Genomic DNA, 57,671 nt, shown 5'->3' on the forward strand with positions numbered 1-57,671 from the left:
CTGTCCAAAAACCAATTACATTGACTTTGTTTTGTTGCAGTATTGCACGAATTGGCATTTGATTAATATCATCTCCCTTTTCTGCTTGTTGTAATACCTGCATTTTGCTTTCTCCAACTAAATGCAGATAGATATTTTGACTATCTAAAATAGTTGGTAGTGTTAAAGTAATGCGGTCTAATGGAGCCGTCAATGGAGTCATTCCAACAACTTTGCGACCTGATTTCATATCCAAACCAGCCCGCAAATTTGCCGCACCCGGGAAAAGTGAGGCAGTATGACCATCTTCTCCCATTCCTAAGATTAAAACATCTAAAGGCATAGGAATTTTATTTAAAATTTTGTCTGTAATTTCTGCACCATCAAATGGATTATCACAACTATTTTTTAAACCTACAAAATTGGCCAATTTAGCTTTATTTTGTAATAAGTAAGTTAACACTAATTTTTCATTACTAGCGTCATCGGTATCATCTACCCATCTATCATCTACTAATGTAATAAAAACATTATGCCAATCTAAATCTTGTTGGCTTAATAGTTTAAATAATGGAATAGGTGTTTTACCACCTGATACAGCAATAGAAGCATGTCCCTTTTTATCAATAGCTTGTTTCAAATCTTTGACAATATAAGCAGCTAAATCTTCAATTAATAATTGACTATTTGGATATTTTTTTAATGTAAACATATTGTTAAATTCCTCTATTCAAACTCATGCCATGAATGACCATCTTTAGTTATCAAAGCAACTGAAGCGACAGGCCCCCAAGTACCAGCAGGATAAGTTTTAGGTGGTTCATTATCTAATTTCCAGGCACTAATAATTGAATCAACCCATTTCCAAGCTGCCTCTACTTCATCTCGATGAACAAATAATGCTTGTCTTCCTCGCATCACTTCAAGTAACAACCGCTCATAAGCATCAGCACTTTGTTGATGAAAAGTTTCACTAAAACTTAAATCTAACTTAGTCGTTTGTAAATTATGTGTACTGTCTAATCCTGGCACCTTATTTAAAATTTCAATATCCATACCTTCATCTGGCTGTAGACGAATTGTTAGTTTATTCTGCGGTAGTTCAGAATAAGACTCACTAAATAAATTAAGGGGTAAAGATTTAAAATAAACTACTACTTCAGAACACTTGCTTGGTAAACGTTTTCCGGTTCGTAAATAAAAAGGCACACCCGCCCAACGCCAATTATCAATATCAACTCGAATAGCAACAAATGTTTCCGTATTACTTTGTTTGTTTGCACCATCTTCTTCTAAATAACCAGGAACATTGATACCATTAACAAACCCTGCAGTATATTGTCCTCTAACAACTTTTTCACGGATATTTGCTTTATTAATTGGACGTAATGCATTAAGTACAGCAATCTTTTCTCTACGCAAGCTATTATCTTCAAGATTTGCAGGTGGAGACATGGCAATCATCGTCAGAATTTGTAATAAATGGTTTTGCACCATATCACGCATTTGACCCGCTTTATCAAAATAACCCCAGCGACCTTCAATTCCTACTTGTTCTGCAACAGTGATTTCAACATGATCAATAGAATTTCTATCCCAAAGCGAAGCAAATACAGGATTAGCGAAACGAAGTGCGAGTAAATTTAAAACTGACTCTTTTCCTAAGTAATGGTCGATACGATAAACTTGTGATTCACTGAAAAATTTTGCAACTGAATCATTAATTTCCTTTGATGATTGCAGATCAAAACCTAGTGGTTTTTCCATTACAATTCTATTTTGAGCCTGATTTAAACCTGCTTCAGCTAACCCTTGGCAAATCGTACCAAAGGCATTGGGATGCATCGCAAAATAGAAAATAGCAGGATGTGACTTTTCAAGCTTATCTTTTAATAAATTAAAACCGGCAATGTCATTAACATCTAATTTATGAAAGTTAAGGCGTTGGCTAAAACGTTGCCAAATACTTTCATCTAGTGGTTCAGTCATAAATGTGGTTAACGCATCTTTTGCAACCTCAGTGTAAGCGGCTTGATCCCAATCAGCTCGACCTACACCTAAAATTTTTGTCTGCTTTGGCAACTTTCCATATTTTTCTAATTGATATAGAGACGGTAAGAGTTTGCGCCTTGTTAAATCCCCTTTAGCGCCAAAAATTACCAAATCGCAAGCTGGGATATCAGACATGAGTTTCTCCTAAAATGGTGTAATCTACAATTTATTTTATTATGTTTGATACCAATATACATCAAGTTAATAGAATAAATTATAACAATAGGTATTTGTCGTTTTAAGACTATAGTAAAAAATAAAAGGTCACCATTTAGGTGACCTTTTATTTAAAGATATTGTTGAATGATTTTTCAACAAACATATGATTATGCGCGTACAAAATCCATGTGAACTAATTTTGGTTTAAATGGATGACGTTGTACTGCTTGCACTTTAGCTTTAACTGCTTTACCGTCAATTTCAATAGTTAGTACTTCAGAATAAAACTCTGGTTTTTCTTGCATATTGAAAATTTGATTGTGATCTAACACAATAGAAATTGCAGGTTCTGTTCCACCATAAACAATTGCTGGGAACTGACCAGCGTGACGCAGGCGGCGGCTCGCACCCTTACCATGCTCTTTTCTAACTTCTGCTTTAAATTTAAACATATTGATTTCTCTTGTTTATTCTAAATAAAAAACCAATTACAGGCGACCCAGTAGTTGGCTATAAAATTGATGCTCTAAAAAGCGCTAAGGATTATAAAGTGTTATGATTGTAAACGCAATCAAATAATCAGTTTAATAAAGATATAGTCTTATATTGATTGCATTTGCAATATCAAAACCTAATGATTAAATAACTTCAATCTTAAATCCATATGTTGATTTCTGTATTGGCGATAATTTTAACGCCTTATTAATACGACACGTTTCAACACATACCATAGATTGATATTCTTCATCAGCAAAATCCGCCATTGCTTTAGCTTTATCTATCCAAGGATTCCAAGTAACAACATCACTTGCATTAACATTAGTTAATTTAATTGTTCGTTTACCATCGGTAATAAGGATTGAGTCATCCGCATGGGTATAAATACGATCAACCTCTTGATTAAAAGTAAGTTGCCCTGAAATTGATGGTTTATTTTCAACTGGTAAGCGTTCTTGATAAGAATCGCCTAAACCTTTAACAGTGACATCATTAATATTATTAACTTCAAAATAAGTATGTAATGCACTTGTTGCTTCGAAATCCCCAGTACAAGATAAATTCACTTCACACGTTTGTCCAACATGAATGGTTAACCAAGCTTGGAAAGGTTTTGTGAAAAACTGTTCTGTTTGCTGATTATTAGTTAATGATAAAGTTAAATTCACTCCATTATTATCTTCTTTGCAAGAATCTAATTTCCATTCAACCAGACGCGCAAAACCATGCATAGGATCACCCAATTTACCAAACCATGGCCAACAAATTGGTACTCCCCCTCTAATTGCAACTTCCTTTTTAAAGTTAGCTTTTTGACTTAACCAAATAACAGGTGTCGGTTCTGTTGAAGGTTGCCAAAATAAAAGATGAGCACCTTGTAACGATACTGCTGCTGAACACGTTTTATGTTTAATCACTATGACAGGCAATTCACCAAATGTACATTGATTAACTGATGCACTCACTGATGTACTTGATAAATCACTATCTAAAATCTGCTTAATAATACTCATATTTACTCCTAACTATCTAATTTGCTTGGCGAACATCGTCTTTAGTCATTAATTGTACGCGCATTATTCGAATTATAAAAACGGAATAAAAGCTTTTTTTACTAAATTGGAGTAATATAGCCAGCTATTTCTTATCAGTTGCTGACACTTTTTTAAAAATTTGAGGAAAGGTATATGGTTCAATATAAAATCCCGTTGAGTTTATATATACATATGCCATGGTGTATACAAAAGTGTCCATATTGTGATTTTAATTCACATAACATGAAGAAAACGCCCGATTATTCAGCATATATAAATCATTTAATTAATGATTTAAAACAAGACGTCGTGCTTTCAAATGATCGTTCTATTGACTCTATTTTTATTGGTGGAGGTACACCCAGTCTTTTCTCCGCGGAGTTAATTAATAAATTATTAATGAGTATAAATAAAATTATACCAATTAATCACGACGCAGAAATAACAATTGAAGCCAATCCTAATTCAGTTGATGTAGAAAGATTTAAGGGATATCAACAAGCTGGAATTAATCGAATATCAATTGGTGTACAAAGCTTTCAAGCAGATAAGCTTGCAAAATTAGGACGAGTTCATAATCCGCAAGAAGCAATAGATGCTGGAAAATTAGCACAAAATTTAAAGTTAAAAAGCTTTAATATAGATTTAATGCATGGCTTGCCTAATCAAACAGTATGTGATGCATTGAGTGATCTAAAACAGGCAATAGAAATTGCACCGCCACATTTATCTTGGTATCAACTTACAATAGAACCTAACACTTTATTTGGTTCTAAACCGCCTGTTTTACCTGATGATGATATGTTATGGGATATTTATCAACAAGGCCATCAATTATTAACTAAGCATGGTTACCTACAATATGAAACATCTGCTTATGCAAAGGCCAATTATCAATGCCAACATAATTTAAATTATTGGCGGTTTGGTGATTATATTGGTATTGGTTGTGGTGCTCATGGAAAATTAACCCAAAATAATGGCACAATTATTCGCACCGTAAAAACAAAACATCCTAAAGGATATTTAGAAGGACGTTATTTGGAACAATCTTATACTGTCCCTAAAGATGAGTTAGCATTTGAATTTTTTATGAATAGATTCAGATTATTTGAAGCCACACCTAAATCCGAATTTGAACAACGAACTTTTTTACCTTTACACTCTATTGATAAGCAGATATCGACTGCTATTGATAAAAAATATTTGATTGATAACAACCAATGCTGGCAAATCACAGAGCATGGGAAATTATTTTTAAATTCATTACTTGAAATATTCTTATAACGAAATCAGTTAAAAGATTTACTATTTATTAACAAAATAAATACTAACAATTTAACTAAACCTACGCATATCTTAACTAAAATTTATCTAAAAAGAGTCCATAATATATACAACAATGCATTTATTTCATTGTTTTCCTATTCCTTATGTTTTCCCAATAACATTGTTATTGGGATTTTTTTGGGGTTTAGAGATAAGATTAATTATTTATATTTTCAGATAAGAATTTTTCAATCGCGATAAGGGATGATGTTCCTTCCATAGGTCCTTTATAAGATGAAGACAACGCATAACAAGCATTTGCATACATTAAAGTCTGTTCAACACTAAATCCTGACAGTAGTAAACTCACAAAAGTTGCATCAAAGCAGTAATCAGCACCCGAATGGTCAATCGCATCAATACTAAAACCCTTAGAATAAATTGTATTAATATTATTTTTATCATCGCAACAATAATAATTAGCACCATCACTGCCTTTCTTCACCACGAGATGTTTGATACCTTTCTCCAATAAAGCTTTAATCGTTTCTTCATCACTTTCATAATTTTCAGAAAAATACCTAACTTGTGTTTCATTAATCAAAATGATATCGGTAAATTCTAATATATAACTAAAAGACTGTTCTATCTCACGAATCTCCGACATTTCTTTATGCAAATTAGGATCAAAAGAAACAGTTCCACCATGGCTTTTAATAAAATTTATTACTTTGCACATCGCATCAATGGCTCGAAATGAATAAAGTGATGATCCCATAATATGTAAATGATTGCAGTCTTTTAATAAAGCTTCATTCACATGATCAAATGAAATTAAGCCACAGGCACTATTTAAAACGTTATAAATTAAACTTCGCTCTTTTGGACCAATTTGCGTTGAAAATGCGCTAGCTGTTTTTACTTTATTGTGAGAAGTAATCCCATTAACATTTACCCCATCTTGTTTAAGTCGGTTAATGCACATTTTTCCAAAAGGATCTTTTCCTACACAACTTAAAAAGATAACTGGAAAACCTAATTTGGCAACTTGATTTGCAAAGATAGCTGGGGCACCACTAGGGTATGGTCCAATATATTCATTAGTATAATCAAACCGTTGATTGAATTCCTTAGCAACAAATTCAACAAACAACTCGCCCATTGTACAAATTTTAACATCCATGTTAATTAGGCCTCCAATGCATTATGGTAAGTCACAGAATATTTAGTTGTTGTATGTTGCTTAAAATTAGAATTAAGCAATAGTTGATGATATTCATTAACAGCGGAGCGGGATAAAATAATAACATCCATGTTTTTTAATTTACCAATAGTATGATTATCATTACTGCTGATTCTTGGTGGTAAAATACCGATAGAATGATCTGAACTTTTTAATATCTGTTGATAAAGTTCTTGATGTTCAATATCTTGAATAGCTAAATAATTGTTAGTATTAATAGCTGCGAATTCGAATATAAAATGTGATATTGGGAATTGCGTTAATATAGATGATGAAAAGTTAGGATGCTGTAGTACATTACCATTTATTAAAAAACCACCAACAAGAATCACTTCTGCATCTGAGAATTCTCTAACCAGTTTCGCGTTATTAATATCATTTAAAATAACTGTTAATGATTTTTTATTATGCAGAAAAGGAATCAATTTTCGAATCAAATGACCATGACTTAAAAAAATTGTATCACCATCTTCAATATAATTTAGACAAGTTTTTACTAAATTAACATCACTATTATCAGTATTAAGATATGATGCCAAACGACTTGGATACACACTATTTGAATTGCTAATAAAATCTTCAGGCGAAATATAGATTGCTCGCCCAAAAAAACGTTTTAAATACCCTTGATGTTCTAAATATGTTAAATCCTGACGAATAGTTACATGAGAAACTTGTAGCATGTCAGATAACTCATCAACTTTTATTTCTCCATTTTTGCGCACAATCGCAGCAATTTCCAATCGCCGCTTTAATTGTGCCGAAGATACTTTAGCCATTTCACATCCTATGTTAAAAGATAAATACCTAACTCAAAAACAGATAAAATTTATCATACAAGTTGTAAACGATAAACCCTAGAAAGGAACTGAACCGATTAAGTAGTGTAAAAATATACTCAGTTTGTACTTTATTTTTAAATTACAGAGATATAGTTAATCGTTAAAATAGAATATTAACAACTCAAAAATTGTTAAATAGCACAATATATTTAAATAAAAGTTATCAAAAAACCCCGTTCCTCAACATTATTTTCAGATCATCACCCACCATTTCAACCGATTCAAATCGGAACTGAGGTGCTAACGAAAGTTTTTGTAAGTGAGGTAATACAAACATATCTTGTGCATTATGACCAAGCAATTTAGGTGCATAATAGATGATTAACTCATCCACGAGATTTTGCTCAATTAGCGCACCGGCTAAATGAGATCCAGCTTCGACCCATACAGAATTTATTTGCTGCTTGGCTAATATGGATAATAATTCTAATAAGTCGACTTGATGACTGTTTGATGATTCAATGATAAGTTTTGTATTTGGTGATGATATTAGAACATTTTGCTTTCTAACCAACCAAGTTTCACCAGGCTGATTAAAGATATTTTCATCACCCGTCATTTGATTTTTGCTATCGATTATCACTCGTATAGGTTGACGAATTTCGGTAGAAGGGTAAATTTCTTTAATTGAATCAGGTAATTCATTATATCTAACCGTTAAACTCGCATTATCTTCCTGAACTGTTTTTCTGGTACTTAAGATACAACTTGCCTGAGCTCTATATTGCTGAACATCTTGTCTTGCCGCAACGGAGGTTATCCATTTACTTTCGCCTGATGCCATAGCTATTTTACCATCTAAAGAAACTGCCATTTTTAGTTGTACAAATGGCAAACCTGTTCGCATCCGTTTTAAAAAGCCTTTATTAATGGCTTCGGCTTGATCAGCTAACACGCCAACACAAACTTCAATGCCTGCATCAGTTAATCTCTTTATACCTTGTCCTGCGACATTGGGATTAGGATCCTGCATAGCAATAACAACTCGTTTAATTCCCGATTTAACCAGTGCATCTGCGCAAGGAGGCGTTCTTCCATAATGGCTGCAAGGCTCTAGCGTTACATAAGCCGTAGCATCTTTAGCTTCATCACCAGCCATTTTTAGTGCATAGACTTCTGCATGTGGTAAACCAGCTTTCATATGAAAACCTTTACCAATGATGTGATCATTTTTAACAATGATACAACCGACATTAGGATTAGGGGTAGTAGTGAAGCGACCAAGTTTAGCAAGCTCAATAGCTTGCTGCATATAAAATTGATCTTTATTCATAGTCATAATGAGGATTACTTTTGTTGTAACTTAGCAATTTCATTACTGAATTGTTCAATATCATCAAAGCTAAAATAGACAGATGCGAAACGAATATAGGCAACTTTATCAAGATTTTTAAGCTCTTCAATAACAAAATTACCAATTAATTTGGCCGGTACTTCCCTTTCTCCTGTTGCTCTCAGTTTCGATTTAATTCGAGTAATTGCATCTTCAATTGCATCAAAACTAACAGGGCGTTTTTCTAGTGCTCGTTTTATACCATTGCGGAGTTTATCTTCATTGAAAGGTTCGCGAACTTTATTGCTTTTAATAACATTAGGCATAATTAATTCAGCCACTTCAAATGTCGTAAAACGTTCATTACATTCGACACATTGTCGACGACGACGAACCTGAAACCCTTCACCAACTAAACGAGAATCAATAACTTTTGTATCATCTGCATTACAAAACGGACAGTGCATAAATATATCCTGATAACGTTTTAACTTACATTACAATAGCCGAAATTAGCCATTTAAACAAGTTATCAACAAAGTAATATAAACTAGCTCTATTAATTAACTTGTAATTCAAAAAAGCTAAAAACCGTCACCAATCTGGTGACGGGAATTGAATTTACCATGTCAATGAGATTAAGAAATCACGTAATTTATTAAAATCATCAGGCATATGGTGAGAAAGTAAAGGCATATCAGCTCGTTCAGCCAGAGGTTGTGGTAGTGAGATTGATCGGCCAAGGATATCCTCAACTACTTCTTTAAACTTAGCTGGATGAGCTGTACCCAAAAATAAACCGTACTCTCCTTCTTGCAACTGGTCTCGTAATGCACGATAAGCAATAGCACCATGAGGCTCGGATAAATATCCTTTTTTATCTAATTCCTGAACCGTTTCTACGGAAACGGCATCAGAAACAGCAGCATGCCCTAATGATTTCAGTACCCAACCTTCTCGTTTATAAATTTCTTCGATTCTTGGCCAGTTGTTTGGCTGACTAACATCCATAGCATTTGATAATGTTGCCACAGTTTTATGGGGTTCCCATTTTCCTGTTTCTAAATAACGTGGAACCGTATCATTAGCATTAGTAGCAGCAATAAAGCGTTTAATTGGTAACCCCATCGTTTTTGCTAGTAAACCAGCAGTTAAATCACCAAAATTACCACTTGGTACTGAAATAACTAATTGTTCGCGTTGTTTTGGCGTAAGCTGTGCATAAGCCTCAAAATAATAGCAAATTTGAGCTAAAAGCCGACTGATATTAATCGAGTTAGCTGAGTTTAAACCAATTGTAGTTTTTAGCTCTTCATCATCAAACGCTTTTTTAACTAAAGCTTGGCAGGCATCAAAATCACTTTGAATAGCAATTGTGTGAATGTTATCGCCTAAAGTACAAAATAGTTTTTCTTGTAACGGACTAATTTTTCCTTCCGGATATAAAATCACTACACGAATATTGGGTAAGTGATAAAACGCATGGGCAACAGCAGCACCAGTATCACCAGAGGTTGCTGTTAAGATAGTAATCTTTTTATCTGCTGCCACTTGGACTAAAGCCTGAGCCATAAAGCGTCCACCAAAGTCTTTGAATGCTAATGTTGGGCCATGATAAAGTTCTAATGTTCCAATATCATCTTCTACTGATTTAACTGGAGCTGGAAATTGGAATGCGTTTTGCACTAATCGATGCATATCATTATCGCTAATTTCATTGCCAATAAACGCCGATAAGATTTTGGCACTACGTGTGATAAAGTCCATTTTTAAAAGTGCTTCTATTTCTGCAGATGAAAATTTTGGCAATTGTTCTGGAAAAAATAGACCTTGTTCTTTCCCTAAACCTTGTTGTACCGCCTGCGCGAAACTAACTTGCTCTGAATGATCTTTTAAGTTATACAGTTTCATAATGTGTTCCAATTCTTTTATGCTTTAATTGTTTTCTTATTGATTTAATATTATTGTTTTGTTTAATAACTTAAATCTCTCTTGCACCTTGTGGATCTATTTTACAAATATGAGTAAAACCTTCTTCATTTTGTAGATAAGAACTTTTTAACAACGACTCAATCTGCTGTGCAGTTTCAAGGTTGTCGGCCACCACAAACATCGTCGGCCCTGAGCCTGATATACCCGAGGCTAATGCACCAAGTTGTTTGACCTTTTTTTGTGTTTCATCGAAATTAGGTAGCAATTGTTTACGATAAGGTTCTGCAATATTATCAATCAACATTGCTGCTGCAAGTTTTGGTTGTTTAGTATAACAAGCATGTAAAAAACCACCTACGTAACGACCGTGCGCGACACAATCGGCTTTTTGATATTGAGCTGGTAATATTGCTCGAGCTTCAGCTGTAGAAACTTTAATACCAGGATAAGCCATCACCCAATACCAATTTTCAAAATGAGGTATTGACTCACTTATAATGCCCATTTCGTCGAGAATAAGTTGCATTCCACCTAAATAGCAAGGAGCAACATTATCATAATGAACACTACCAGAAATGCAGCCTTCAAGTTCGCCCATCATGGAGAGCAATTCAAATTTATTAAATGGTTCATTAAAAAACTTATTTAACGCAACAAAAGCACCAACAACAGAGCAAGCGCTTGAACCTAATCCAGAACCAATTGGCATGTTTTTTTCAAGCGTCATTTTTATCGGTAATGTTTTCCCCATGGCTTTACAAAAACGCTGCCAACATTGATAAACAATATTTAATTTGGGATCCTTTGGTAAATTTTTAACAAATTGACCTTGGCTGGTAAAGCTAAACTCAGTTGCAGACTCGATAGTAATACAGTCACCCAACATCGCACCACTAATTGGATTGATTGCTGCACCTAAAATATCAAAGCCAACACTAATATTTGCCATTGATGCAGGTGCATACACAGTTAATGATTTTTGACTCATTTAGCCTCCAATTTTTCCAGATGTGGTTCGTAAAATATCGGCAAACACACCCGCAGCTGTAACGTCATTACCAGCACCATAACCACGTAATACTAATGGAATTGGTTGATAGTACCTAGTATAAAATGCTAAAGCATTTTCACCATTTTTAACTTTATAAAGTGGATCATCATTATCAACAGATTCTATCTTAACGCTACATTGGTTTCCATCAATACTACCAACATAACGTAACACTTTTCCTTCTTTAGCTGCCTTTTCTGATTTTTCTTTAAACTGAGCGTCTAATTGTGGTAGTTTTGCCATGAATTCATCGATACTACCTTTAGAATATTCAGCTGGTAATACTGACTCCACTTTAATTTGATCAAGTTCTAGTTGTAATCCCGCCTCCCGAGCTAAAATTAATAGCTTTCTTGCGACATCTGTTCCTGATAAGTCATCTCTAGGATCTGGCTCGGTAAAACCTTTTTCTTTCGCTAATTTAGTTGCTTCTGACAATGACATACCTTCGTCTAACTTACCAAAAATGAAAGACAATGATCCAGATAAAATCCCTGAAAACTTGATTAATTCATCACCCGCATTCAGTAGATTTTGTAAATTTTCTATTACAGGTAAACCTGCACCAACGTTAGTATCGTATTGAAATTTTCGCTTACTATTAGCTGCTTCTTGCCGTAAACGATGATAATAAGCCATCGAACTTGTATTGGCTTTCTTATTTGGCGTTACAACATGAAAACCATTAGCTAGAAAATCAACATATTTATCTGATACATCACTACTTGAAGTACAATCGACTAAAATTGGATTGAGGAGCCGGTTATTTTTAGCAAAATCAATAATGCTATTTAGAGTATAATTGGTCTCGCTTTGTTTTATTTGATCGCGCCAATTTGTTAAATCAATACCATCCCGATTAAGTACAGCATGTTTGGAATTAAATAAACCACAAACACGTAAATCGATTTGTTTGTTTTTAAGCCATTTTTGTTGCCGACCAATTTGATCAACCAATGCACCACCAACACCACCAACACCAATAACAAACACATCTAACATTTTGTCAGTACCAAATAGCATTTGATGCGTCACACGTACACCCATTACGGCAACATCATTATCAACGACGACCGAGATTGAGCGTTCCGAGGAGCCTTGAGCAATTGCTACGATATTAATATTGGCTCGGGCTAATGCAGTAAAGAAATTAGCCGATAGACCACGTAAAGTACGCATACCATCACCAACAACTGAGATAATTGCTAATTTTTCGATAACTTCAATTGGTTCAAGTAAGCCATCTTTTAACTCTAAGTAAAATTCTTCACTTAGTGCCTCTTCAGCTCGGTAGAGTTCAGTTTGAGGCACACAAAAACTAATACTATATTCAGATGATGATTGCGTAATAAGTACCACAGAAATACCAGCATAAGACATAGCGGAAAAAACACGCGCTGACATACCTACCATGCCTTTTAATCCTGGACCTGATACATTAATCATAGCCATGTTATTTAAATTAGTGATACCTTTTACTGGTGTTGAGCTATCAACAACATTAGCGCCGATTAACGTGCCTGCTGCATCTGGATTATTAGTATTTTTAATTAAACATGGAATTTGAAATTGAGCGATAGGTAAAATTGTTCTTGGATGAAGCACTTTTGCACCAAAATATGATAGTTCCATAGCTTCTTGATAAGACATCGTTTTTAGTAATTTAGCATCAGGCACAATTCGAGGATCACAAGTATAAACTCCGTCAACATCAGTCCAAATTTCGCAGCTGTTGGCACGTAAACACGCTGCTAATACTGAAGCTGAATAATCAGAGCCATTACGGCCAAGAACAACTAATTCTCCTTTTTCATTACCAGCGGTAAACCCTGGCATCAAAATTATATTTTCTGGAGGTATATGCATTTCACTGATTCGATGCGATGACTCGACAATATCAACTGTAGACTCTAGATAGTCCCCCTCAGCAATCAGCATTGCCACAGGGTTAATAACTGTTACAGCATGACCTTTCGCTTTAAGCAATTCTTGCATAATTGCAATCGAAAGTTTTTCACCTCTACAAATGATACTTGCATTAATACTATCCGGACATTGACCTAATAGCCGAATACCTTCTAATAGTTGTTTAACGTTATTTAACTCATCTAGAGCAAACTTTTTCATTTCTTCATAGGCAAAATTAGGTACCGCTTTCGAAATACCTTCTAGTAAGTCTGCAAAGATTTTTTCAGCATCGTAGATATTAGTTTGGATATCTTGTTTTGCAATGGTTTTTTCAACCATTGCCACTAGATGATTAGTAATTTTAGCTGGTGCAGATAAAACCGTTGCCGTTTGTTCTTGTTTAGCATTATTTTCAATAATCTCTGCTACACGCAAAAAACGTTCTGCGTTGGCAACAGATGTTCCTCCAAATTTTAAAACTTTCATATCACACCTTACTTATTTTTCTAACTTATGCCAATGATAATTCAAAATGCAATTTTTAAAAAAAACTGATAAAACTAATATTTTGAATTCTTTTTACTTTAATTTCTATTTAAGAACTTTTTTATTTCACAAAGTAAAAAACCCGCCTTTTGGGGCGGGTTTTTCGATATTTTTAAGGAAAAATCAACCCGCCCTATATTTCATAATAGTGCCGGTGGTACCAATAATGCCTGAAATCATCATTACCATTTTCATTATTTTTCCTTAACTAAACCCTAAACAAAACAGCCCGACATTTTCATGTCAGGCTGTAAATAATTAAAATACCTTTTTGCTGTTTTCGTATTCATTCACTACCTTATTTAAGGCTTGATAGATACTTTCGGCATTTTGTTTTTGTAATGCCTCATCAAGTATGTTGAGATACGATAACATTAATTTTTGATTGTCTTCAGCAAATTGTGGTGAAACTTCCTGATCTTCATATAACATCACATAAGTGCGAGCAAATCCAAAGATTAAAAAGTAAACCGATGCGTTATTCGGATCTTCTTGGATTAATGACCTCATAGCCTTACGTAGTTTTACATACGAATCGGTACCAGGTAAGCTTGTCGCAAATGTTTTTGTTACTTCTGAAAATGTCATTGCTAAAACCTCAATCAAAATCACAAATAAGAAGAATAGCAATCCATTAACATAAGTGCAAGTCTATTTTGTTTTTCAATTCACTTTTTTATTATTTTTTTAAAACCTCGGTATCATATAATGGTAATTTAATTTCACCTTAAACTTCTTTGCAAACTGATAACCCTGCTGAAGCTTGTGCGACCGGCATAATCTCAATTGAATTCACATTAAAATGATTTGGTGTATTAACTAACCATGAGACGGTATTGGCAATATCTTCTGGTGTAATAAAATCCACATCTTTATAAACCGCAGCAGCTTTTTCGTCATTACCATGGAATCGGACATTGGAAAACTCTGTTCCTCCACATAATCCTGGTTCGATATTTGTTACTCTGATTTTTTTACCCAATAAATCTGTTCTTAAATTAGCACTAAACTGCTTAACAAATGCTTTTGTTGCACCGTAAACATTTCCACCTTTATACGGATATGTACCGGCTACTGATCCAAGATTAATAATATAACCATAGTTACGCTCTACCATGCCAGGTAATATTTGATATGTTAAATGCACTAATCCAATAACATTGGTTTCAATCATTGTTTCCCAATCATTGTAATCAGCTTCATATGCGGGTGCTAAACCTAAAGCTAATCCTGCATTGTTAATTAATATATCGATAGGCTGAAACTCTTTAGGCAGCTGTAACAAAATTGTTTCAACAGAGTCTTTTTTTGTCACATCAAGAGTTAGCGGTAAAAAATTATTACCTAATTCTTGTGCAAGTTTTTGTAATTTATCAAGTCGTCTGGCTGCACCAATTACTTTATAACCATCAGTAATAAGTTTTCGGCAAATTGCTTTACCAAAGCCAGAAGAAGCACCAGTAACTAAAGCAATATTCATATCCAATCTCCTTCATAATAATTACAAGTGTATACCGATATTGAATGAAAAGAAAAATAGGTGCCAAAATATATACAACTTGTTTGAAAACATAACTATCTAAATTTTAGATAAAAATATATAAAAAAACCCGCTACAAGGCGGGTTCATATCGTATGTTTCATTTAGATGGTTCTTCGGATGGCTCATCATCTTTCAAAGGAACAATCAATGTATCGATATGGGTATTATTAATTAGCTGGCGTGCTGAAGACATTAATTTACTCCAAAAATCTTGGTGATGCCCACAAACAACTAGATCTGCCCCATATTCGTGGATAGCTTCAATTAATACTTGTCCAAATTCACCATTACCAGAAAGAGTATGTGCAATTGGATAACCTGCATCATCAGCTAATTTATTTAATGCAATATGGGCATCTTCAGTGATACGATCTTTCATATCATTCATATTAATATCAACTAGGCCTGTATAAAGGTCAGAGTAATTGATGCCCACATGAATGAGTGATATTTGAGCATTATATGGTCTAGCCATTGAGACTGCTTTTTCAACAAGAACTTCACTTTCAGGTGATAAATCCACTGCGACTAAAATGTGTTTATAAGCCATAATATTCACTCCTTCCTATTTTGACGCTCTAATTAAATTAAGATTTTATTCTTCCTTTTTACTACTAAATTAATTTTTGAGCAAGCCAAAAAAGTGACCCAGATAACAAAATTGAAATAGGTAAAGTAAGAACCCAGGTTAATGCAATATTTTTTATCGTTTTACTTTGCACTCCTCCACCATCGACAATCATCGTACCGGCAACAGATGAAGAAAGGACTTGTGTTGTCGATACAGGCATTCCTGTATAGCTTGCTATACCAATTGATAACGCTGTAGTAATTTGAGCTGAAACCCCTTGTGCATAGGTCATTCCCTTTTTACCAATCTTTTCACCAATAGTAATAGCTACTCGCCGCCAACCAATCATTGTGCCAACTGCAAGTGCTGAAGCTACTCCGATAATTATCCAAATTGGTGCATATTCAATTGTTTTTAATAAATCATTATTTAATGATTTTAGGTACTGTTTATCTTCTGCTGATACATTTGGTTGTTTAGCAACATGAGATACCGTATCAGATAAACATAATAAAATACGTCTAGTTTGAGAACGTTGATCTACATTAAGCGAACCATAATCGTTAATTTTATTGAACAAATTGTTAGCAATACTTAACGTAGTGAAGGATCGAGAATAATCACAATGATATTTATTTAAATCATTTTCAGGAGTTGCAGTATCAACTGCTGACTGTTTACCAATTACTGTATTGAGATCATCATTATGAGTGATAAAGTACTCTTCAATATTATGAATCGCATTTCTGGTATTGGTAATTTCATAAGTTGATGCCCCCATGTTAACAATAAAACCAGCGGGTGCAATGCCCATCAATACTAACATCAATAAACCAATACCTTTTTGCCCATCATTTGCGCCATGCGAGAAACTTACACCAGCGGCTGAAATAATAAGCATAATACGAATCCAAAATGGCGGTTTCTTTTTACCATATAGCTTTTCACGCTGTTCTGGTGTCATAAAAATTCGTTCTCTTTTTTTACTACGTTTTTTACCTTGACCTTTACGGGTCCAATATTTTCGTAATAAAAAAATCATTAATCCAGCGATAACAAGACCAACAATTGGTGAAATGATTAATGATAGAAAGATTTGTATCATTTTTGGAATATTAAGTGCATCAATGATTGATGTATCCATAATAAACGCATTGGCCAATGCAACACCAATAATTGCACCAATTAAAGTATGAGAACTAGAAGCAGGAATACCTACATACCAAGTACCCAAATTCCAAATGATAGCAGCAAATAAAATTGAAAAGACCATTGCAAGTCCATGAGAAGAACTTACATTAAGTAATAAATCAGTAGGTAAAAGGTGAACGATTGCATAAGCAACACTAAGCCCGCCAAGTAATACCCCAAAAAAGTTAAACATACCAGCCATAAAAACAGCGAGCTGTTCTTTTAATGCTCTAGTATATATTACTGTCGCAACAGCATTTGCGGTATCATGAAATCCATTAATTGCCTCATAAAAAAGAACAAAAAATAGCGCTAAAACTAGTAATATAATCGTAGAAAATTCTAAATCAGCAAATAGATGAAACATAATATATCTTTCTGTTGTTAATAGCGCTTCTATTATCCTTGAGAATAACACAATGAGCAAAACAATTTTTATATTTTTCTTTTCGCGTAATGAGAAGCTAAAACAGCGCAGATCATTAATTGTACTTGATGGAAAATCATTAGCGGTAAAATTATTATGCCTGTTATAGACATAGGAAAAATTACACTAGCCATTGGAATACCACTCGCTAAACTTTTTTTAGAGCCACAAAATACAATAGTAATTTCATCCTCTTTGTTAAAACCCAAGAATCTCGAGCTATAAGTAGTAATCAATAACACTATAGTTAATAGGATTATTGAATATACAATGATTTCTAAAAGAGATAAAAAGCTGACTTTCGACCAAATACCATTAACCACTGCATCACTAAAAGCCACATAAACAACTAATAATATCGATATACGATCGGTCTTAGAAATTACACCTTTATATTTATCAACCCATTTACCAATAAAACGTCTTGATAAATGACCGACAATAAATGGCACCATCAGTTTAAGCATAATAGATTCAATGGCATCTAATATATTCATTGAAGCAGCAGCTTGAGTATGAATTAATAATCCAACTAATACCGGTGTGATAAAGACACCTAATAGGGTCGATGCAGAAGCACTACAGATTGCAGCAGCAACATTGCCTTTTGCAATTGATGTAAAGGCAATGGCTGACTGAACGGTAGCTGGTAGGACACAAAGATATACAAAGCCTAAATAAAGATCTTCTGATAAAAAAGTTGGAACCAGTACCTGCATCATCACCCCTAAAATAGGGAATACTACAAAGGTAGTAGTAAATATCAACAGATGCAATCGCCAATTTTTTATACCAACAATTATCGCATCAAACGACAGTTTTGCACCATGCATAAAAAACAATAGACCAATAGCAAAAGTTGTAAGATTTTCAAATAACACTTTTGCTTGTCCTTTACATGGAAAAATACTTGCTGTAGTCACAACGCAAATCAAAGTCAGCAAGAATGGATCAATTTTAAATCGTTGAAGTATATTCATGATATTAGCTTGATAAGTTAAAAAAATCGCCACATAAGTGGCGATTTAGCTAAAGTTATAATTTATTCCAAGAAACTTCTAAGAACATCAGATCGGCTAGGATGACGTAATTTACGTAATGCTTTAGCCTCAATTTGACGGATACGTTCACGCGTTACATCAAATTGTTTACCTACTTCTTCAAGAGTATGGTCTGTATTCATATCAATACCAAATCGCATACGTAAGACTTTTGCTTCACGTGGTGTTAGACCAGATAAAATATCACGTGTTGCACTACGTAAACTTTCCGATGTAGCTGCATCTAGTGGTTGCTCAAGTGCAGTATCCTCAATAAAATCACCTAAGTGTGAATCTTCATCATCACCGACTGGTGTTTCCATTGAAATTGGTTCTTTTGCGATTTTTAGTACTTTACGAATTTTCTCTTCAGGCATTTGCATGCGGTCAGATAACTCTTCTGGTGTTGGTTCACGCCCAATTTCCTGAAGCATTTGACGAGAAATGCGATTTAGTTTATTAATTGTCTCAATCATATGCACAGGGATACGAATTGTTCTTGCTTGGTCAGCAATTGAACGAGTGATCGCTTGTCTAATCCACCACGTTGCATAGGTTGAGAATTTATACCCTCGGCGATATTCAAACTTATCAACCGCTTTCATCAATCCAATATTACCTTCTTGAATAAGGTCCAGGAACTGTAAACCACGATTAGTATACTTTTTAGCAATAGAGATAACTAAACGTAAGTTTGCTTCAACCATCTCTTTCTTGGCTCGACGAGCTTTAGCTTCACCAATAGACATTCTTCTATTAATATCTTTGATTTGTTCGATAGAAAGATTAGTTTCTGTTTCAATTTGCTGTAAAGCTTTAATTTGCTCTTCAATTGATGATTCAAATTCTTTTAATTTAGCAGCAAATGCACCTTTACCAGTACTCGCTTTTTTATACCAGTCCATGCTATTTTCATTGCCAGTAAAATGAGTCATAAACTGTTTTTTTGGCATTTTACATTGTTCAACACAAATTCGCATAATAATACGCTCATGAGATCTTACTCGATCCATCATGCTTCTCATATTATTAACAAGAATATCAAACTGCTTGCCAACTAATCGGAATTGTTTGAAAACTTCAGATAGATTTTCAATTTCTTGTTGTGCTTTTTTATGAGCACGTCCATATTTTTTAATTGCAGCAGAAGTTTTATCATGTTGCTCTTGTAATTCAGCAAATTTCGCTTTTGCTACTTCTGGATCGATAGAGACATCATCATCAGCTGAAGAATCGCTTTCTTCTTCACTTTCATCATCACTATCGTCAATATCAATCTCTTCTTCACCGTCTTCCAATTCTTCAGGAAGTTCTTCTTCTGACTCTTCAGCATTCGGATCGACAAAACCAGTAATAAGGTCGGACAAGCGAACTTCGCCGCTTTCGATTAAATTATATTGTTCTAAGAGATAAGTAATGGCTTCTGGATATTCAGATACTGAGGTTTGAACTTGATTAATCCCATCTTCAATACGTTTTGCGATATCAATTTCGCCTTCACGGGTTAATAGTTCAACCGCACCCATTTCACGCATATACATACGTACTGGGTCAGTAGTTCGACCTATTTCTGATTCTACATTAGATAAAACTAATGCTGTTGCTGCTTCAACTGCCTCTTCATCTGGAACATTATCTGAAAGTAATAATTCATCTGAGTCTGGAGCTTCTTCAAGTACTTGAATCCCCATATCATTGATCATTTGGATAATATCTTCAATCTGATCTGAATCAATGATTTCTTCAGGCAAGTGATCATTGACGTCAGCATAGGTCAGGTATCCCAGCTCCTTACCCCGTATAATTAGGAGTTTTAACTGTGATTGAGAATTTTGCTCCATAAAGTATCACCATTTAGTTATTCGGTCATGTGTATTATATGTGCAGAATAAAAAGTATTTTTCTACACATACCCTATATATTTAGTCTTTTTTTGATAAAACAAGTATTAGTGTCGCTAATTCTTTTTTCTCTGCGGTACTTAATCCGGAGACTCTCTCTTTTGCGATCAGTTCATCTTGCCTTTGGGCGAGTATATTATCATATAACTCTTTTAAAGTATTAGAAAAAATTGATTCTATTTCATCATCTTGGTAATGGTACTCCCAGGTTGCTAAACGACTTAGCTGTTTATAATATGGTCGGTTAATACATTCAGTTAATATTTGTGCTGTAGTTATATTTGGATATTGTTGGCATAATTCAAGTAGTTCAATAAATATATCAATTCCCGCTAAGTTAACTTGCCTCATAACGTTAATATCAGATACCATCTTAGCTAGATTTGGATATTGAAGTAACAAACCAATTAAAATCCGCATAGTGGTCAATTTCATTTTTGGCACAGGTGCTGAATCAATAGTTCTATTTTCGCTTATATTATTATTCGCGATTAATTGTTCAATTTGGGATAGATCCAATAGCCCCAAATAACGCCCTAATTTTTGAAGTAAATTAAGTCTAAATACTTTTGCTTTTACCTGTTCAAGTAAAGGAATAGCAAGTGAACTCAATTTAGCTTTACCTTCAGCTGATTTTAAATCGACCTGTTTTAATAACTCATCGAACAAAAATTCAGATAAGTTAGGCGCCTTTTTTATGTAATCTTCAAAGCCATCTTTTCCGACTTTACGCACGTAACTATCTGGATCTTCATCTTGTGGTAAAAAAGCAAAAGTTATATCTTTACCATCAATCAAACAAGGTAGTAATACATTAAGCGCTCGCCATGCAGCATTTCGCCCGGCTTTATCACCATCGTAACAAAATATTACGGAATCTGTTGCTCTAAATAGAAGCTTAATATGCTCTTCTGATGTTGCTGTTCCTAAAGCAGCTACAGCGTAATCAATACCGTACTGTGCAAGAGAAACAACATCCATATAACCTTCAACAATTATTAATTGCTTTAAATTACGATTAGTTTCTTGAGCTTCATAAAGTCCATATAATTGAAAACCTTTATGAAAAATAGGAGTTTCAGGTGAATTTAGATATTTCGCCGACTCATTGAAGATCGTCCTTCCACCAAAAGCGATAACATTACCTTGTCTATCGCGAATCGGGAACATGATACGCCCACGAAAGCGATCATATCGATTACCTATATCGTTATTGACAGACATCCCTGCCTTGTCATATAGCACCACTTCATTTTCAGTCTTAACTATATTTTGAAAAGTTAGTTGTTTTGAATTAGGTGCATAACCGATTTTATACCTAGCTATAATCTCTGCGTTTAATCCGCGTTGTTCAAGATACTTTTGAGCATCTACCGAAGTCGATAATGCTAATTGCTGCTGGTAGAAATCAGTTATTTTAGACATCAATGAATAAAGATCTCGACGAACATTACGAGATTCAATTTGCTTTGATGCATCAGCTTGATTATTTTCGTTATCCGTGTATGGAACACGGATTCCTTGCATACTAGCTATCTCTTCAATTGCCTCAGGAAAAGACAATCGCTCATATTGCATCAAAAAATTTACTGCAGATCCAGTAGCGCCACATCCAAAACAATAGTAAATCTGCTTTTTTTCGCTTAATGAGAAAGAAGCGGTTTTCTCATCATGAAAAGGACAACAACCAAAATAGTTATTTCCTTTTTTTTTCATTTTAACGCGCTTACCTATCACATCAAGGATATTTGTGCGGGCAAGCAAATCTAAAATAAAATCGCGAGGAATAAGACCTTTCATGATAAAATTCAACCATTTATGGCATTACACAAAGACAACAAGCCGTAGTAAAAGTACGGCTTGTTAAAATTTTTATATTAAAAAAATAAATAAATTAAATTTTCAGTATAAATATTAATATAGACGAGTGCGACGAGCGTTTTCTCTTTCTAATTTCTTAGCGTGGCGTTTAACAGCAGCTGCTTTTGCGCGTTTACGAATAGTTGTTGGTTTTTCGTAAAATTCACGGTTACGAACTTCAGCTAAAACTCCTGCTTTTTCGCAAGAACGTTTAAAACGACGTAATGCTACATCGAAAGGTTCATTTTCACGTACTTTAATTACTGGCATGTGCCTCTCACCTCAAATTTGGTTAATATCACAAGGGACTAAAAATTAGTGCGCAATTTTACCTCTAAATCATATAAGTTGTAAAGTAAAATATCGTATAATTACGACATAACAAATTATTTGCTAATCTTACTTTTGAGTCAGATAATAAGACCGTTTAATCAAAAATATAGGTATTTATATGTCATCAGTCTTTACCGGTCAATATCCCCAAAGACGATTACGTCGTAATCGTGCTCATGATTTTAGTCGTCGCCTAGTTGCAGAAAATCGTTTAACAGTTGATGATTTGATTTATCCAGTATTTATCGTTGAAGGGAAAAACATTATTCAATCTGTATCATCAATGCCCAATGTTAAAAGAATGAGCGTTGATGTATTAGTGAAAGAGGCAGAGCAAGTTGCCAAATTAGGCATTCCTATATTGTCTTTGTTTCCTGCTATTGAGCCTTCTCAAAAATCACTGTTAGCTGAAGAAGCTTATAACGAAAATGGATTAGTTCCTAAAGCAATTAGGGCACTAAAAAAAGAGTTACCAGAACTCGGAATTTTAAGTGATGTTGCACTCGATCCTTATACCACTCATGGCCAAGACGGTATTATTGATGATAGTGGTTATGTTTTAAATGATACATCTGTTAGTACTTTGGTTAAACAAGCATTAGTTCAAGCTCAAGCAGGTTCTGATATTATTGCACCCAGTGACATGATGGATGGTCGAATTGGCGCAATTCGTAATGGGCTAGAATCACATGATTTTATTAATACGCAAATAATGGCTTATTCAGCAAAATATGCCTCTAGCTTTTATGGACCATTTCGTGATGCTGTAGGTTCAGCAAAAAACATTAAAGGTGGTAATAAAAAAACCTATCAACTTGATCCGGCCAACGCTAATGAAGCATTACAAGAAATTTACCAAGATTTAAGTGAAGGTGCTGACATGGTAATGGTTAAGCCTGGGTTGCCTTACCTAGATATTGTTCGTAAAGTAAAAGACACTTTTGCGGTACCGACCTTTGCCTATCAAGTATCTGGAGAATATGCAATGTTGATGGCCGCAATTGGAAACGGTTGGTTAGATGAAAAATCTGTCATCATGGAATCATTACTCTGTTTTAAACGCGCGGGTGCAGATGGGGTTTTAACCTATTTTGCCAAACAAATAGCTCAATGGCTCAATAACCCAGAGCATTGATGGTTTTATCTGATTCATATCAATCGGCAACTTATCGCAGATTGATATGATCAATATTTAAATTTTCTTACCTCATCATTTTTTTAATCTGTTAATTTAAAAATAAAAATTCTGACGAAAACTATATCTTTGACCTCCAATTTGCTAATATTTGTAAAGCTTATCTATAAGAAACGAATACAAATGAAATTCAAATTTATGCTCTAAACAGACTAAGATTGCAATAAAATACTGAAGTTGATTAAGCTTTTTTATTAGATATAAATAAAACTCTAACTCTAACATTAAGAGACTAATATTATGAAAAATTATATCTATCTATTCTTTTTGACTATTTTTTTATTAACGGGATGTGATAATCAAAAAAAGGCAGAAACAAATGCCGCCTCTAGTACAAGCAAAAATCAAGAGGCCCAAACTGAGAATAATGCTGTAAACAAAAATATAAATAATGAATTTAAATCCCAATCATCAATATTGGTAAGTAATAGTTATCTTTTTCATACCGAACCAGAACTCCTACCTCATAAAAAACTGATCAAACACCAAAAAATCCAAGGACCGACAGAAAAAACGATCAATTATAATGCTCAAGGTTATGTACAGAATTATGATCTTGAAGGTTTATATGGCGAAATAAACTATGATACAGCCAAATATATTTATGGCATGAAAGATGTTAGGAATAATTACGATGTTTCTTTTGACGATTCAAAAAATATTATTGGTATGAAAGATGATAATGGTGACATTGTTGCCATTAATGAATTTGATGAACAAGGTCATTTAGTTGAAACAACCTTATCCAACTTTGCCGATAATAATATTGTTTTTAATAGTAAAATTATTTATAACGGCGATCTGGTTGAACAAGTTTTATATAATGCTTATATAAAATCAGATGAACGAACTAAACTGCCCGTTTTAGTGAGAGAAAAAGATATAGTTTATAACACTAATAATCAGCTCGAAAAAACAATTACTAGAACATATAAATTATCAGCAAAAGGTAATGTAATCATCAATGATAAAAATGAACAAGAGTTAGAATCAACTGAGACTTGTACCTATTTCGCTTATAACGAAAATAATGACTGGACTAAAGCTGTTTGTGAAACAGTAGGAGAAGGTTCAAGTAAAATTGATTTAACCAGAACCATTGAATATTTATAAATTGTTAATTAAGTGAATATGATGAATTTTACTCACCAAACTCATCATATTCACGACAAAGTATAATTGTATCTTCAATCAAACGTCTTGCTATCGTGCCATATTCGGGTATTTTAGGTAATTGAGAATAATGATACCAATTTGCCTCGACTAACTCATTTTTATCGATAGTAATTTCACCACTCTCATAATCAGCTAAATAGGCCATCATCATGGAGTTAGGAAACGGCCAAGGTTGTGAACCAATATAACGAATATTTTTAATTTTTATTTTTGACTCTTCGTACACTTCTCGGGCAACCGTCATTTCCATTGTTTCACCAATCTCTGTAAAACCAGCTAAAACGGTATATAAATTTTCTTGATTATGCCTAACATGCTTTGCCAATAAAATTTTATTTTTATCTCGAATAGCAACGATAATTGAAGGGGAAATTTGTGGGTAATAACGTTGGTGACAATTACTGCATAAACAACACCACTCTGTTTTACTAATATGCATCTCATGACCACAATAACCACAATATTTATGAGAACGATAAAACTCAGACAATTGTACCGCCCTGCCAGCCATATTAAATAATGATTGATCAGCATTATTAAGTAAGGGGCGAATCGTTGACATAGAGTTTTTCATTTCTTGGCAAATCAACCAAGCGGTTTGCCCATTCCACTCACCAATTGGTTGAGCTAGTTTGTTGGTAAAACCTAATTCACTAGCAATACCATGAGGAACTTCGCCATTTGGCAACCATAATCGCCCATTTTGACTAACAAACCAATAACCTTTTTCGTTACCAATTAAATTAAATTGTTGTTGTATATTCATCACATCAATACCAAAAAATAACTATTAAAAAGGAGGATCTTAATCCTCCTTTTTGGCAATACTATTTCTTTTTCTTTTCGTGTAGACCTTTTTTCTCAAGCTCCCAGTAAATTATACGTTGCTGAGCAATCGTAAATAAATTACTTACAATATAGTATAAAACTAAACCTGATGGGAACCATAAGAAGAATACCGTAAAGATTAATGGCATATAAGTCATTAATTTTTGTTGTAAAGGATCGGTAACCGGTGTTGGTGACATCTTCTGAATTAAGAACATAGTTGCACCCATTAACAATGGGAAAACATAATATGGATCTTGTGCAGATAAGTCATGGATCCAAAGAGCGAATGGAGCATGACGTAGCTCAACCGTATTACCTAACATGTAAAATAATGACAAGAAGATAGGCATTTGAATCAATAATGGTAAACAACCACCAAGAGGATTAACTTTCTCTTGTTTATAAAGTGCCATTGTTTCCATACTCATTTTTTGTCTATCATCACCATAACGCTCTTTTAATGCTTGTAAACGAGGTTGCAATAACTTCATTTTAGCCATTGAACGATATTGTGCTCGTGTTAATGGGAATAAAATACCACGCACAATAAAAGTGATCACAATGATCGAAAAGCCCCAGTTTCCAATAAAACTATGGATAAATTTCAATAAGTAAAAGAGTGGTTGAGATAAGAACCATAACCAACCATAGTCAACGATTAAATCAAGATGATTAGCTGTTTCTTTTAATTCACTTTGAATTTCAGGACCTAACCATAATTTGGCATTAATTAATTTCGTTTCACCTGGTTGAATAACTGTTGTTTCACCTTTAAAACCAATTGTTGCTTGTGAATTGTTAGCTGTTGCACGTGAATAGAATAAATTATTTTGTTCCTGCGTAGGAATCCAAGCTGAAGCAAAATAGTGTTGCAACATAGCAATCCAGCCAGTTTCAGTTTTGACTTCTAAAGCATCATCTTTGATATCACTGAAACTATATTTACTATAATTAGTGTTGGCACTGGAATAAGCTGTACCGCGAAATGCGCTTAGTCCTAATCCGCCACCGCCTTCAGTAACGGCATCTTTAGGGAGTTCAATAGTCTGCTTCAACTGACCATACATTGATACTTCTAACGGACTTTGGGTTTGATTGTTCACGTCATACTGTACATCAACAGCATAATTATCACGATGTAAGATGTAATATTTAGTATAAGTTACACCATTAACTTGATAGGTAAATGGAACCTTCAACTCATCTTGACCATCAGCTAAAACATATTCAGATTGATCAGTTTGATATAATGGTCTTTTTGAGCCTTGAGTTGCATTGTCTGGACCATCTTTACCTGTTAACCCACTTTCAGCAATGTAAATAAAATCAGGTTTAGAAGTAAGTAGTTGGAAAGGTGTACCTGAATGAAGAGACTGCTCATATTTCAACAATTGAGCAGATTGCACATCGCCACCATAGGTATTAACCGTTAATGACAATACATCAGATTTTATTGTGATAGTTTTACCTTGCACTGAATCCGCTGTTGAACTATCTTCACCTATTTGTTGTGTCAATTGGTTAGCAACTGGGGGTTTTGGTGCATGATCATCTACCCACGCTTTCCAAATCAGGAAAGAAACGAAAAGTAAAGCAATGACTAATATATTACGTTGAGATCCCATTAGTGTTTTTCTCTATTGGTTTTAGTTTTCTTAGGAGGAACAAAATCTTCACCTCCTTCATGTAAAGGGTGACATTTTAATACACGTTTGACCGTTAGCCAACCACCTTTTATCAATCCGAATCGCCTTAATGCGATTATGGCATACTGTGAACAGCTGGGAGTAAAGCGACATTTAGGACCAAATAACGGACTAATGATACGTTGATATAAACTAATAACAAAAACAAAAACATTAATAATCAAAGCTTTAACCGCATAAACATGCTGTTTGACAATTAATATTAATTTACTTAGTTTTTTTTGATGATTTGCTGACATAGTTTATCTAATGTCTCAACTAATTGTTGATTATTCAATTGTATAACAGGCTGTTTAGCCATCAAAATAAAATCGATATTAGGAAACTGATGTTGGTTGTGACGAAAATATTCTTTGACTAACCGTTTAATACGATTACGCTCATGGGCTCTTTTAACCTGTTTTTTAGCTATAGCAAAGCCTAATCTGGGATGACTTAGATTATTTTTACGTGTAACTAGAGTCAGGAAAGGCGAACCTGCACGAATAGATTCTTGAAATACATGATTAAAATCAAAGGGAGTTAACAAGCGTAACTCCCGAGGAAAAGTGAGTTTAGTCACTCAACTTTAAATTAGCTAGCAACAGTTAAACGAACACGGCCTTTAGCGCGACGGCGAGCAAGAACTTGACGACCGTTTTTAGTAGCCATACGAGCACGGAAACCGTGAGTTCTATTGCGTTTTAATACTGATGGTTGAAATGTGCGTTTCATGACGATTTATATCCAAATCTAATTTATCAACAAGTTGTAGAGTATAAACTCCACAGCATTAATTAAAGAGGTCCGAATTATAGAGTCTATTTTATTTTTCGTCAACGGGATTTTGAAACATAAATTGTAAGGACCTTTTCAAATTTCATTAATCACTAATAGCTAAAACTCGCTTACTTGCTTCACCACCAACTTCACGCGCTAATTTTGGAACTAAATAACCCGATAGTTTTTTTGTCAATTGCCGCATGATTTTTTTGGCCTCATCATCATCGACTAAAAAATGAGCCGCACCTTGTACTTTATCTAATAAATGGATGTAATAAGGTAAAATACCAATTGAAAATAACTTATTACTTAACTTCGCTAGCACATCAGCATCATCATTAATATTTTTTAATAAAACACTCTGATTTAGTACTGTTACCTCACTTTTCTTTAAATCTTTGATGGCATGAGCTACATTATTATCAATTTCATTCGGATGATTAATATGGGTAACTAACACAACTTGTAAACGTGTTTTTGCAAATAATCGACACAACTCAGAAGTAATACGATTAGGTATCACCACCGCTAAACGACTATGAATACGTAAACGCTTAATATGACGAAATTTCTCTAATTCAGCTATTAAAAAAGCTATTTCATGATCTTTTGCCATTAAAGGATCGCCCCCCGAAAGAATAATTTCATCAAGTTCGGTATGCTGTGCAATATACTCTAATGCGATACTAATATTCTTTTTGTTACTTTGATTATCATGATAAGGAAAATGTCGCCTAAAACAATAACGGCAATTAATCGCACAAGCAGTTTTAGTCATTAATAATGCGCGATTATGATATTTATGTAGTAATCCTGGAATATTGTTATGTTGCTCATCAAGAGGATCTTTAGTAAAACCCTGTACGTTTATTAATTCCTGTTCATCACAAAGTACTTGAAGCAGTAAAGGATCTTGAGGATCACCTTTTTTCATTCGATTTATAAAAGCCATAGGCACACGAAGTGGAAATTGTTTTCTTGCCTGTAACATGGGTAAAGAAATTTCCTCAGAATCTAAATCCAGACAATGATAAAGCTTTTTGATATCTGTCACTACATTAGCGAGATCAAAAATCCACTCATCTTTATTTGGTTGTTCAACATTTTGCTGTATAATATGGCTCATTTTTGTAATTCAGAATGATAGTTGGAGCTTTTATGGCATCTTATAGTACTAATGAGTTTAAAGCTGGTCTTAAAATAATGCAAGATGGCGAGCCGTGTGTAATTGTTGAAAATGAATTTTACAAGCCAGGTAAAGGACAAGCAATTAACCGTGTAAAAATTAAAAAATTACTTTCTGGTAAAACTGTTGATAAAACATTTAAATCAGGAGAATCTGTTGAAGCGGCTGATGTCGTTGATATGAACTTAACTTATCTTTATACCGATGGTGAGTTTTGGCATTTTATGAATAATGATACATTTGAACAACTTTCTGCTGATGCAAAAGCTGTAGGTGACAATGCTAAATGGCTAGTCGATCAAGCGGAATGTATTTTAACCTTATGGAATGGTCAACCAATTGCTGTTACTCCACCAAACTTTGTTGAATTAGAAGTTATTGAAACTGATCCAGGATTAAAAGGTGATACAGCGGGAACGGGTGGTAAACCAGCTACATTATCAACTGGTGCAGTTGTACGTGTTCCTTTATTTGTGCAAATTGGTGAAGTACTTAAAGTTGATACACGTTCAGGTGAATACGTTTCTCGCGTTAAATAGTAATTCATCAAAATAATTATTTAAATAATGAGGTCGATATGACCTCTTTTTTTAAGTAAAAAAATTTAAGTTAAATTTTTGAGTTGAGGAACGGGGTTTTTGAGTTAAACATCTGCAAAAAATTCATTTATTTGGTAATTAAAAATCAAAATTTAAATTTATTTAGCCCCGATATAATTAAGCTGTCGCCATGACTCATAAACAACTACTGCAACTGAATTAGACAGATTCATACTTCGGCTATTAGCAACCATTGGAATCCGAATTTTTCTATCTTGCGGCAATGCATCAAGAATTTTTGCTGGTAAACCTCTCGTTTCTGGACCAAACATCAAAAAGTCAGCTGATTTATAATTTACTTCACTGTGTGGTTTTTGACCTTTTGTCGTTAAGGCATAAACTTGAGAAGCTAAATCAAGTTGGTTCTCATCTAAAAAGCACTCAATATTTTTATAATGTTTTACATCAACAAATTCTTGATAATCTAATCCTGCTCGTCTCAATTTTTTATCATCCCAATAAAATCCCATTGGCTCAATAATATGTAAATTAAAACCAGTGTTAGCACACAAACGAATGATATTACCAGTATTAGCAGGAATTTCAGGTTCAAATAAAACAATATTTAAAGATGCATCTGACACAATTATTTCTCTTAGCTGTTAATATTTTTGAAGAGGTAATACTATCACAATTCTAAGTCCACCTAAGTGGCTTTTCTCTGCTTTAACAGTGCCATTATCTCGAGTAATAGCGTTAGAAACAATGGCTAAACCTAAACCTGTGCCACCTGACTCACGATCACGAGCTTCATTAGTACGATAAAACGGCCTGAATATTTGCTCTAACTCACTATCAGCAACACCTGGCCCATCATCATCAATAGTGATAATTGCAGTTTGTTGTTGAATAACAAAATTAACATCAATTCGCTGATTTGAATAACGAAATGCATTCCTTACTACATTTTCAAGCGCGCTACATAACGCCGTTGGATAACACAAAATTGTATTATTAGTTGGGGGAGTAAGAATTGAAAATTGTTTTGAAATTTGATTAGCTTCAAAAGTCGCATTATCTAAAACATTTTTAAATAATTCATCTAACTGTTTATATTCACGAACTTCGTTATTATCATGCTGATTCCTTGCTAATGACAATAAATCACCAATCATTGAATCAAGCTTTATCGCTTCATCACTTATTCGTAAAACTTCGTTACTTTCACCTTGTTTACGACGTAGCAGTGAAGTTGCTAATTGCAATCGAGTTAATGGTGTCCGCAATTCGTGAGAAATATCAGAAAACAATTGTTGCTGTAACTCTTGCATCCTTTTCAACTCTCTAAGCATGCGGTTAAAACTTGCCCCCACTGCTTTATATTCATATGATCCAACTTTTTCGAGTTCAGGCCACTGTTGTAGATTACCTTTAGCTACTTGCTCAGCAGCCAACCGCAATCCACGTGCTGGCCTAGCAATACTCCAAGATAGCCACAACAAGAATGGCGTACTTGCCAACATGGTTAATGTCAAAAGCAAGAAAGGATGATCAAATATTAAATTAACAAATTGAGACTGAATATCCGATGCAGGTTGTAATAAAAATAATTGATAGTCTTCATTAGCATAATGAAGCAAGAAAGGACCAATAATTTCTTGGTTATCATAGATTTTCTTAGCAGGATCATCAACATCGTGGGATTTTTCACTAAAACTTTTTACTAAATCAATATTATTAGTATCTGCTGTGATAATTTGTTGATTGGGTGTAACAATAAATAATAGTTGCCCAGCCTTTTGATGATTATCCATTACAACAATGAATCTCATCCACCAACGGAAACTATCTTTAGGTATCTTGGTTAAATCTTTTTCGATTTCTTTAGCCAGTAGATTGCCACTTTCTTTATCTTTATTGGCTAAATAGGTTAAATTTCGGGAGTCTAGCTTTGGCAAGGCCATTACCAGAATAAGAAAGAAAGCAATAGTAAGTAAGAATATTGTGAAAATTCTAATTGTTAGGCGATCAAAGATCCACATATACTCTTACCATATGAAGAAATAGCTAGTTTTGTAATACATCATCATTTTGATCTACAACAAACAGATATCCTTTTGAACGTAATGTTTTAATCCATGGTAAACCATCGCTACGAGGAGGAAGTTTTTTACGCAAATTAGAAACATGAACATCAATTGAACGAGCTAAAGGTAAAAATTCTTTACCTAATACGTTTTCGCTTAAATCATCCCTTGAAATGATTTTTCCAGCATTTTCAAGAAGTTGCAATAATATTTGGAATTCAGTACCCGTTAATTCAATATATTTATCATCAAATGAAACAGATTGCTGTTTTCGATTAACGGTAAGTTTATCAATGGTATATTGAACTGACTTCTCACCAGAAGTTACAGCCATATTATCCCAACGTTTCCTACGTAATAATGCGTTGATACGAGCAATAAGCTCCCGATCATTAAATGGCTTTAAGATATAATCATCAGCACCAAGCTCAAGCCCAATAATTTTATCAAATTCGTTATCTTTAGCTGTTAAGAAAATTACTGGAACGGTATATTTATTTCTCAGTTGAGATAATACACTTAGCCCATTCATTTCTGGCATCATAATATCAAGTAATATTAGGTCAATGCTACTATCAAATTTATCTAAAGCCTGAACACCATTATTAGCTATTACGACTTCAAATCCTTCTAATTCTAATAATTCACATAACATTGAGGCAATTTCTGGATCATCATCAACTACGAGCAATTTGTTCATTACTACCCTCATTAATTAAGAAATTTATAACTTTTATATTGGTTTTTGATTATTGTAAATTTATTTTATATTTTTAAAAATATTATATAGATAAAATGAAAGAATGTCGTAAATAATTGTTAAGATTTATAGTTTAAACACTTTTATATTACTAAATCCTTGTTCAATAAGATAAAGTGCTTGTAATTTACTCATAATACCTTTAGCACAATACAATAAATATTGTTTTGATTGATCTAGATCGCCAAATTGCGTCGCCAATTTATAAAACGGGATGAGCTTAACATCGACATTTTCAATTTCTAATGGGTTATCCTCTTGTTCCTCAGGTGAACGAATATCAATTATAATTTGATTCTCTTCTAATGTTGAAACCATATCGACTTGTGTAATTGTGTTGTCAGTCTGTTTAGCAATTTCACGAATATCAATATTTTCGGCTTCTTCAACTGCTTTATCTAATATAGAGAAATCAAAATGTTGTTCTTCCTCTTCTATTTTCTCTTTAACCGCTTTTACAGTAGGATTTTTTGATATCACACCACAAAATTCTGGCATTGTCTTAGCGATATCTTCAGTACCGATTTGACGAGCAAGGTTAATTATAGTTTCTTTATCATACGTTATTAGTGGACGTAAAACTAAAGTATCACTCACATTATCGATCAAACGTAAATTAGTTAAAGTTTGGCTTGATACTTGCCCCAATGCCTCGCCAGTAATCAACGCTTCAACATTATAACGTCGAGCAACCATTGAAGCAGCACGAATCATCATCCGTTTTAAAATAACGCCCATTTGCCCATCGTCAATTTTCTCAAGAATCTCACCTACTACATTCGAAAAATCAATGGCGATAAAACGAACTTTATGAGAAGAACCAAATCTCTTCCACAAATAATGAGCCATTTGTTTAACGCCAATTTCATGAGTTTTTCCACCTAAATTAAAGAAGCAATAGTGGACTCGGCAACCTCGTCGAATAAACATATAGCTCGACACACCAGAATCAAATCCGCCAGAAATAAGAGAAATAACATCTTCTTGAGTTCCTGTAGGAAAACCACCAATTCCTGCATGGCGCTCTTTAACTAATAATAGCTTATCTTTATCTATCTCAAGATTAACTGTTATATCCGGACGAGTTAATTTTACTTTAGCTGTCGAAACATGTTGATTTAGCCCACCACCAACATAACGCTCTACATCAATTGAAGTAAACTCATGCTTACCACGACGTTTTACTCTGACACAAAATGTTTTATTCTCAATTAAAGGGGCAAAATGATTAAACGCTTTTTCATATATATCATGCAGATCGACAAAACTAAGCTCCTCAACTACTAATATATGGTGAATACCAGGAATTCGAGTTAATAGTTCTAAGATTTGACTTTCACTATTTACAACTTTAGGGCGAACTTCAATAAAATCCCAATGACGAATAACTGCAACATCATCAATTGAATGTTTTAAAATATTACGGATGTTGCTCGTTAATATTTTAATAAAACGTAAACGAACAGATTCACTTTTGATCGTGATTTCAGGAAAAAGTTTAACTATAAATTTCATACAACAGAATTTGCGAGACTAAAAATGGCGACATTATACTTATTTTTCCCTAAAAACGTACAATTGATTATGATAAATACAGAAAATAACAAAATATACTTGCTTGTTGCTCACTCTTTCGCTAATATTTCGCATCAATAAATTCTGTTCTATAACATAAAATTGACAGGTTGAAATGTACGAACTATTAATTATAGGTTATTTAATTATCGCACTTGCGATAATCGTTTTAGTGTTAATACAGCGCGGAAAAGGTGCTGACATGGGCTCATCTTTTGGTGCGGGTGCATCTGCGACTCTATTTGGCTCATCAGGTAGTGGAAACTTCCTTACACGTACAACGACAATATTAGGCGTATTATTTTTTGCATTAAGTATTATTTTGTCTAATATTGGTAGCTCAAAAACAACTAATATCAGCGATGATTTCAAAAATGTTGGCGATAATACAACTACACAGCAAAGTACAGAAGACTCGAACAGTAATAGGCAAGTAATTCCAACTACTGATCCAGTTATACAGCCACAGAGTATTAATCCGACTTCAGATATTCCAGAATAAAAACGGCGCCGTGGTGGTGAAATTGGTAGACACGCTATCTTGAGGGGGTAGTGCTCTAAGGGCATGCGGGTTCAAGTCCCGCCCACGGCACCAATTCAATATTCAGTAACATTCTTTAAAATTCTTTAAACCACATCAAAACCAGTATAAACAAGGCTTAAAGCCTGTTTTGCTATTTCGTAAGCATCAGTAAGATACATTTACAACAAAAAAATAATGGGGGTATATTTGGGGGTAGGATAAAGTGCCTTTATAATTAGATACCCCCAAAGGTGAAAAATGGCTATTAAAACTACCCCTTTGACTGATACACAAATAAAAGCATTAAAAGCCAATAGTAAGGATAAAAAGTATTTTGATGGTGGAGGTCTTTTTTTGTTAGTCAAATCGTCAGGAGCTAAATTATGGCGATTTAAATATAAAAAACCCATATCAAATAAAGAGACATTATTATCTTTTGGTAAATATCCAGAAGTTTCGCTACAACAAGCGCGAAAACAACGCGAGGAAGCACGCGAATTAATTAAGCAAGGCATAGACCCCCAAGAACATAAAGCGGAACAAGAACAACTTAAGCAAGAAGCAATCTGCAATACATTCTACTCCATGGCTGAACGGTGGTTTAAGTTCAAAACAGAACAAGGATTAGAAGAACAAACTTTAAAAAAGGCTTGGCGTTCATTAGAAAATCATGTATTCCCTTACATCAAAGACATTCCTATAAACCAAGTAACCGCAATTAAGGCTATCAATGCTTTACAACCATTAAATAACAATAATAAATACGAGACAGTAAAGAGAGTTTGTAGGCGAATCAACGAAATAATGTATTATGCTGTCAATATGGGAATTATTGATAATAATCCTCTTGCTAAAATTACCGATGTATTTAACAGCCCGAAAGTAAAAAATCAGCCTACCATATCCCCTACTGAGTTACCGCAGTTTATGCAAGCCTTATCTATGGCTGGTATTGAGTTACAAACACGATGCGTGATTGAATGGCAATTACTCACATTAACGCGACCTAGCGAAGCTGTAGGGGCGAGGTGGGACGAAATAAATTTTAATAAGAAAATATGGAGCATTCCTGCCGAACGCATGAAAATGGATAGACCCCACAATATACCTTTATCGCCACAAGCAATCAAAATCCTCGATATAATGAAATCTATCAACAATAAAAGTGAATTCATTTTCCCAACAGCAAGACCACCTTATAACAAGCCAATGAGTAGCCAAACCGCTAATATGGCAATAAAACGCATGGGATACAAAGATAAGTTAGTTGCGCATGGATTAAGAGCTTTAGCTAGTACTGCTTTAAACGAACAAGGCTTTAATTATGATGTCATTGAAAGCGCGCTATCCCATGTTGATAAAAACGCAGTAAGACGAGCTTACAACAAGGCTGAGTATGAACAAAAAAAACGCATTATGCTTGACTGGTGGGGCGATTTTGTCGAGCAAGCCAGTAAAGGGAATGTCTCACTATCAGGTAACCGCAATTTAAAGCTAGTTAATCATTAACTATACCGCGTTACATATCCTACCTCATATTTGAGTTACGCTTTCAATTATTAATAAGATCCACTCCTCAAATGTGAGGGTTGCTTTTTCAAATATTACCCTTTACATATGCCAGTTATTAAACTGTTTTTTTATACTTACTCCCCTATTATTCTTAACTTTTCATTAAAAGTGTTCACTACTATTTGCATTCAAATATAATCTTAATCCTATAGTTATCAAATTGATTTATATAATATTATTAAACAGCTATTAATATAGTGAAAATAAATAAATAAAATCTAAAAAAATTATTTCAATTCGCGGTGCTGGTGCTGCACAAAAATGAGGGTAAGGGGTGTAGAAAGATTAGAGTTATAGAAATTTACTTCCCCTCCCTACTTGCTTGAAGAATTTAAGGACATGTTAGAAGCAATATTATTACTTTAATTGCATGAGGGTTGTTTTTCAAAACAATTATTCACAATAAAAATAGGTATCCAGTGAAAAAACTTTAAATTAATGGACGCTAATCAAAACCGTTGTTTATGTGAATAATTTTCAAATAACAAAGATTTAAAATTGTTGTATTCTTATAAAGAAAATATTTCTATATATCTATCAATGTTACAAGCTGAAACTAGTTTGAATTTATTGATTAGTTTAAACAGTGAATAATAGAAAAAATTGCTTTATTGAATAATTAATTTTGATAGACTTAAAATATTATAAAACTTCAACCTTAAAATAGATTGTTCAAAATTTATTGATGAATATTATATTTAGAGATTGTGTTATGACTACAACTATTTTTAATAAAATAAAGAAATATCCTATCGTTTTTATAGGTTCTGGCATATCTAAACGATTTTTAGATAATTTTCCCAACTGGAATGAATTATTAGAAAGTTATTGGAATCAAACAAATCAATCAACAGGATATTATAGTTATTTAACCTCCCTCAAAAAAGATTATTCAAAATCATTCTCTGGAGAAGAATTAACTCACAAAATTAATACCTCCGTAGCTGATTTTATAGAAGATAAATTTAATACAATGTTCAATAATAATGAATTACAAATTGAGGGCTTAACACCTGAAATAGCTTATAAAAATGATATTTCACCTTTGAAATATTCTATATGTCAGCGTTTTTCAGTGTGTAATATTAGAAATGATATAGATAAAGAAGAATTAAGTTTTTTTATAGAATTTTTAAAAAAAGCTAAAATAATCATAACAACTAATTACGATCCTTTCATTGAAATATTATTAAAAAGTAAACACATTGAATTTCAAAAATATATAGGAAACAAAGGTTTTTTTGATGATACTATTGGATGGGCTGAATTATATAAAATACATGGTGATGTAACTGATCCTAATTCTATAGTCATTAATCAACTTGATTATGAAAATTATGATAAAAATTCAGTTTTGATTAGTGCTAAAATATTATCCAATTTAATTAATACACCAATAATTTTTTTAGGTTATTCGTTAACAGATAGAAATATACAAAAATTATTAACCGATTTTTCTTCACAATTTCCAAAAGAAGATGATAGAAAATCAGCAGAAAGAATAATTGTAGTTCAATATGAAAAAAATAAAATGGATATAGATCCACGCTATTCTAAAAATGATAAAAATATACCATATATAGAAATTAGAACTGATAATTATAAAAAAATATTCCAAGATATTTCAGAAATTAATGAAGGATTAACTCCGTCCGAGATATTAAGATATAAAAGAATAATTAGAGATTTAATTGTCAATGAAGGACATAAAGGTAATCTAGATAAGATACTTGTTTCACCAAGTGATATTGAAAATTTAGAAAAAAGTATAATAGAAGGTAAAAATTTAGTAGTTGCTATAGGTGATAAAGCCTTAGTTTACGCTCATGTAAACAATGAACAATATATTGAAGATTATATTTTAGAAAATAATCAAATAGGATTAGAATCATCCATAAAGGTTTTAACAGCAAGTCCTCATAACTGTTGGATTCCTTTTGCAAAACAGATAAAAAAATTAAAAACGAAAAATATAAAATTAAAAAATCATGAAAAAGTGAAAATCAATAATAGAATCAAAAATCAAGGTAGTCTGTCTAAAATAATGGATAGTATAAAACTAGATAAAGTCAATAGTAGTAAAGTTTTTAATTCAATATCGGATATTAAAAATAGTAATGTTGGTCCCTTTAAAGAAACACAAATTATAATTAAAAACATAAAAAATATACCAATTGAAGAAATAAAAAAATATATTACAACAGAAGGTATAAAAGAATTTAAAACAAACCAAGGAGATATTAAAACGGGATTGAGGAAGTTATTTTGTGCTTATGATTTATTAGTTAACGGGGACATTGAACGTGTTTGATAATTAAACCCCGTGAAATATATAATTTCACAGGGCGTTAACCTTTATGTAATCCCATACGAAGGTGGGATAGCTCCCCTAGTGTGGCGAACCGATCATGATTCTAAATGAATTCATTTTTAATTGCAATACAGTTTTTATCATTACTAAATTAGTTTTAAAGTTGGATTTTTTATGATTGAAATTTTATTAGATATGTATAAACATATATTATTATTTTATTTCCATTAGTATACAGAAAGTATTCAGAAAAAATTTTTTATTAATTAATATTATCTATAAATATGTATTAATCGAATTAAATTTCAAAGCCCAACAAAGGCTATTCATAACCTTGCTGATAAATGCCCGTAATGCTTTGAAACAGCCTGACGGTTCATATATTTATTATTGCCTTTTACAACTTCTCTCATTTAATAATGCTTAAGTATTATTTTTGGCTTTGTAATTTTAACATAGTTTATTCAATGTATATAAACACATTGCTATAATATATATAACTGTATGTTAAAAATATTATTTGCGTCTAGGCTGATCCCCGAACATTAGAAATAAACTTAAAAATAAGCAAAGACTAGTTACCAAGAGCAGAAGAACCTAGTTAGTTGTTAGTATTTATTATAATATAAACCGCTTAATTTGAGCGTTTTTTATTTATAAGGAAATTTAGATATGAAAAAAATAAAAATCTTTGGTAAAGAATTCAAATTAACAAGCTCTTTTAAGGAATTATTACCAGAATTAGATAACACCATTATATATACAGATAAATTTATTGAGGCAATTAGAAATTTAGGTGTGTGTATTTTAGTAGCTACAATTCTAGCGTCCTTTTTACCACATTCTTTAGGAAACTTCATATCTACTCCATTATTGATGGTTACCTGTTTCATATGGTCTATCAATGTTTTTTTTAAATGTATAAGGTGGTATATAAAAAGAAAAAATATTGATATGAACAAAGAAAGATCATTTGTAAATCTTTTCATAATTTCTGTAGTAATTACAGGAATTTTATTCATTTTGTTAATGATTGCATTAATTCCATCTTTGCAAACAATTGTTCGTACTCTTTCAACACGTACTTAAAACAAAAGGTGTACACTTGCATAAAAATCCATACAACATAAAATCAATTGTTAATCAAATGATTTTATCTAATGCTAGTGAAAACTAGTGTACGCTGTTGCGCTAAGTGTTCACTAGCTTGAAGCCTTATAAGGAATGGGGTTGAAAAATTCGCGTATACTTATAAATACTTTTTTATAAAATTTTATTTTTATGGTCGGATGGGTAAATTTCTACAGATTTTAGTCATCCAATCCACTTGTCCTCTTTCTTTTTAACGCTAACCCGATTTTCTTAATCCTTATGATTTGCTTATCAGGGAAATAATATCTAATTTAAGGAGTCACTTTTCGTTTTAGTTATACGAATAAATTACAAAAAAAACATTTCAAAAAGGGATTAAACAATTCTTTTCAAGTCCCTCCAAACACCAAATCAATATTCAGAGATATTCTTTCAAATCCTTTAAACCACATCAAAACTGGTATAAATAAGGCTTATAGCATGTATTGCTATTCTGCCAAGTATCAGTAAGACAAACTTACAACCAAAAATAATAGGGTATATTTAGGGGTAGGATAAAGTACCCTTATAATTAGATCCCTCCAAATGTGAAAAATGGTTATTAAAACTTCCCCATTAACAGATGCTCAAATCAAAACAACTAAATTACAAGAAAGTGTGTTTGCTGTCGCAATATGGCAGTAGTGAAAGTTTAAAAGCAGTTTGCAAATCCTACAGAGGCGAAAGAAGTACTACACATGCAACAACAATCAGCGGAAGTAACTTCAAATGAACGCGAATCTAACCATCTTTTAGTTTTTTATCTTAATGGGGTGTTTATAAGCGGTTTGGGAATTCCTTCCTTCAATTCAAGAAGATATCATGTTTATATTTAATATATACAATACAGGCTTAAACAACTCTTTAGCTCTCTCAAAAATTAGGCTAATCACTTGGTTATTAAATGAAAAAAGTACATTCATAAAAGGGCAAAAGAACCGTCAAAAAATAGTAATAAATAAAATAATTAGAAATACCCTTTGACTGAAATTGAAAGTCTACATAGTCATATTGATAAGGTTTGATAGAAAATGAAAATTTCATTAATGCAAAGTTTAACATCTAGTTGATATTGAAGAATAATTCTCATATTATTATTCAAAAACAAAGGAATGTTATGAAAAATTTTATTCTTATAAGCATGGTTAGTCTAATTCTATTCGGTTGTGGTGAGAGTGATAATAAAGTTCTCAAAGAATATCTTGTGGGCGATTGGCAATGCACTGCGATATATGGTATAGGGCTAAATGTATCCCCAGAAGAAGAGCTTAAACATACCACTGAGCCTGAAGATTTTACAATGAAATATAGAATATTAGATGATAAGTTTTACGAAATTAAAAATGATGGAACAAAACAAACTATCGATGTCAACGGCTTTAACAGTACAGTAAATGAAATATGTTATGAATCAAATTGCACTCTGAAACAATCTTTAGAAATCAAGGATAACGACTCATTTAACATCATAATAACGAAACGCATAAAAAAACTCAATAATCACACAGATACTATTGATTTTAGATCTAAAATCGAATCAGTTTGTAATAGAATAAAATAAGTATCAGGAATAACACTTTAATTTGCTTATAGATACTTTAATATTTATTAGTAACAAATTTTGAGCAACTATTATTAATAGATAGGATACATACATTAGTGAAAAATTTGGCCATTGGCTAATTATGCTGCATATGTTATTGTTCTGAAGTATTCATGAGGTTTAAAAGAGCCGCCACCCATTCACCAATTCAATATTCAGCAGGATTCTTTAAAATCCTGTAAAGCACATCAAAAAGAGTATAAATAGTTTGTAGCCTATTTTATTATTTTAAACGAGGCAAATACCAATCATACTTTTTGATTAGATTGAACGCTACCATATATCGCCGACATAAAGTCGGCGAATTAGTTTGTTAAATTAAATTATGCAAAGCCTTTTAAACCAACCACATGAACATGTTCTTGGTTATTAATGACTTTACGTACTAATTTATACGTTGTACCTTTTTCCGGACTGATATTTTCTGGCGCTGCAATAATAAGTTGCATTTCCAATCTTTCGCAAAGTTCAAAGAGCGTTGCAATTGATTTAGCATCAAGTCGGGCTGCTTCATCTAGGAATAATAAACGACAAGGTGATATGTCTTTATTACGCAAGCGTTTAGATTCTTCTTCCCAACTTTGAATCACCATCAATAGGATCGACATACCTGTACCGATTGCTTCACCTGTTGATAATGCACCACTTTCAGCACGTAACCAGCCATCAGCGCCACGATTAACTTCAACATCCATTTCCAGATAGTTTCGATAATCAAGCAATTCTTCACCTATATTTTGCGCAGTTCGCTGCCCCATATCAATATGAGGATTCAAGCGTTGATAAAGTTTAGCTAATGCTTCTGAGAAAGTAATACGATTATTACTAAACAGATCTTGATGCTCGTTTTGATCATCAGCTAATGCTGCTAATAACGAAGAGTGAGCTTCCCGGATACTAACATTAAGACGTACACCATTTACCTGACCAAATGCCACCGCTTGCAGACCTTGATTAAGCATACGAATACGGTTTTGCTCTCGTTGAATAGTTTTACGAATAATATTAGCCACACTTTTTGAGCTAATTGCCAATTGCTGTTCACGTGAGGTAAGTTCTTCAGTTAATCGTGATAACTCAATTTCCATTTGCTCAATAGCTTCAATTGGGTCATCCGTTTTAACAATATCTTGACGAATTCGTTCACGAAGATGTTTATAAACCGCAATATAAAATTGTATTTTACGCTCTGGTCGTTTTGGATCTTCGGATAATCTTAATACATCACGTAAATGTTCATTATCATTTACTGCTAGACGCAATGAACCGAGTGCCTTATCTGACATAGAGCGCAATTCATCAGCACTTAGATAAGCTAATTCTCGACGATGTAACCTTCGTTCAACGCTATTTTCTTTAACTAATCGTAAAACTAAACACCACCCTGCTTTCGCTTCCACAACTTGTTCACGTAATTGTTTATAATCACGTAGTGTTTGTGCTAAACGTTTTTGCATTTGTGTCATTTCGCTTTCGCACATAATAAGTTGTTTTTCAAGCGATGAGCATTGTTGGCGATTACTGTTAAGTTTTTGATGAATTTCATCACGACGAATACGTGCTCGTTCTTCGGTTGCTGTATCTGCTTTAACACCTATTTGTTCAACCTCTTTATGCAACTCATTGAGCATGTCACGTTTAGTTTCAAATGCACTTTTCAAAGAAGCAAGAGTTTGATTATATTGATTGTATTTATCTTGATACTGTTGCATCTGGCTACGTGCTTCAGTACGCTGTGCTTCAACCACCTCAAGTCGAGAACGTAGTTTTTCATTCAAATCACTATTTTCATTTAGCATTCCAGCCGAATCTTCATAGCTAAAATGCGCACGGCGTTGCATGACTTCGGTTAAGGCAAAAACTTGTTGACGAATAGTTTGTTGCTGAGCTTTGATAGTATTATATTGCTCACGTAGTGATTCATTCTGTTCAGGATCACTTTGTAACACAGCAATAATTGGTTCTAATTCCGAAACAGTATGACGATGACGACTCACATATTGCGCAGCTTCTTGCGCTTCAGCCACTTGTTCTCGTAAATCATCAACTCGATCGGCTAAATCATCATCAGCCAATAAATGCATCTGAGCAACTAATCGATTAACTGTAGCTAGCTGCTCTTTACAAATTGCCACTTGCTGTTGGTTTTGTTTATCAATGCTTTCTTGTGCTAATAATTGGCGTTCAATTTCATTGCGTCGTGTTGTTAGTTTTTGTACTTCGGCTTCTGGATCGATATCAAAAGCTACAGATAAATATTCACCAATAAACTGCCCAACATTTTGCTCAATACGTTGCAATTTTTGAAGGTCAAACGAAATTGTTGCATAAAGTTCATGTAGCTCATCACGTTCAGCTGATAATTTCTCAAGATGTATTTCACGTGCAGCTCGACCAAACAAAGGAACTTTAGGAAAACTTGAGAAACGCCATTGACGATCACCTGTTTTAACAAGAACCGATTTATTCATCTCTTCACAATCAAATACGCTATCATCAAATGATGATGGATCACCTTCGATAAAATAGATATCTTCAGGATAATCTTCTTCACTGCTAGTAAGGCTTTCGAGTTGTGCTTTGACTAATGATAAATCCGGTACCACAATGGCTTGCCTTGACGGACCATACAATGCTGAAAAATAAGGTGCATCATCAATTGTTACATCTTCATAAATTTCAGAAAGTAAAACACCATTGAATCGTTCAGCTAAAACAGATAAACGTCCGTCATCAACACCACTTGGTTGATTAAGTTGTTCTATTTGCGTATCAAGTTGATTTCGTTTGAAGTTTATTTGATCACGCTGAGTAACTAAAGCACGTTCCTGTTCAAGCAGTTGTTGCATATGCTGAGTAACTGATTGACTATTAGTAAAAGTTTGTTGTGTTTGTTCTTGCAATGCTATAAGTGCATCTTGAGCTTTTAACCATAATGGGGCTTTTTGACGATAGTCACTTATTTTTGTTTGTATTTGCTCAAATTCTTGCCTAAATTCAATTCGTTTTTCACTTGATTCGTTAGCAAGCTCGGCATTTTGATCCAATTGAACTTCAAGTTCTTGTTTTAATTCATCAAGTTCATCATAATTGATTTGACGACCAAAACGCTTACAGAATTGAGTTAGTAATGATTCAGCTTCTTTTTGTTCAAAAAAGCGTTGTTCTAATTCATCTAATTGTAGCTGTAAATGTTCTGCTTGCTCAGCTTGATAACATTGTGAAGGCCATTGTTTTAATGCTTCTCTAGCAGCACTCCATGCTTCACTTCGTACTACATCGCCAACCAACTTAACAACTAGTTGATACGCTCTATCAAATTGACTTATTGCAGCATCAGAAACACTAACTCTCTGCTCCAATTCTAATAATTTTTCAGTAACTTCTTTTTGTTTTTCTTGAAAAACTTCATAGTGATTTTCAACATTGCTTATACCTAATTTAGGCAATTGGCATAGTTGTTGGGCATTTTTCAGAGCTTGAATTGCTTGCTGATATTGAATAGCTCGAGTTTGTTGTACATCCAAAGCTTGTTGATAATCTGCTAATTGAGTTTTAATCTCATCAACTTCTTGTTCTGTCTGTTCAACTTGATCTCGGTAAGTTTGATACTGTTCATTTGCTTCAAATACAACTTCATTTTGCTCTTCAAGTTTTATATTAAGATCATCTAAATCTGCTTGATAGCGGTCAATTTTTTCTTGTTGACGCAAAGCAGTTTGTGCAAGATTAAGATGATCATTTGCTGCCTGAAGGTCGGTCTCTAAATCGCCTTGAGCATCTTGATATTCTTTAAGCTCTTTTGCCATCTCAACTTGTCGATACTGATTACTGATAAGCAGATCTTGCGTTTTGAACATACCTCGACGTAGTCCTAAAACGGACTCGATATGAACTCTACGCTCATTAGCATGACGCATATAATCAGCAGCCACATAATTTGTAGATTCAGTAATGAGATGTTTGAATAAATCACGATCTGATTGTGTAACTCGAATAGCTTCAAGTGTCATCCGATTTTCACGAAGTGCTGCTTCCATATCTTGGAATGCTTTTCTAACACCACTATTTTCTGGTAATAAATAATCACGTAATGATCGGGTTATAGCACTAGAAATCCCACCATAAAGAGAAGCTTCAATTAAACGATAATATTTACTTCGATCAGATGAAGAACGTAACCTTTTAGGTAAAATACCAAAATCAAACATTACTGAATGATAATCAGTAATGGAATTAAATTGCTTAAAGATAACCCCTTCCATTGATTCAATCTTATCTTTTAATTCTGGTAAAGATAAAATTCTAGCCTGTTTTTCATTTAAGCGCTCTGTTACTAATTCTGTTGGAGTAATATTGACAGGCAAACCTTGTATTAAAAAAGGTTTAATATCAACTTTTTTATCACGACCAGCAACCTGCTGCAAACGCACACCACAGATAATCCGTTGATTACGAGAATTAATTACATCCAGCATCGAGTAACACACGCCTGGCTTTAATTTACCATGTAAACCTTTATCTCTAGAACCCGAAGTTGCTCCAGCTTCAGTTGTATTTCTAAAATGTAATAAGGTTAAATCTGGGATTAATGCAGTGACAAATGCTGCCATAGTGGTTGATTTACCAGCACCATTACCACCAGAAAGTGTGGTGACAAGCTGATCAAGCTCAAACGTTCGAGCAAAAAAACCGTTCCAATTAATTAAGGTTAATGAGTGAAATTTACCGTGTCCCATTATCATTATTCAATCTCCTCATTAACATCTTCATCATCACTATTATCATCATCTAATATAAGTGATGATTCAATTTTAATCGCTTCACCATCGCGAATCAGGCGTAATTGTGCTTCTTGAGCATCATCACTGCTACGCACATCAGCTCCGAATCGGAATATAGATTCATTAATACGAAAACGGCTACTATCATTACCTACAATAAAGAAGATCATACCAAGTCGACGTAATCGATTTAATGCAGTTTTTACTTTATCAAATAATTTTTGGCGATCTAAATCCGAGCCTGTAGAACGCTGATTGACTAGTTTCAATAATTTACTTTCATCCGCTAATGAAACAAGCTCATCAAAAAGTTCTTGTAAGGTAAAAATGCCTTCATGTGCTAATCGCTCTGGACTTAAATAGAGATAACAAAGCACTTTACCGACTAACATATCAAGTTCAGATAATACTGAACGTGGAATCAGAGTAGTTGAACGAGGACGAAGATAGAAAAATCCTTCCGGTGCGCGAATAAGCTCAACATTATAACGCTGATAAAACTGTTCAAGCTCAAGTTGGAAATCCATTAAAAAAGCATGATTATCAAGCTCATCGATACCAATATGACGACCTGACCTTAATAGACTGTCAAGTTCCGGAAATATTGGATTGGCAATAGCTTGAGCTAATTTTACCGGCATAAACTTATCTATCGACGCTTGAGAGCTTGCTGCAATACGCCCCATAACCTCATCAAGATGATGGGAAGTTTGTTCTATTTCTAAATCATTAATATCTGTTGATGACATGTGCTTGTACCTTAGCTCCATAATCGTTAATAGGTTTCCATTCGGCTGGGATACCGAGTAAATCGCCTTCGGCAACACCTAATCGAATAGCCTGATCAATAAACAGTCTTGCAATATCAAAATGTTGTTCACGTGGGAACTGTGCTAAATAGCTATGAATTGCATTACTCATATCAAGTGGTTTATTTTCTTGTTTAAAGATCAATAAATTTTGTTCTATATGCGAAATAATATGTTCTTGAATTTCTTCAATCATTTCAAACTCAAGCTCGGATGGTAATTCACCCGTCACTTCTGCTTCATGCAGTGCTAACTCTTCATCACGCATATCAAGTAAACGCTCAGCATTAGCAAAAGTGAGTGACCATGGTAAATCAAAATAGCTTTGAATCGATTTACGTAATCGCTGAGAAAAAACTCGATTCTTATCTAAATCGATTGCTGTACGAATAAATTTATGAACGTGTCTATCATAACCAATCCATAGGTCTATTGCTTTTTGTCCCCAGCCAATAATTCGGTCTAGTTTTCCTTGCAGATCCATAACAACATTGTTAATTTTATCAAGATCTGGATTATCTAATGTGGCATCTTGTATCAGAAGCAAACTGGCTTGTAGCTTATCACCTGCAGCTGCCAACGTATCTTGCAGCTCACGCAATGTTTGTGATGTTTCGGTAAGTAAACCTTCACAACTACTGATGGCTGCTTGCCAATCTTGGCTTAACAATGCTGAAATATTTTGTTTAACTTCAGCTTGTTGTTCATCCATTACTCTCTGAGTGATATCAATACTGTCAAAAATTTCTGCAACAGAATATTTTAATGGAGCAAAAACATTTCGATGCCAATGTAAATCATCGCCACCTTCAAGGGCCGCATCTGCTGCTCGCTTTAATTCTTGTGCAACAATAGAAAGCTGAATAGATAAGCGTAATGTCGAAAATTCTCGTTGGCGTATATAGTAATCAGAAATGCCGATTCCTAGTGGAGTCAAACGATAAATAGAATAACCATCGGTCATTTCGCTAGCAAAGCGAGTAATTAAACGTTGGCGCACTAGATCATTAATGGCATTGTTAGCTCGAACAGTAATAGTATCTTCACTTTGCTCAAAGATCTGAGAGACATGTCTGAATCCGTCAATTAATTCAGATTCAGTCATTTCGCCATCAAAGCGCTCACTGTTTAATACAGCAATTGCTAATAAAAAGGCTAATCGCTCAACAGGTAGAGCAATCGAAAAATCATTCTTTTTTGCCCAAGAGACCAGTTCTGGCACTGATTGGGAAAAATCCATCATAGTGATTCCTTAATTAAAGATGCACAACATCGCGACATCTTAAAATAATATGAGAAACACAATATATTGTGTTATGGACAAAATTTTATCGATTATATAACAAATTGTAGTAGTTAAAAATAGCTAAGTTTAGGATTTATTATTAGATGTGATAACCAATATTTAATTTTCTTAAATAATCTTGTTACCAAGACAAAAAAGACCAATTTATTAGCCAATTAACTTTATATTTAAATTGACTTATATAAATATAAAAATGATAATAATTATCGTTTTCATTTAAAATATTGAGGTATCTATGCGTAAAGTATTATTATCAGTTTTATTGGGGACTTTAATGGGTTTAATTTCACAATCCGTGACAGCTCATGGTATATGGATTACTGATCGAGTCGATCAAAAGCAGATTATTTTAGGTGAAGGACCTTTAGATAATGGCTATCAACCTGAAATGGTGAAAAAAGTTAAAGCTTATAATAGTGATTGGTCGGTACTATCCGTTTCAAAAACAGCACATAATAACTTTGTGACCATCGAACCTGCAAAAGATACAGCTGTAGTAACAGTTGATTTTGATTATGGTTATTGGACCAAAAATTCGGATGGTAAATACGTTAATTTGCCGATGAATCAAGTTAAAGGTGCAGATAAGGGCACTCATGCCATAAAATATAGTGTCAACTATTTATCATCCGTTAACAAACCCAAAATAATAGAAGATATTCCACTACAAATTGTTCCTTCTATTGACCCAACAAAATTAAAACGAGGCGACAATTTACCGATAACCGTTTTCAAAGATGGTAAACCACTAACCAATACACCTGTCATCATCGATGTTGTAAATAATTTAGACAAAACAGTGAAAACTGATGATAAAGGCCAGGCTACTATTATTGTACCAAATCAAGGTTTAAACGTTATAGGTGTTGAAATTGGTTTCCCGCTTAAAGATAGTCAATTAGCTACCCAAGACAAATTTTTTACTACATTAGTTTTTACATTAATTCCTGAAGAAGATTAATTTATATATAAAAAACGGGATCATTATCCCGTTTTTTATAATTATCTTTTTAAACTTCAGCACTAATCGGACGAGGTATAAGAAAACTACAAAATAGAGCTAACACCGTAATGATTAAACCTAACAACATACCATTAAAGTAACCATCAATTGTGTTTCCATTTATCATTTGAATTGCTGGCAATAAAGCAAAACTCAAACCAGCACCTAAATTAAATGCCCCTGCATTCATACCAGGTAAAAATCCTGGATTATCAGTAGGAGATAAGACGATACCTAATCCATTTAAAATGATATTAGCCATTCCAGCATAAAAAATACCTAAAACAATCACGCCAACCGATAAAATAGGTAAAGAATGAATGCCATAAAACATAATAACCAAAATACCAATAATACAACCCACTAAACCTAATTTGAGCACTTTATTATATCCCATTATTGGTGCCAATCTTCCTGAAAATGGCCCAACAAACCAACCAATTAAAGCATAAGGCGTGAGAAAAATTAATGATGCCCAATCTGCGTCTAACCCAAAACCTATTTCATGATTTTGGGCAATTGACATCACTAAACCATTAACGATGGCAAAAATCCCAGTCATGGTTAATGTGGTTGTTAATAACAACGCCCAGGTGGCACGTTTTTTCAAATGATTGATTGTGACTAAAGGTTGCTTACTTCTTTTTTCTACATTCCAAAATAAAATAAAACATAAAAAAGCCAATAAACTTAAACCACTAACAATCAGCCAATTAGCATTGTCAAGTTTACCGGCTTCATTAAGTGCAAGTAATAACGCAGCTATTGTTAAAACAATTAACAAAACACCTAACCAATCCATCTTGGTACCTTTAGAGGGCTGAGATTCTGACGCAAAACGATGAACAAAAAAAGTCGAAATTGCTGCAACAATAGCTATAATCCAAAATACAGACCGGAAGCCAAAATGCGTAGCAAGTAAACCTCCCGCAATAGCATCAACACCAGCAATACCACCATTTACTGCTGTTATGATACCCATTAACATACCATATTGCTTAACGTCTTTTACTTCAAAACTTAACATTAACAAACATAATGGAACCACTGGCCCTGATACACCTTGAATAATGCGAGCAACATACAAAACTTCAATATTCGGAGCAATAGCAGCAATGACTGTACCTAAAGTCATTATAATCAACATGGCTGTTAATACTTTTTTTCGCCCTTTTATATCACTTAATCGGGGCAAGAATAGTGAAAATAGTGCAGCTGCTGTAAAAAAAGAAGTTTGAGATAGTCCGACAGCTGCATCATTAGTTCCTAATTCTTTCGCTATAGTAACTAACACTGGGCTTAACATACTTGCATTAAGTTGGAAAGCAACACATGCAGCAAGCAAAGCAACCATTAAAGCCAAGATATTATTTTTTTTCTGGCTTAGATCTGCCATATATTTACCTCATTAAATGTTTCAATTGATCGGCATTTGAATATCATTAATAACTATACTCAAATGAGATGATTCTTTATTTGTATCTATTTGATATATAATTAAATATCAATAATTTTATTTTCTCACGTATAAAACCAATAAAAGGTTATTATCAGAGATAGTGCTGTCGTTGATGTTTTCAGCTGACTATGAAATATTAATTAAAGTTCAAATTAACCTTGTTGAATTATCAGATAATTGCAAAACTTAGTCTGATAACTCACTCACCAATTGAAATATCTAATTAATATTTAACCATAGGTAGAAAAAACAATTTTTTTTGGCAAACAGAGGTGTTCTTAATGGCGATTAAGATAGTTCACTTTTAAAACAAACTATTCACACTGATTACAAGAGAAATATTCTAATTTCAATTCTCAGATTTAAAATCCACTTATTATTAAATTTAATATTAAGATTTCGATAATAAAAAATAAATTACCTACTCGCACTGTCGCTAATTTGTGCTAAAATCGGGAGACATGAATAATCTTTTTTAACATAAGGATGTAACGTAATGCATATCGGTATACCAAAAGAACGGTTAGCCAATGAAGCTAGGGTTGCAGCAACACCTCAAACTGTTGGACAACTATTAAAACTTGGATTTACAGTTTCAGTAGAACAAGGTGCTGGACACGCTGCTCATTTTGAAGACCAAGCTTTTATTGATGCTGGGGCCACTATTCAAAACACAAAGGATATTTGGCAAAATGATCTTATTTTAAAATTTCACGCGCCAACTGATGATGAAATCGCTCTGATGAAAGAGGGATTAACACTCATTAGTTATATTTACCCAGCTCAACATAAAGAGCTTTTAGAAAAACTTGCCACTAAAAATATTACTGTAATGGCAATGGATTGTGTGCCTCGTATTTCACGAGCTCAATCACTAGATGCATTAAGTTCTATGTCTAACATTGCAGGTTATCGCTCTGTTATTGAAGCTGCGAACCAATTTGGTCGATTTTTTACCGGTCAAGTCACTGCTGCAGGTAAAGTACCACCAGCAAAAGTATTGGTAATCGGTGCTGGTGTTGCTGGTCTTGCAGCAATTGGTGCAGCAGTTAGTTTAGGTGCTATTGTTCGTGCATTTGATACACGTCCAGAAGTTGCTGAACAAATCAATAGTATGGGTGCTGACTTTTTAGAATTAGATTTCGAAGAGGAAGCTGGTTCTGGAGATGGCTACGCAAAACAAATGTCTGCAGCCTTTATTGAAGCTGAAATGGCTTTATTTGCTGAACAAGCAAAAGATGTTGATATTATTATCACTACAGCATTAATTCCAGGTAAACCTGCGCCAAAACTTATCTCTAAAGAGATGGTTGAGTCAATGAAACCAGGTAGTGTTATTGTTGATTTAGCAGCCTTAACTGGTGGCAACTGCGAATTAACCAAACCGGGTGAAGTATTCGAAACAGATAATAATGTTAAAATAGTTGGTTACACAGATTTAGCTAACCGAATGCCGGCACAAGCATCACAACTATATGGAACTAACATTGTTAACTTATTAAAATTACTCGCCAAAGAAAAAGATGGTAACATCGACATTAATTTTGACGATGTTGTGATTCGTGGCGTAACTGTCGTTAAAGATAAAGAAATAACATGGCCAGCTCCACCAATTCAAGTTTCTGCACAACCACAGAAAAAAGCGGTTGAACCTATCGCCAAACCAGAACCAACACCAATGCAACCTGCAAAAAAATTTGGCATTTTAGCTTTATTGATTATTGCTTATTTCTGGTTAGCTAATGTGGTTCCTGAAACCTTTTTAGGACACTTCACTGTATTTGCTTTGTCTTGTGTAGTAGGGTATTACGTAGTATGGAATGTAACTCATTCATTACATACACCATTAATGTCAGTTACTAATGCTATCTCTGGTATCATATTAGTAGGTGCAATACTGCAAGTCGGTGATGATAATGGCTTAACTACGGCAATTGCCTTTGTTGCTATTTTAATTGCTAGTATCAATATTTTTGGTGGATTTTTTGTTACACAAAGAATGCTAAAAATGTTTCAACGTGGCAAGTAAAGGAGATTATTGATAATGTTTAGTCATGGAATAATTCAAGCAGCCTATGTTCTTGCTGCATTACTTTTTATATTTAGTTTACGAGGACTATCAAATCAAGAATCAGCCAAATCTGGAAACATTTATGGCATGGTTGGTATGGTAATTGCACTTATTGCTGCTATTGCAAGTATTAAAGGCGGACTACACTGGATCATTATTGCTATGGTCATTGGTGCAGCTATTGGTCTTTATCTTGCTAAAAAAGTAGAAATGACACAAATGCCAGAGCTTGTTGCACTACTCCACAGTTTTGTTGGTATGGCTGCAGTTCTCGTTGGTTTCAATAGCTTCTTAGATTCTAATATTATGGTTTTCACTGGCAGTGAACTTACTGTACATTTAGTAGAAATTTTTATTGGTATCTTTATTGGTGCAGTTACTTTTTCTGGCTCAGTCGTTGCATTTGGAAAACTAAATGGCCGCATTAGCTCTAAACCACTTTCTATTCCTTATAAACACTACTGGAACTTAGCGGCAATCGTTGTTTCAGTAATTTTGATGTTTACTTTTATTGGTGTGAAAAGTGGCGCAGGCGCACTTGTTAGTCTATTTGTTATGACTATCATCGCATTAGTATTTGGCTTCCATCTTGTGGCATCAATTGGTGGTGCAGACATGCCAGTAGTTATTTCAATGCTTAACTCATATTCTGGATGGGCAGCAGCTGCAGCAGGATTTATGTTAGGTAATGATTTACTTATTGTAACCGGTGCTTTAGTTGGTTCTTCAGGGGCAATTCTTTCTTACATTATGTGTAAAGCAATGAATCGCTCATTCATCAGCGTCATTGCCGGTGGTTTTGGTAGCGATGGTAGCGCATCAAGCTCTTCAGAAGAAGAACAAGGTGAATACCGTGAAATGCAGCCAGCAGAAGTTGCTCAAACATTAAAAGAAGCACGTTCAGTTATTATCGTACCAGGTTATGGTATGGCTGTTGCTCAAGCACAAGGTGCTGTAAGCAATATTACTGAAAAGCTTCGTGGTATGGGTATAGAAGTCCGTTTTGGTATTCACCCAGTTGCAGGGCGTTTACCTGGTCATATGAATGTATTATTAGCCGAAGCAAAAGTACCTTACGATATTGTATTAGAAATGGATGAAATCAATGATGACTTCCCTGATACAGATGTTGTTTGGGTAATCGGTGCAAATGATACAGTTAACCCGGCAGCGGAAGAAGATCCAAACAGCCCTATCGCAGGTATGCCTGTTCTTGAAGTTTGGAAAGCAAAAACGGTTATTATATCCAAACGCTCAATGAATACCGGATATGCAGGCGTTCAAAATCCACTATTCTTTAAAGAAAATAGTTATATGCTATTTGGTGATGCCAAAGATAGTGTTGAAAAAGTTTTACAAAATCTTTAATGACGATTAGTCTTTAGTAGATACAAAATATTACTGCGGCTTTAGCCGCAGTATTTTTATAAGATGTTAAGGGTTTAAATTTTTGGGATCTAAAAAAGTAGAAATTTGATTAATTATTTCATCATGAATTTCGGTTCTGGTTCGTTCCCCGCCATCTTTACAAATGATACTTTCGCCTTTAGCTTCTTGCTCTAATATTTCTATCGCCTGTGGTTTACAAACTTGTATAAAACTAAAATGCATCGCATCTGGTATAACAGTATAAGTAGATAATGATTTTAAAAGAAACCGTCTTAAATAGCCTGATTCAAGTTCTACATTCATATCACCAACATCAACACCAGCTCCAATAATCAAAGAGGGAATATTAATATTTTTCAGACTTTCGGGAGTAAAACCTCTGACTAACCCTGCATCTAAAGAGATAAATGATTTTATTCTTGAATCTAACATACTTTGAGTTAATTTTGGGTTATCAAGACCTAGTTCATTTACTAATTGGCAAGCTTTCAATTGTGAATTTTCAGTACAATCTTCTTTAAATAGATCAATATCAAATCTTGCACCAGCAAGCGCTATTACGGTCCAACCGCCAAGAGAATGCCCAATGGCTGATATTTTATTCATATCAATATGGTTAGCTAATAGCTTATCTTCTTTTAAAATATCAATAGTTTTACTTAGGTCTTCAGGACGTAGCCATAATTTTCTTGATTGATTAATATCTTTATTAAAAAAAGTTGTTCCTGGATGATTTGGCGCAGCAATAATATATCCCTTACCTGCAAGTTCATAGGTAAGCCAACTTAAATTTTGCCAGCTACCACCGTAACCATGAGAAACAACGATTAACGGAAGTTTCCTTGAATCATTGATAGGTATTGCGTTAGGGACAACTTCAGAACCATAAAAAACTACATTATCGCCTATAAATACTGTTTTCTGTTGATTAGTAGTTGGATACCATATTGCAATGTTAAGAGGTCTACCATCTTCTTCTCCATAATGGATTTCCCTAAATCCAACATTTGAATCTGCATAACCAAAAAATGAAATTGAATATATGAAAAAAAACAGATAGTACACTTTAGCCATTAACTTATTCCCTATATAACTGCATTATATAAATAATATTAATCAATAAGATAGGTTTTGATAATAGTGAGTTAAAATAACGATTTCAACTTACAATAATTATTCATTATTATTTTTGATTTTTTCTTTATGATAAAGGTAATAAGCGCCACGAGAAACCATACGAAGTTGAAATATAAGATCTTCAATTAGTTCTTGGCGTTGTACTATGTCGAAATCAATTGCTTCCGCGCCAGCATTAAATGCGATAGTCACCATTGCTTCGGCTTGAGCTTCATTATAATGATGTGGCATTTGGTTGGCATTGTCTAAATAATCAACAAGCTCCACAATAAAGTGCTGAATTTCGCGTGCAATTGCCGATCTGAATGCTGAAGAAGTCCCGGCTTTTTCTCTGAGCAACAATAAAAATACTTTAGGGTTTTTATCAATAAATTCAATAAAGGTGGTTACCGAAGTTCGAAGAACACTCCCCCCCTTTTCAATACGTTTTCGAGCTTGGCGCAATAATTGACGAAGAGTTAAACCGCTCTCATCAACCATCGCTAAACCTAACTCATCCATATCACGAAAATGGCGATAAAATGATGTAGCAGCTATACCTGCCTCACGGGAAACTTCGCGCAGACTTAAACTTGCAAAACCTTGTTCCGCGTTGAGTTGATGAAACGCAGCATCAATTAAACTTCGACGAGTTCTCTCCTTTTGCTGCGCTCTAACTCCACAGGTTTTAACATTTTTCATTTTTTAAATTCTGCGCTATAAGAAATATAAATTATTTCTGGCCTAACAGTCGTTCTTTTTCAGCAAAGACTTTTGGCATATGGTCACGAATAGTTTTAGCGATAGTTTCATAACGAGAACGTAATGGAGAACCAGGTCGATAAATTAAAGCGATGCTTCGTGTTGGGACAGGATCAGTACATGGAATATAGCAAATATTATCACGAGTACGTTCATTTGGAGCAGCTAACTCTGGAAATAAAGTAATTCCACGTCCTGCTGATATCATACTACGCAATGTTTCTAAACTCGTCGCTTTAAATTGTTTATCTTCATCAATTCCTACCTGAAAACAATACCCCATAGCATGTTCGCGTAGACAATGACCATCCTCCAACATTAAAAATTTCTTCCCTTTCAGACTAGAAAGCTTAACTGTCTGTTTACTAGCTAATTCATCATTTGCAGGAACGGCTAAAAACATAGGTTCATTGAATAAAGGTAGTTCAATAAATTGTGCGGTTTCTTTTACTTGAGCGATAATAGCACAATCCAATTTTCCACTTTCAAGTTGAGCAACAATATTGGCAGTTTGCGCTTCATGTAAATAAAGTTCTAGTTGAGGAAAGGATTCATGTAATACGGTAATCACATGTGGTAATAAATATGGAGCGATAGTCGGAATTAATCCAATATGCATAGGACCCGCCATCTCTTCCCCTTGACGACTAGCCATCTCTTTTAAAATCTGTATATTACGTAAAATTTCTTTAGCTTGCTCAACAAGCATCATGCCAGTTTGAGTAAATAATACTTTACGACTAGTACGTTCAAGTAACATTACGCCTAATTCGTCTTCAAGTTTTCTGATTTGACCACTTAGTGTTGGTTGACTAACATTACAAGCATCAGCTGCTTTACGAAAATGCCGGAATTCAGCTAATGATACAAAATATTCCAAATCTCGAATATTCATAGAGTCCCCAATAAGTTATCAGTTAATATTTTTATACTCTTAATTGTAAACCAAATTAATAATTATTTTTATCAAAAATCTTTTTTTAAAAGAGTATAAGTTTAATTAAATCAATTAGTCATTAATAAAATAAATAAGATAATCTATTTTGTATTAATTTTTTTTAAGTTAAAAAATAATCTAACTAATTGTACTATATAAATTACTATTGTTGATAATTATGTTCAAAAAATCAAATAAAATATTTAATTAATATGAAGAAATTTCCTTTATTTTACTTGGTATAACTATTTCAAGAAAAATGGAAAGTTAGATTTAATTGCGATATAATCGCGCGCTATATTTCAGTATAGACCATTATTAATTCGAGGTGCGCTATTTTTAAACAAGTTTCTCGCTTTTATCGTAAAATGTTCCATCACAAAGAGCGACAAGAGTCGCATTATATTTCCATCTCACGTAATGAGC

General features: G+C 33.7%; 49 protein-coding genes and 1 tRNA gene (2 of these 50 only partly in view). 14 read left to right on the plus strand and 36 right to left on the minus strand.

All coding sequences use genetic code 11. The features are described from left to right. The 4 genes from pgl to J3U24_RS03565 all read right to left on the minus strand — a co-directional run. Positions 1–691: the 5' portion of a 6-phosphogluconolactonase gene (pgl, locus tag J3U24_RS03550; protein WP_065734809.1), read on the minus strand. The gene continues 8 nt to the left of window position 1, outside the view; the window shows 691 of its 699 coding nt (coding positions 1–691); the start codon lies at positions 689–691; the stop codon falls past the left edge of the window. Positions 692–705: 14 nt separating this feature from the next. Continuing rightward, on the minus strand, positions 706–2,166 hold the full coding sequence (gene zwf, locus J3U24_RS03555) for a glucose-6-phosphate dehydrogenase (protein ID WP_065562333.1): 1,461 nt from the start codon (positions 2,164–2,166) through the stop codon (positions 706–708). A gap of 191 nt (positions 2,167–2,357) precedes the next feature. Continuing rightward, positions 2,358–2,642, minus strand: a complete 285-nt coding sequence (gene rplY, locus J3U24_RS03560) for a 50S ribosomal protein L25 (RefSeq protein WP_065562334.1) — start codon at positions 2,640–2,642, stop codon at positions 2,358–2,360. A 186-nt stretch (positions 2,643–2,828) separates the two neighbouring features. Further along, entirely contained in the window at positions 2,829–3,701 is an 873-nt protein-coding gene (locus tag J3U24_RS03565) for a D-hexose-6-phosphate mutarotase (protein ID WP_267336709.1), read from the minus strand. A 174-nt stretch (positions 3,702–3,875) separates the two neighbouring features. On the opposite strand from J3U24_RS03565, the gene hemW reads away from it, so the two are divergent. Continuing rightward, complete coding sequence (hemW, locus tag J3U24_RS03570; protein ID WP_267336708.1) at positions 3,876–5,009, plus strand: radical SAM family heme chaperone HemW; 1,134 nt, start codon at positions 3,876–3,878, stop codon at positions 5,007–5,009. A gap of 199 nt (positions 5,010–5,208) precedes the next feature. Here hemW and J3U24_RS03575 read toward each other — a convergent pair whose 3' ends face one another. From J3U24_RS03575 to rpsU, 15 genes are all read right to left on the minus strand, one after another. Further along, on the minus strand, positions 5,209–6,174 hold the full coding sequence (locus J3U24_RS03575) for a sugar kinase (protein ID WP_065562337.1): 966 nt from the start codon (positions 6,172–6,174) through the stop codon (positions 5,209–5,211). Positions 6,175–6,179: 5 nt separating this feature from the next. Further along, positions 6,180–7,013: a DeoR/GlpR family DNA-binding transcription regulator gene (locus tag J3U24_RS03580; RefSeq protein ID WP_267336707.1), complete on the minus strand. Its 834-nt coding sequence runs from the start codon at positions 7,011–7,013 to the stop codon at positions 6,180–6,182. 226 nt (positions 7,014–7,239) lie between these two features. Beyond that, on the minus strand, positions 7,240–8,349 hold the full coding sequence (gene ribD / locus J3U24_RS03585) for a bifunctional diaminohydroxyphosphoribosylaminopyrimidine deaminase/5-amino-6-(5-phosphoribosylamino)uracil reductase RibD (protein WP_065734832.1): 1,110 nt from the start codon (positions 8,347–8,349) through the stop codon (positions 7,240–7,242). Between the two features lie 14 nt (positions 8,350–8,363). Next, complete coding sequence (gene nrdR, locus J3U24_RS03590) at positions 8,364–8,816, minus strand: transcriptional regulator NrdR (protein WP_034882816.1); 453 nt, start codon at positions 8,814–8,816, stop codon at positions 8,364–8,366. A 154-nt stretch (positions 8,817–8,970) separates the two neighbouring features. Next, positions 8,971–10,260 carry a threonine synthase gene (gene thrC, locus J3U24_RS03595; protein WP_267330042.1) on the minus strand — a complete coding sequence of 430 codons (1,290 nt, stop codon included), beginning with the start codon at positions 10,258–10,260 and terminating at the stop codon, positions 8,971–8,973. 70 nt (positions 10,261–10,330) lie between these two features. Then, positions 10,331–11,269 (minus strand): homoserine kinase, encoded by a 939-nt coding sequence (thrB, locus tag J3U24_RS03600; protein ID WP_220225132.1) that lies wholly within the window; start codon positions 11,267–11,269, stop codon positions 10,331–10,333. Then, on the minus strand, positions 11,270–13,726 hold the full coding sequence (gene thrA / locus J3U24_RS03605; protein WP_065562342.1) for a bifunctional aspartate kinase/homoserine dehydrogenase I: 2,457 nt from the start codon (positions 13,724–13,726) through the stop codon (positions 11,270–11,272). Positions 13,727–14,044: 318 nt separating this feature from the next. Continuing rightward, positions 14,045–14,374 (minus strand): hypothetical protein, encoded by a 330-nt coding sequence (locus tag J3U24_RS03610; RefSeq protein ID WP_065562343.1) that lies wholly within the window; start codon positions 14,372–14,374, stop codon positions 14,045–14,047. A 139-nt stretch (positions 14,375–14,513) separates the two neighbouring features. After that, a complete protein-coding gene (locus J3U24_RS03615; protein WP_065734801.1) occupies positions 14,514–15,266 on the minus strand; it encodes an SDR family oxidoreductase in 753 nt (250 codons plus the stop codon). 160 nt (positions 15,267–15,426) lie between these two features. Continuing rightward, positions 15,427–15,879, minus strand: coding sequence for a universal stress protein UspA (uspA, locus tag J3U24_RS03620; protein ID WP_065562345.1), 453 nt, complete (start codon positions 15,877–15,879; stop codon positions 15,427–15,429). A 64-nt stretch (positions 15,880–15,943) separates the two neighbouring features. Beyond that, on the minus strand, positions 15,944–17,458 hold the full coding sequence (gene pitA / locus J3U24_RS03625) for an inorganic phosphate transporter PitA (protein ID WP_065562346.1): 1,515 nt from the start codon (positions 17,456–17,458) through the stop codon (positions 15,944–15,946). A gap of 68 nt (positions 17,459–17,526) precedes the next feature. Then, positions 17,527–18,498, minus strand: coding sequence for a bile acid:sodium symporter family protein (locus J3U24_RS03630; RefSeq protein ID WP_065562471.1), 972 nt, complete (start codon positions 18,496–18,498; stop codon positions 17,527–17,529). A gap of 62 nt (positions 18,499–18,560) precedes the next feature. Then, positions 18,561–20,399: an RNA polymerase sigma factor RpoD gene (gene rpoD, locus J3U24_RS03635; RefSeq protein ID WP_065562347.1), complete on the minus strand. Its 1,839-nt coding sequence runs from the start codon at positions 20,397–20,399 to the stop codon at positions 18,561–18,563. An 81-nt stretch (positions 20,400–20,480) separates the two neighbouring features. Next, positions 20,481–22,259: a DNA primase gene (gene dnaG, locus J3U24_RS03640; protein ID WP_065734800.1), complete on the minus strand. Its 1,779-nt coding sequence runs from the start codon at positions 22,257–22,259 to the stop codon at positions 20,481–20,483. A gap of 114 nt (positions 22,260–22,373) precedes the next feature. Then, the gene (gene rpsU / locus J3U24_RS03645) at positions 22,374–22,589 is read right to left on the minus strand and encodes a 30S ribosomal protein S21 (protein ID WP_034882800.1); all 216 of its coding nucleotides are present in this window, start codon (positions 22,587–22,589) and stop codon (positions 22,374–22,376) included. Between the two features lie 181 nt (positions 22,590–22,770). Between rpsU and hemB the strand changes: the two genes are divergently transcribed. Both hemB and J3U24_RS03655 read left to right on the plus strand, forming a co-directional pair. Further along, positions 22,771–23,787 carry a porphobilinogen synthase gene (gene hemB / locus J3U24_RS03650; protein WP_065734799.1) on the plus strand — a complete coding sequence of 339 codons (1,017 nt, stop codon included), beginning with the start codon at positions 22,771–22,773 and terminating at the stop codon, positions 23,785–23,787. A 300-nt stretch (positions 23,788–24,087) separates the two neighbouring features. Beyond that, positions 24,088–24,960 (plus strand): hypothetical protein, encoded by an 873-nt coding sequence (locus J3U24_RS03655; RefSeq protein WP_065562350.1) that lies wholly within the window; start codon positions 24,088–24,090, stop codon positions 24,958–24,960. A 28-nt stretch (positions 24,961–24,988) separates the two neighbouring features. On the opposite strand, the gene nudC is transcribed toward J3U24_RS03655, so the two are convergent. From nudC to epmB, 6 genes are all read right to left on the minus strand, one after another. Continuing rightward, positions 24,989–25,789 (minus strand): NAD(+) diphosphatase, encoded by an 801-nt coding sequence (gene nudC, locus J3U24_RS03660; protein WP_065562351.1) that lies wholly within the window; start codon positions 25,787–25,789, stop codon positions 24,989–24,991. Between the two features lie 61 nt (positions 25,790–25,850). Beyond that, entirely contained in the window at positions 25,851–27,479 is a 1,629-nt protein-coding gene (gene yidC / locus J3U24_RS03665; protein ID WP_267336706.1) for a membrane protein insertase YidC, read from the minus strand. Then, complete coding sequence (yidD, locus tag J3U24_RS03670; protein WP_081299466.1) at positions 27,479–27,799, minus strand: membrane protein insertion efficiency factor YidD; 321 nt, start codon at positions 27,797–27,799, stop codon at positions 27,479–27,481. Before yidD ends, yidC begins: the two co-directional genes overlap by 1 nt. Next, positions 27,772–28,122 (minus strand): ribonuclease P protein component, encoded by a 351-nt coding sequence (gene rnpA / locus J3U24_RS03675; RefSeq protein WP_065562353.1) that lies wholly within the window; start codon positions 28,120–28,122, stop codon positions 27,772–27,774. Before rnpA ends, yidD begins: the two co-directional genes overlap by 28 nt. Positions 28,123–28,133: 11 nt before the next feature. Then, the gene (gene rpmH, locus J3U24_RS03680) at positions 28,134–28,274 is read right to left on the minus strand and encodes a 50S ribosomal protein L34 (RefSeq protein ID WP_025314679.1); all 141 of its coding nucleotides are present in this window, start codon (positions 28,272–28,274) and stop codon (positions 28,134–28,136) included. A gap of 148 nt (positions 28,275–28,422) precedes the next feature. Beyond that, the gene (epmB, locus tag J3U24_RS03685; RefSeq protein WP_065562354.1) at positions 28,423–29,448 is read right to left on the minus strand and encodes an EF-P beta-lysylation protein EpmB; all 1,026 of its coding nucleotides are present in this window, start codon (positions 29,446–29,448) and stop codon (positions 28,423–28,425) included. Between the two features lie 32 nt (positions 29,449–29,480). Between epmB and efp the strand changes: the two genes are divergently transcribed. Next, positions 29,481–30,047, plus strand: coding sequence for an elongation factor P (gene efp / locus J3U24_RS03690; protein ID WP_034882790.1), 567 nt, complete (start codon positions 29,481–29,483; stop codon positions 30,045–30,047). 158 nt (positions 30,048–30,205) lie between these two features. On the opposite strand, the gene trmL is transcribed toward efp, so the two are convergent. The 4 genes from trmL to thiI form a co-directional block, all read right to left on the minus strand. Continuing rightward, complete coding sequence (gene trmL, locus J3U24_RS03695) at positions 30,206–30,691, minus strand: tRNA (uridine(34)/cytosine(34)/5-carboxymethylaminomethyluridine(34)-2'-O)-methyltransferase TrmL (RefSeq protein WP_267336704.1); 486 nt, start codon at positions 30,689–30,691, stop codon at positions 30,206–30,208. Positions 30,692–30,709: 18 nt separating this feature from the next. Then, positions 30,710–32,083: an envelope stress sensor histidine kinase CpxA gene (gene cpxA, locus J3U24_RS03700; RefSeq protein ID WP_141677497.1), complete on the minus strand. Its 1,374-nt coding sequence runs from the start codon at positions 32,081–32,083 to the stop codon at positions 30,710–30,712. A gap of 31 nt (positions 32,084–32,114) precedes the next feature. After that, complete coding sequence (locus J3U24_RS03705) at positions 32,115–32,834, minus strand: response regulator (protein WP_065734796.1); 720 nt, start codon at positions 32,832–32,834, stop codon at positions 32,115–32,117. Positions 32,835–32,960: 126 nt separating this feature from the next. Then, the gene (gene thiI / locus J3U24_RS03710; protein WP_267336703.1) at positions 32,961–34,409 is read right to left on the minus strand and encodes a tRNA uracil 4-sulfurtransferase ThiI; all 1,449 of its coding nucleotides are present in this window, start codon (positions 34,407–34,409) and stop codon (positions 32,961–32,963) included. A gap of 175 nt (positions 34,410–34,584) precedes the next feature. Between thiI and secG the strand changes: the two genes are divergently transcribed. The 6 genes from secG (at position 34,585) to J3U24_RS03740 (ending at position 41,567) form a co-directional block, all read left to right on the plus strand. Then, positions 34,585–34,971: a preprotein translocase subunit SecG gene (gene secG / locus J3U24_RS11525; RefSeq protein WP_065734794.1), complete on the plus strand. Its 387-nt coding sequence runs from the start codon at positions 34,585–34,587 to the stop codon at positions 34,969–34,971. 7 nt (positions 34,972–34,978) lie between these two features. Then, positions 34,979–35,064, plus strand: a tRNA-Leu gene (locus J3U24_RS03720). 186 nt (positions 35,065–35,250) lie between these two features. Next, entirely contained in the window at positions 35,251–36,501 is a 1,251-nt protein-coding gene (locus J3U24_RS03725) for an integrase domain-containing protein (protein ID WP_267336702.1), read from the plus strand. A 775-nt stretch (positions 36,502–37,276) separates the two neighbouring features. Beyond that, positions 37,277–38,875: an SIR2 family protein gene (locus tag J3U24_RS03730; RefSeq protein ID WP_267336701.1), complete on the plus strand. Its 1,599-nt coding sequence runs from the start codon at positions 37,277–37,279 to the stop codon at positions 38,873–38,875. 672 nt (positions 38,876–39,547) lie between these two features. Then, positions 39,548–39,964 carry a hypothetical protein gene (locus J3U24_RS03735; RefSeq protein WP_267336700.1) on the plus strand — a complete coding sequence of 139 codons (417 nt, stop codon included), beginning with the start codon at positions 39,548–39,550 and terminating at the stop codon, positions 39,962–39,964. Between the two features lie 1,159 nt (positions 39,965–41,123). Continuing rightward, positions 41,124–41,567, plus strand: a complete 444-nt coding sequence (locus J3U24_RS03740; protein WP_267330036.1) for a hypothetical protein — start codon at positions 41,124–41,126, stop codon at positions 41,565–41,567. A 365-nt stretch (positions 41,568–41,932) separates the two neighbouring features. On the opposite strand, the gene mukB is transcribed toward J3U24_RS03740, so the two are convergent. From mukB to mukF, 3 genes are read right to left on the minus strand one after another with little or no spacing between them, the layout of a single operon-like run. Next, positions 41,933–46,351 (minus strand): chromosome partition protein MukB, encoded by a 4,419-nt coding sequence (gene mukB, locus J3U24_RS03745; RefSeq protein WP_416380470.1) that lies wholly within the window; start codon positions 46,349–46,351, stop codon positions 41,933–41,935. Between the two features lie 2 nt (positions 46,352–46,353). Further along, positions 46,354–47,079, minus strand: coding sequence for a chromosome partition protein MukE (gene mukE / locus J3U24_RS03750; RefSeq protein WP_065562474.1), 726 nt, complete (start codon positions 47,077–47,079; stop codon positions 46,354–46,356). Positions 47,080–47,122: 43 nt separating this feature from the next. Next, a complete protein-coding gene (gene mukF / locus J3U24_RS03755; protein WP_065562362.1) occupies positions 47,123–48,445 on the minus strand; it encodes a chromosome partition protein MukF in 1,323 nt (440 codons plus the stop codon). Between the two features lie 298 nt (positions 48,446–48,743). On the opposite strand from mukF, the gene J3U24_RS03760 reads away from it, so the two are divergent. Beyond that, on the plus strand, positions 48,744–49,469 hold the full coding sequence (locus tag J3U24_RS03760; RefSeq protein ID WP_065734784.1) for a DUF4198 domain-containing protein: 726 nt from the start codon (positions 48,744–48,746) through the stop codon (positions 49,467–49,469). Positions 49,470–49,518: 49 nt separating this feature from the next. On the opposite strand, the gene J3U24_RS03765 is transcribed toward J3U24_RS03760, so the two are convergent. Beyond that, complete coding sequence (locus J3U24_RS03765; RefSeq protein ID WP_065734783.1) at positions 49,519–50,907, minus strand: MFS transporter; 1,389 nt, start codon at positions 50,905–50,907, stop codon at positions 49,519–49,521. Positions 50,908–51,466: 559 nt separating this feature from the next. Between J3U24_RS03765 and pntA the strand changes: the two genes are divergently transcribed. Next, positions 51,467–52,999: a Re/Si-specific NAD(P)(+) transhydrogenase subunit alpha gene (pntA, locus tag J3U24_RS03770; protein WP_065734782.1), complete on the plus strand. Its 1,533-nt coding sequence runs from the start codon at positions 51,467–51,469 to the stop codon at positions 52,997–52,999. A 15-nt stretch (positions 53,000–53,014) separates the two neighbouring features. Further along, a complete protein-coding gene (gene pntB / locus J3U24_RS03775) occupies positions 53,015–54,409 on the plus strand; it encodes a Re/Si-specific NAD(P)(+) transhydrogenase subunit beta (protein ID WP_267336698.1) in 1,395 nt (464 codons plus the stop codon). A gap of 66 nt (positions 54,410–54,475) precedes the next feature. Here the strand turns inward: pntB and J3U24_RS03780 are convergent, their stop codons facing one another. From J3U24_RS03780 to oxyR, 3 genes are all read right to left on the minus strand, one after another. Further along, the gene (locus tag J3U24_RS03780) at positions 54,476–55,504 is read right to left on the minus strand and encodes an alpha/beta hydrolase family protein (protein ID WP_267336697.1); all 1,029 of its coding nucleotides are present in this window, start codon (positions 55,502–55,504) and stop codon (positions 54,476–54,478) included. 99 nt (positions 55,505–55,603) lie between these two features. After that, positions 55,604–56,248, minus strand: coding sequence for an HTH-type transcriptional repressor FabR (fabR, locus tag J3U24_RS03785; RefSeq protein WP_065562367.1), 645 nt, complete (start codon positions 56,246–56,248; stop codon positions 55,604–55,606). A gap of 31 nt (positions 56,249–56,279) precedes the next feature. After that, complete coding sequence (gene oxyR / locus J3U24_RS03790) at positions 56,280–57,203, minus strand: DNA-binding transcriptional regulator OxyR (protein ID WP_065562368.1); 924 nt, start codon at positions 57,201–57,203, stop codon at positions 56,280–56,282. Positions 57,204–57,613: 410 nt separating this feature from the next. On the opposite strand from oxyR, the gene pcnB reads away from it, so the two are divergent. Next, positions 57,614–57,671, plus strand: the 5' portion of a protein-coding gene (pcnB, locus tag J3U24_RS03795; protein WP_065734779.1) for a polynucleotide adenylyltransferase PcnB. 1,244 nt of this gene lie beyond the right edge of the window; 58 of the gene's 1,302 nt are visible here — the first part of the coding sequence; its start codon is at positions 57,614–57,616; its stop codon lies off the right edge, out of view.

Source organism: Gilliamella sp. B2785, from assembly GCF_026537005.1.
Lineage (GTDB): Bacteria > Pseudomonadota > Gammaproteobacteria > Enterobacterales > Orbaceae > Gilliamella > Gilliamella apicola_E.

What these genes read in the sequence shown, in the direction of transcription:
- zwf (WP_065562333.1), bottom strand. Translation starts at nt 2,166, where the DNA reads ATGTCTGATATCCCAGCTTGCGATTTGGTAATTTTTGGCGCTAAAGGG.
- rplY (WP_065562334.1), bottom strand. Translation starts at nt 2,642, where the DNA reads ATGTTTAAATTTAAAGCAGAAGTTAGAAAAGAGCATGGTAAGGGTGCG.
- J3U24_RS03565 (WP_267336709.1), bottom strand. Translation starts at nt 3,701, where the DNA reads ATGAGTATTATTAAGCAGATTTTAGATAGTGATTTATCAAGTACATCA.
- hemW (WP_267336708.1), top strand. Translation starts at nt 3,876, where the DNA reads ATGGTTCAATATAAAATCCCGTTGAGTTTATATATACATATGCCATGG.
- J3U24_RS03575 (WP_065562337.1), bottom strand. Translation starts at nt 6,174, where the DNA reads ATGGATGTTAAAATTTGTACAATGGGCGAGTTGTTTGTTGAATTTGTT.
- J3U24_RS03580 (WP_267336707.1), bottom strand. Translation starts at nt 7,013, where the DNA reads ATGGCTAAAGTATCTTCGGCACAATTAAAGCGGCGATTGGAAATTGCT.
- ribD (WP_065734832.1), bottom strand. Translation starts at nt 8,349, where the DNA reads ATGAATAAAGATCAATTTTATATGCAGCAAGCTATTGAGCTTGCTAAA.
- nrdR (WP_034882816.1), bottom strand. Translation starts at nt 8,816, where the DNA reads ATGCACTGTCCGTTTTGTAATGCAGATGATACAAAAGTTATTGATTCT.
- thrC (WP_267330042.1), bottom strand. Translation starts at nt 10,260, where the DNA reads ATGAAACTGTATAACTTAAAAGATCATTCAGAGCAAGTTAGTTTCGCG.
- thrB (WP_220225132.1), bottom strand. Translation starts at nt 11,269, where the DNA reads ATGAGTCAAAAATCATTAACTGTGTATGCACCTGCATCAATGGCAAAT.
- thrA (WP_065562342.1), bottom strand. Translation starts at nt 13,726, where the DNA reads ATGAAAGTTTTAAAATTTGGAGGAACATCTGTTGCCAACGCAGAACGT.
- J3U24_RS03610 (WP_065562343.1), bottom strand. Translation starts at nt 14,374, where the DNA reads ATGACATTTTCAGAAGTAACAAAAACATTTGCGACAAGCTTACCTGGT.
- J3U24_RS03615 (WP_065734801.1), bottom strand. Translation starts at nt 15,266, where the DNA reads ATGAATATTGCTTTAGTTACTGGTGCTTCTTCTGGCTTTGGTAAAGCA.
- uspA (WP_065562345.1), bottom strand. Translation starts at nt 15,879, where the DNA reads ATGGCTTATAAACACATTTTAGTCGCAGTGGATTTATCACCTGAAAGT.
- pitA (WP_065562346.1), bottom strand. Translation starts at nt 17,458, where the DNA reads ATGTTTCATCTATTTGCTGATTTAGAATTTTCTACGATTATATTACTA.
- J3U24_RS03630 (WP_065562471.1), bottom strand. Translation starts at nt 18,498, where the DNA reads ATGAATATACTTCAACGATTTAAAATTGATCCATTCTTGCTGACTTTG.
- rpoD (WP_065562347.1), bottom strand. Translation starts at nt 20,399, where the DNA reads ATGGAGCAAAATTCTCAATCACAGTTAAAACTCCTAATTATACGGGGT.
- dnaG (WP_065734800.1), bottom strand. Translation starts at nt 22,259, where the DNA reads ATGAAAGGTCTTATTCCTCGCGATTTTATTTTAGATTTGCTTGCCCGC.
- rpsU (WP_034882800.1), bottom strand. Translation starts at nt 22,589, where the DNA reads ATGCCAGTAATTAAAGTACGTGAAAATGAACCTTTCGATGTAGCATTA.
- hemB (WP_065734799.1), top strand. Translation starts at nt 22,771, where the DNA reads ATGTCATCAGTCTTTACCGGTCAATATCCCCAAAGACGATTACGTCGT.
- J3U24_RS03655 (WP_065562350.1), top strand. Translation starts at nt 24,088, where the DNA reads ATGAAAAATTATATCTATCTATTCTTTTTGACTATTTTTTTATTAACG.
- nudC (WP_065562351.1), bottom strand. Translation starts at nt 25,789, where the DNA reads ATGAATATACAACAACAATTTAATTTAATTGGTAACGAAAAAGGTTAT.
- yidC (WP_267336706.1), bottom strand. Translation starts at nt 27,479, where the DNA reads ATGGGATCTCAACGTAATATATTAGTCATTGCTTTACTTTTCGTTTCT.
- yidD (WP_081299466.1), bottom strand. Translation starts at nt 27,799, where the DNA reads ATGTCAGCAAATCATCAAAAAAAACTAAGTAAATTAATATTAATTGTC.
- rpmH (WP_025314679.1), bottom strand. Translation starts at nt 28,274, where the DNA reads ATGAAACGCACATTTCAACCATCAGTATTAAAACGCAATAGAACTCAC.
- epmB (WP_065562354.1), bottom strand. Translation starts at nt 29,448, where the DNA reads ATGAGCCATATTATACAGCAAAATGTTGAACAACCAAATAAAGATGAG.
- efp (WP_034882790.1), top strand. Translation starts at nt 29,481, where the DNA reads ATGGCATCTTATAGTACTAATGAGTTTAAAGCTGGTCTTAAAATAATG.
- J3U24_RS03705 (WP_065734796.1), bottom strand. Translation starts at nt 32,834, where the DNA reads ATGAACAAATTGCTCGTAGTTGATGATGATCCAGAAATTGCCTCAATG.
- thiI (WP_267336703.1), bottom strand. Translation starts at nt 34,409, where the DNA reads ATGAAATTTATAGTTAAACTTTTTCCTGAAATCACGATCAAAAGTGAA.
- secG (WP_065734794.1), top strand. Translation starts at nt 34,585, where the DNA reads ATGTACGAACTATTAATTATAGGTTATTTAATTATCGCACTTGCGATA.
- J3U24_RS03725 (WP_267336702.1), top strand. Translation starts at nt 35,251, where the DNA reads ATGGCTATTAAAACTACCCCTTTGACTGATACACAAATAAAAGCATTA.
- J3U24_RS03730 (WP_267336701.1), top strand. Translation starts at nt 37,277, where the DNA reads ATGACTACAACTATTTTTAATAAAATAAAGAAATATCCTATCGTTTTT.
- J3U24_RS03735 (WP_267336700.1), top strand. Translation starts at nt 39,548, where the DNA reads ATGAAAAAAATAAAAATCTTTGGTAAAGAATTCAAATTAACAAGCTCT.
- J3U24_RS03740 (WP_267330036.1), top strand. Translation starts at nt 41,124, where the DNA reads ATGAAAAATTTTATTCTTATAAGCATGGTTAGTCTAATTCTATTCGGT.
- mukE (WP_065562474.1), bottom strand. Translation starts at nt 47,079, where the DNA reads ATGGGGCGTATTGCAGCAAGCTCTCAAGCGTCGATAGATAAGTTTATG.
- mukF (WP_065562362.1), bottom strand. Translation starts at nt 48,445, where the DNA reads ATGATGGATTTTTCCCAATCAGTGCCAGAACTGGTCTCTTGGGCAAAA.
- J3U24_RS03760 (WP_065734784.1), top strand. Translation starts at nt 48,744, where the DNA reads ATGCGTAAAGTATTATTATCAGTTTTATTGGGGACTTTAATGGGTTTA.
- J3U24_RS03765 (WP_065734783.1), bottom strand. Translation starts at nt 50,907, where the DNA reads ATGGCAGATCTAAGCCAGAAAAAAAATAATATCTTGGCTTTAATGGTT.
- pntA (WP_065734782.1), top strand. Translation starts at nt 51,467, where the DNA reads ATGCATATCGGTATACCAAAAGAACGGTTAGCCAATGAAGCTAGGGTT.
- pntB (WP_267336698.1), top strand. Translation starts at nt 53,015, where the DNA reads ATGTTTAGTCATGGAATAATTCAAGCAGCCTATGTTCTTGCTGCATTA.
- J3U24_RS03780 (WP_267336697.1), bottom strand. Translation starts at nt 55,504, where the DNA reads ATGGCTAAAGTGTACTATCTGTTTTTTTTCATATATTCAATTTCATTT.
- fabR (WP_065562367.1), bottom strand. Translation starts at nt 56,248, where the DNA reads ATGAAAAATGTTAAAACCTGTGGAGTTAGAGCGCAGCAAAAGGAGAGA.
- oxyR (WP_065562368.1), bottom strand. Translation starts at nt 57,203, where the DNA reads ATGAATATTCGAGATTTGGAATATTTTGTATCATTAGCTGAATTCCGG.